The sequence below is a fragment of the Gordonia alkanivorans genome (genome assembly GCF_004011905.1).
GTDB lineage: Bacteria > Actinomycetota > Actinomycetes > Mycobacteriales > Mycobacteriaceae > Gordonia > Gordonia alkanivorans.
Window position 1 is genome coordinate 4,136,813 of the sequence record NZ_CP027114.1, and the last position, 57,671, is coordinate 4,194,483.

49 protein-coding genes, 1 pseudogene and 1 riboswitch (1 of these 51 cut by a window edge) are annotated in these 57,671 nt (G+C 68.3%); of the genes and pseudogenes, 29 read left to right on the forward strand and 21 right to left on the reverse strand.

From position 1 onward, the window contains the following. Nucleotides 1-232 precede the first annotated feature (232 nt). On the forward strand, nt 233-595 hold the full coding sequence (locus C5O27_RS18770; RefSeq protein ID WP_127963369.1) for a GNAT family N-acetyltransferase: 363 nt from the start codon (nt 233-235) through the stop codon (nt 593-595). A 109-nt stretch (nt 596-704) separates the two neighbouring features. On the opposite strand, the gene C5O27_RS18775 is transcribed toward C5O27_RS18770, so the two are convergent. Beyond that, nucleotides 705-1,832, reverse strand: a complete 1,128-nt coding sequence (locus C5O27_RS18775) for a nitronate monooxygenase (RefSeq protein WP_127963370.1) — start codon at nt 1,830-1,832, stop codon at nt 705-707. Nucleotides 1,833-2,181: 349 nt separating this feature from the next. On the opposite strand from C5O27_RS18775, the gene C5O27_RS18780 reads away from it, so the two are divergent. The 3 genes from C5O27_RS18780 (at nt 2,182) to C5O27_RS18790 (ending at nt 4,011) form a co-directional block, all read left to right on the forward strand. Continuing rightward, entirely contained in the window at nt 2,182-3,099 is a 918-nt protein-coding gene (locus C5O27_RS18780; RefSeq protein ID WP_127963371.1) for a TY-Chap domain-containing protein, read from the forward strand. A gap of 83 nt (nt 3,100-3,182) precedes the next feature. Then, the gene (locus tag C5O27_RS18785; RefSeq protein WP_127963881.1) at nt 3,183-3,620 is read left to right on the forward strand and encodes a 5' nucleotidase, NT5C type; all 438 of its coding nucleotides are present in this window, start codon (nt 3,183-3,185) and stop codon (nt 3,618-3,620) included. Nucleotides 3,621-3,660: 40 nt separating this feature from the next. Continuing rightward, the gene (locus tag C5O27_RS18790; RefSeq protein WP_208651394.1) at nt 3,661-4,011 is read left to right on the forward strand and encodes a VOC family protein; all 351 of its coding nucleotides are present in this window, start codon (nt 3,661-3,663) and stop codon (nt 4,009-4,011) included. 1 nt (nt 4,012) lies between these two features. Here the strand turns inward: C5O27_RS18790 and C5O27_RS18795 are convergent, their stop codons facing one another. Continuing rightward, the gene (locus C5O27_RS18795) at nt 4,013-5,335 is read right to left on the reverse strand and encodes an NAD(P)/FAD-dependent oxidoreductase (RefSeq protein ID WP_127963372.1); all 1,323 of its coding nucleotides are present in this window, start codon (nt 5,333-5,335) and stop codon (nt 4,013-4,015) included. Between the two features lie 74 nt (nt 5,336-5,409). Between C5O27_RS18795 and C5O27_RS18800 the strand changes: the two genes are divergently transcribed. The 3 genes and pseudogenes from C5O27_RS18800 to C5O27_RS18810 all read left to right on the forward strand — a co-directional run bounded on the left by C5O27_RS18800 (nt 5,410) and on the right by C5O27_RS18810 (nt 9,037). Next, a complete protein-coding gene (locus tag C5O27_RS18800; protein ID WP_127963373.1) occupies nt 5,410-5,925 on the forward strand; it encodes a 2Fe-2S iron-sulfur cluster-binding protein in 516 nt (171 codons plus the stop codon). Next, a pseudogene (locus tag C5O27_RS18805) lies at nt 5,922-6,935 on the forward strand (FAD binding domain-containing protein). Before C5O27_RS18800 ends, C5O27_RS18805 begins: the two are co-directional and overlap by 4 nt. Beyond that, a complete protein-coding gene (locus C5O27_RS18810) occupies nt 6,932-9,037 on the forward strand; it encodes a xanthine dehydrogenase family protein molybdopterin-binding subunit (RefSeq protein ID WP_127963374.1) in 2,106 nt (701 codons plus the stop codon). The pseudogene C5O27_RS18805 and the gene C5O27_RS18810 overlap by 4 nt, the downstream one beginning before the upstream one ends. 1 nt (nt 9,038) lies before the next feature. Here the strand turns inward: C5O27_RS18810 and C5O27_RS18815 are convergent, their stop codons facing one another. Both C5O27_RS18815 and C5O27_RS18820 read right to left on the reverse strand, forming a co-directional pair. Next, on the reverse strand, nt 9,039-9,761 hold the full coding sequence (locus C5O27_RS18815) for a hypothetical protein (RefSeq protein WP_127963883.1): 723 nt from the start codon (nt 9,759-9,761) through the stop codon (nt 9,039-9,041). A 210-nt stretch (nt 9,762-9,971) separates the two neighbouring features. Next, on the reverse strand, nt 9,972-10,544 hold the full coding sequence (locus C5O27_RS18820; RefSeq protein ID WP_127963375.1) for a nucleotidyltransferase family protein: 573 nt from the start codon (nt 10,542-10,544) through the stop codon (nt 9,972-9,974). A 72-nt stretch (nt 10,545-10,616) separates the two neighbouring features. Here C5O27_RS18820 and uraD point away from each other — a divergent pair, with 72 nt between their 5' ends. The 4 genes from uraD (at nt 10,617) to C5O27_RS18840 (ending at nt 13,554) form a co-directional block, all read left to right on the forward strand. Further along, entirely contained in the window at nt 10,617-11,162 is a 546-nt protein-coding gene (uraD, locus tag C5O27_RS18825) for a 2-oxo-4-hydroxy-4-carboxy-5-ureidoimidazoline decarboxylase (protein WP_127963376.1), read from the forward strand. Next, on the forward strand, nt 11,159-11,485 hold the full coding sequence (gene uraH, locus C5O27_RS18830; RefSeq protein WP_127963377.1) for a hydroxyisourate hydrolase: 327 nt from the start codon (nt 11,159-11,161) through the stop codon (nt 11,483-11,485). The genes uraD and uraH overlap by 4 nt, the downstream gene beginning before the upstream one ends. A 6-nt stretch (nt 11,486-11,491) precedes the next feature. Further along, a complete protein-coding gene (locus tag C5O27_RS18835; RefSeq protein ID WP_127963378.1) occupies nt 11,492-12,100 on the forward strand; it encodes a nucleoside/nucleotide kinase family protein in 609 nt (202 codons plus the stop codon). Nucleotides 12,101-12,315: 215 nt separating this feature from the next. Further along, on the forward strand, nt 12,316-13,554 hold the full coding sequence (locus tag C5O27_RS18840; protein ID WP_127963379.1) for an HNH endonuclease: 1,239 nt from the start codon (nt 12,316-12,318) through the stop codon (nt 13,552-13,554). 141 nt (nt 13,555-13,695) lie between these two features. Here C5O27_RS18840 and C5O27_RS18845 read toward each other — a convergent pair whose 3' ends face one another. Beyond that, nucleotides 13,696-17,085, reverse strand: coding sequence for a pyruvate carboxylase (locus tag C5O27_RS18845; protein WP_127963380.1), 3,390 nt, complete (start codon nt 17,083-17,085; stop codon nt 13,696-13,698). Nucleotides 17,086-17,508: 423 nt separating this feature from the next. Here C5O27_RS18845 and C5O27_RS18850 point away from each other — a divergent pair, with 423 nt between their 5' ends. From C5O27_RS18850 to C5O27_RS18885, 8 genes are all read left to right on the forward strand, one after another. Further along, entirely contained in the window at nt 17,509-18,309 is an 801-nt protein-coding gene (locus tag C5O27_RS18850; RefSeq protein ID WP_006359234.1) for an SGNH/GDSL hydrolase family protein, read from the forward strand. A gap of 119 nt (nt 18,310-18,428) precedes the next feature. After that, the gene (locus tag C5O27_RS18855; RefSeq protein ID WP_006359233.1) at nt 18,429-19,931 is read left to right on the forward strand and encodes an MFS transporter; all 1,503 of its coding nucleotides are present in this window, start codon (nt 18,429-18,431) and stop codon (nt 19,929-19,931) included. Between the two features lie 87 nt (nt 19,932-20,018). After that, nucleotides 20,019-21,374, forward strand: a complete 1,356-nt coding sequence (locus tag C5O27_RS18860) for an 8-oxoguanine deaminase (protein ID WP_006359232.1) — start codon at nt 20,019-20,021, stop codon at nt 21,372-21,374. Next, nucleotides 21,374-22,186, forward strand: coding sequence for an FAD binding domain-containing protein (locus C5O27_RS18865; protein WP_006359231.1), 813 nt, complete (start codon nt 21,374-21,376; stop codon nt 22,184-22,186). The genes C5O27_RS18860 and C5O27_RS18865 overlap by 1 nt, the downstream gene beginning before the upstream one ends. Before the next feature lie 4 nt (nt 22,187-22,190). Next, nucleotides 22,191-24,965 carry a molybdopterin-dependent oxidoreductase gene (locus C5O27_RS18870; RefSeq protein ID WP_127963381.1) on the forward strand — a complete coding sequence of 925 codons (2,775 nt, stop codon included), beginning with the start codon at nt 22,191-22,193 and terminating at the stop codon, nt 24,963-24,965. A gap of 194 nt (nt 24,966-25,159) precedes the next feature. Further along, nucleotides 25,160-25,585, forward strand: coding sequence for a DUF7144 family membrane protein (locus tag C5O27_RS18875; RefSeq protein WP_006359229.1), 426 nt, complete (start codon nt 25,160-25,162; stop codon nt 25,583-25,585). 19 nt (nt 25,586-25,604) lie between these two features. Beyond that, a complete protein-coding gene (locus C5O27_RS18880; RefSeq protein ID WP_208651395.1) occupies nt 25,605-27,002 on the forward strand; it encodes a hypothetical protein in 1,398 nt (465 codons plus the stop codon). Then, nucleotides 26,999-28,336 carry a diacylglycerol/lipid kinase family protein gene (locus C5O27_RS18885; RefSeq protein ID WP_127963382.1) on the forward strand — a complete coding sequence of 446 codons (1,338 nt, stop codon included), beginning with the start codon at nt 26,999-27,001 and terminating at the stop codon, nt 28,334-28,336. The genes C5O27_RS18880 and C5O27_RS18885 overlap by 4 nt, the downstream gene beginning before the upstream one ends. On the opposite strand, the gene C5O27_RS18890 is transcribed toward C5O27_RS18885, so the two are convergent. From C5O27_RS18890 to C5O27_RS18915, 6 genes are all read right to left on the reverse strand, one after another. Further along, nucleotides 28,307-30,043 carry a SulP family inorganic anion transporter gene (locus C5O27_RS18890; protein WP_127963383.1) on the reverse strand — a complete coding sequence of 579 codons (1,737 nt, stop codon included), beginning with the start codon at nt 30,041-30,043 and terminating at the stop codon, nt 28,307-28,309. The two genes, C5O27_RS18885 and C5O27_RS18890, sit on opposite strands and share 30 nt — an antisense overlap. Nucleotides 30,044-30,100: 57 nt before the next feature. Next, nucleotides 30,101-30,958 carry a polyphosphate kinase 2 gene (gene ppk2, locus C5O27_RS18895; RefSeq protein ID WP_006359225.1) on the reverse strand — a complete coding sequence of 286 codons (858 nt, stop codon included), beginning with the start codon at nt 30,956-30,958 and terminating at the stop codon, nt 30,101-30,103. Nucleotides 30,959-31,290: 332 nt separating this feature from the next. Beyond that, nucleotides 31,291-32,517, reverse strand: a complete 1,227-nt coding sequence (locus C5O27_RS18900) for an acyl-CoA dehydrogenase family protein (protein WP_040004195.1) — start codon at nt 32,515-32,517, stop codon at nt 31,291-31,293. Between the two features lie 85 nt (nt 32,518-32,602). Beyond that, entirely contained in the window at nt 32,603-33,127 is a 525-nt protein-coding gene (locus tag C5O27_RS18905) for a histidine phosphatase family protein (RefSeq protein ID WP_127963384.1), read from the reverse strand. Nucleotides 33,128-33,145: 18 nt separating this feature from the next. Beyond that, complete coding sequence (locus C5O27_RS18910) at nt 33,146-33,973, reverse strand: CbtA family protein (RefSeq protein WP_006359222.1); 828 nt, start codon at nt 33,971-33,973, stop codon at nt 33,146-33,148. A 52-nt stretch (nt 33,974-34,025) separates the two neighbouring features. After that, nucleotides 34,026-34,259, reverse strand: coding sequence for a CbtB domain-containing protein (locus C5O27_RS18915; protein ID WP_127963385.1), 234 nt, complete (start codon nt 34,257-34,259; stop codon nt 34,026-34,028). A gap of 38 nt (nt 34,260-34,297) precedes the next feature. After that, a riboswitch (cobalamin riboswitch) is annotated at nt 34,298-34,475 on the reverse strand. A gap of 9 nt (nt 34,476-34,484) precedes the next feature. Between C5O27_RS18915 and C5O27_RS18920 the strand changes: the two genes are divergently transcribed. Together C5O27_RS18920 and C5O27_RS18925 are read left to right on the forward strand one after the other, a co-directional pair. Then, nucleotides 34,485-39,119, forward strand: a complete 4,635-nt coding sequence (locus C5O27_RS18920) for an ATP-dependent helicase (protein ID WP_127963386.1) — start codon at nt 34,485-34,487, stop codon at nt 39,117-39,119. Continuing rightward, the gene (locus C5O27_RS18925) at nt 39,112-39,903 is read left to right on the forward strand and encodes a DNA-formamidopyrimidine glycosylase family protein (RefSeq protein ID WP_006359219.1); all 792 of its coding nucleotides are present in this window, start codon (nt 39,112-39,114) and stop codon (nt 39,901-39,903) included. Before C5O27_RS18920 ends, C5O27_RS18925 begins: the two co-directional genes overlap by 8 nt. A gap of 98 nt (nt 39,904-40,001) precedes the next feature. Here C5O27_RS18925 and C5O27_RS18930 read toward each other — a convergent pair whose 3' ends face one another. Together C5O27_RS18930 and glpD are read right to left on the reverse strand one after the other, a co-directional pair. Then, nucleotides 40,002-40,424: a pyridoxamine 5'-phosphate oxidase family protein gene (locus C5O27_RS18930; RefSeq protein ID WP_006359218.1), complete on the reverse strand. Its 423-nt coding sequence runs from the start codon at nt 40,422-40,424 to the stop codon at nt 40,002-40,004. Between the two features lie 116 nt (nt 40,425-40,540). Further along, entirely contained in the window at nt 40,541-42,283 is a 1,743-nt protein-coding gene (gene glpD, locus C5O27_RS18935) for a glycerol-3-phosphate dehydrogenase (RefSeq protein ID WP_006359217.1), read from the reverse strand. Nucleotides 42,284-42,358: 75 nt separating this feature from the next. Between glpD and glpK the strand changes: the two genes are divergently transcribed. Then, a complete protein-coding gene (glpK, locus tag C5O27_RS18940; protein WP_127963885.1) occupies nt 42,359-43,846 on the forward strand; it encodes a glycerol kinase GlpK in 1,488 nt (495 codons plus the stop codon). Between the two features lie 19 nt (nt 43,847-43,865). On the opposite strand, the gene C5O27_RS18945 is transcribed toward glpK, so the two are convergent. The 3 genes from C5O27_RS18945 to C5O27_RS18955 all read right to left on the reverse strand — a co-directional run bounded on the left by C5O27_RS18945 (nt 43,866) and on the right by C5O27_RS18955 (nt 47,129). Next, entirely contained in the window at nt 43,866-44,306 is a 441-nt protein-coding gene (locus C5O27_RS18945) for a hypothetical protein (RefSeq protein ID WP_006359215.1), read from the reverse strand. Beyond that, nucleotides 44,300-45,622: a hypothetical protein gene (locus C5O27_RS18950; protein ID WP_127963387.1), complete on the reverse strand. Its 1,323-nt coding sequence runs from the start codon at nt 45,620-45,622 to the stop codon at nt 44,300-44,302. Before C5O27_RS18950 ends, C5O27_RS18945 begins: the two co-directional genes overlap by 7 nt. Before the next feature lie 103 nt (nt 45,623-45,725). Beyond that, nucleotides 45,726-47,129 (reverse strand): NAD(P)H-quinone dehydrogenase, encoded by a 1,404-nt coding sequence (locus tag C5O27_RS18955; protein ID WP_127963388.1) that lies wholly within the window; start codon nt 47,127-47,129, stop codon nt 45,726-45,728. Nucleotides 47,130-47,460: 331 nt separating this feature from the next. Here C5O27_RS18955 and C5O27_RS18960 point away from each other — a divergent pair, with 331 nt between their 5' ends. Together C5O27_RS18960 and C5O27_RS18965 are read left to right on the forward strand one after the other, a co-directional pair. Beyond that, nucleotides 47,461-47,943: a gamma-glutamylcyclotransferase family protein gene (locus C5O27_RS18960; protein ID WP_006359212.1), complete on the forward strand. Its 483-nt coding sequence runs from the start codon at nt 47,461-47,463 to the stop codon at nt 47,941-47,943. Between the two features lie 167 nt (nt 47,944-48,110). After that, complete coding sequence (locus tag C5O27_RS18965; RefSeq protein ID WP_127963389.1) at nt 48,111-49,130, forward strand: IS481 family transposase; 1,020 nt, start codon at nt 48,111-48,113, stop codon at nt 49,128-49,130. Here C5O27_RS18965 and C5O27_RS18970 read toward each other — a convergent pair. Then, complete coding sequence (locus C5O27_RS18970) at nt 49,127-50,362, reverse strand: amidohydrolase (protein ID WP_042376757.1); 1,236 nt, start codon at nt 50,360-50,362, stop codon at nt 49,127-49,129. The two genes, C5O27_RS18965 and C5O27_RS18970, sit on opposite strands and share 4 nt — an antisense overlap. Beyond that, nucleotides 50,359-51,060, reverse strand: coding sequence for an enoyl-CoA hydratase/isomerase family protein (locus tag C5O27_RS18975; RefSeq protein WP_042376755.1), 702 nt, complete (start codon nt 51,058-51,060; stop codon nt 50,359-50,361). Before C5O27_RS18975 ends, C5O27_RS18970 begins: the two co-directional genes overlap by 4 nt. Nucleotides 51,061-51,159: 99 nt before the next feature. On the opposite strand from C5O27_RS18975, the gene C5O27_RS18980 reads away from it, so the two are divergent. Then, on the forward strand, nt 51,160-51,963 hold the full coding sequence (locus C5O27_RS18980) for a purine-nucleoside phosphorylase (RefSeq protein WP_006359209.1): 804 nt from the start codon (nt 51,160-51,162) through the stop codon (nt 51,961-51,963). Nucleotides 51,964-52,021: 58 nt separating this feature from the next. Next, complete coding sequence (locus C5O27_RS18985; RefSeq protein WP_127963390.1) at nt 52,022-52,690, forward strand: hypothetical protein; 669 nt, start codon at nt 52,022-52,024, stop codon at nt 52,688-52,690. A 30-nt stretch (nt 52,691-52,720) separates the two neighbouring features. On the opposite strand, the gene upp is transcribed toward C5O27_RS18985, so the two are convergent. Then, nucleotides 52,721-53,344 carry a uracil phosphoribosyltransferase gene (gene upp, locus C5O27_RS18990; RefSeq protein ID WP_006359207.1) on the reverse strand — a complete coding sequence of 208 codons (624 nt, stop codon included), beginning with the start codon at nt 53,342-53,344 and terminating at the stop codon, nt 52,721-52,723. A 188-nt stretch (nt 53,345-53,532) separates the two neighbouring features. Between upp and C5O27_RS18995 the strand changes: the two genes are divergently transcribed. The 3 genes from C5O27_RS18995 (at nt 53,533) to C5O27_RS19005 (ending at nt 56,138) form a co-directional block, all read left to right on the forward strand. Continuing rightward, on the forward strand, nt 53,533-53,823 hold the full coding sequence (locus C5O27_RS18995) for a type VII secretion target (RefSeq protein ID WP_006359206.1): 291 nt from the start codon (nt 53,533-53,535) through the stop codon (nt 53,821-53,823). After that, on the forward strand, nt 53,823-54,785 hold the full coding sequence (locus tag C5O27_RS19000; protein WP_006359205.1) for a C40 family peptidase: 963 nt from the start codon (nt 53,823-53,825) through the stop codon (nt 54,783-54,785). Before C5O27_RS18995 ends, C5O27_RS19000 begins: the two co-directional genes overlap by 1 nt. A 78-nt stretch (nt 54,786-54,863) precedes the next feature. After that, nucleotides 54,864-56,138: a primosomal protein gene (locus C5O27_RS19005; protein ID WP_127963391.1), complete on the forward strand. Its 1,275-nt coding sequence runs from the start codon at nt 54,864-54,866 to the stop codon at nt 56,136-56,138. On the opposite strand, the gene C5O27_RS19010 is transcribed toward C5O27_RS19005, so the two are convergent. Together C5O27_RS19010 and C5O27_RS19015 are read right to left on the reverse strand one after the other, a co-directional pair. Continuing rightward, the gene (locus tag C5O27_RS19010; RefSeq protein WP_006359203.1) at nt 56,135-57,250 is read right to left on the reverse strand and encodes an adenosine deaminase; all 1,116 of its coding nucleotides are present in this window, start codon (nt 57,248-57,250) and stop codon (nt 56,135-56,137) included. The genes C5O27_RS19005 and C5O27_RS19010 overlap by 4 nt on opposite strands. Further along, nucleotides 57,247-57,671, reverse strand: partial view of a thymidine phosphorylase gene (locus C5O27_RS19015; RefSeq protein ID WP_006359202.1) — the 3' end only. It continues 919 nt past the right edge of the window; 425 of the gene's 1,344 nt are visible here — the last part of the coding sequence; its start codon lies beyond the right edge, outside the window; the stop codon is at nt 57,247-57,249. Before C5O27_RS19015 ends, C5O27_RS19010 begins: the two co-directional genes overlap by 4 nt.

Genomic DNA, 57,671 nt, shown 5'->3' on the forward strand with positions numbered 1-57,671 from the left:
GGAGCGAGGAACCACCCCCGCCGCCTTCAGGAGCGAGGAACCACCCCCGCCGCCTTCAGGAGCGAGGAACCACCCCCGCTGTCTTCAGGAGCGAGGAACCACCCCCGCTGCCTTCAGGTGCGAGGAACCACCCCCGCTGCCTGAGGTGCGAGGAGCGATAGCGACGAGCCACGAAGGCCCGGTGAGATGACCTCCCCGCCTTCGTGGCTCGCTCCTTGATCGAAGGAACGTCGTGCAACCAGTCGAGATCAACGCCGGGACTTGGTATCTGCGTTCGCTTCGTGCGGACGACCGGATCACCGACGTCCCGACGTTGTCTCTTCTCGGGGTCGACGACCCCGGCGAGTACGTGGCGAAAGCCAACGACGACTGGGAATCCGAGACCCGATTCGTGTGGGCCATATGCATCCCCACCACCGGTGAGCTCATCGCTCTGATCGGGGTGACGCCCGACAGCAGCAGCGGGCAGCTATGGGGTCAGGCCCGCGAGGGCTACGACGAGGCGCTCGACGCAGCCATCGGTCCAGTGTCACGCTTTACCGAGGGGGCGTTGGGTCTCACTGTGGCCGAACCCTTTTCACGCACGATCGGCTGAGGGTCTCCTCGGCCACGAGCACGCGACCCGGTTCACACACCACACGAAACGAGCGCGGGGAACCGCGATTGCTCGCCGTTCCCCGCGCTCGTGAGTTGTGCTGTGTCGGTTACGTCGTCGCGTTGGCGAACGCGTCGAGATTGCCGGTCGCCTCGATGTACTCGGTCACCCAGCGTTCGATGACCGCCGAGGTCTTCTCGACCTTCTTGAACTGCCCGACGACCTGGCCGACGGGGTTGAACGCGACGTCGATGCTCTCGTCGGGATGCTTGTGCGTTGCGGCGACCGCCATACCGGAGACCATGTACTGCAACGGCATTCCCAGCGGATCGGGGTTCTCGGGGTTTTCCCACGCCTCGGTCCAGTCGTTTTTCAGCATGCGGCACGGCTTGCCGGTGAACGAGCGGCTGCGCACCGTGTCACGGCTCGACGCGTCGATGTAGGTCTGCTGCTGAACGGGGGTGTTCTCCGCCTCCTCGACCATCAGCCACTGCGAGCCACTCCACGCACCCTGCGCGCCGAGCGCCAGTGCAGCCGCGATCTGCTCACCGCTACCGATGCCGCCGGCGGCCAGAACCGGCACGGGGGCAACCTCTTTGACGACCTGGGGCCACAGCACGATCGAGCCGACCTCACCGCAGTGGCCGCCACCCTCGCCGCCCTGGGCAATGATGATGTCGACACCGGCGTCGGCATGCTTGCGCGCCTGCTTCGGCGATCCGCACAGCGCCGCGACCTTGCGTCCCGCGGCCTGGATCTTCTCGATCATGTCCTTCGGCGGCGTGCCGAGCGCGTTGGCGATCAGCGTGACCTTCGGATGCTGCAGCGCGATCTCGACCTGCGGCGTCGCGGTCGCCTCGGTCCAGCCGAGCAGCTGCAGCGAGTTGTCGTCGCCGTCGGCGAGCGGCACGCCGTGGTCGAGGAGCAGCTTGCGGCCGAACTCCAGGGTCTCGTTCGGCACCATCGACTGCAGCAGCTTGGTCAGCTCCTCGCCCGACATGTTCGAGTCCATGCCCTCGTACTTGTTCGGGATGACGATGTCGACGCCGTACGGGTGATCGCCGATGTGTTCGTCGATCCAGTTCAGCTCGATCTCGAGCTGCTCCGGCGTGAAGCCCACCGCGCCGAGCACTCCGTAGCCGCCCGCCTTGCTGACCGCGACCACGACGTCACGACAGTGGGTGAACGCGAAGATCGGGAACTCGATACCGAGTTCATCGCAGATCGGGGTGTGCATACAGACTCCTCGCCAGTGTCAGAATTAGAACGTGTTCTACTCTGGATACCAGGCTGCGCGTCGTCGGACAAGCGTTCCGCGGAACACTCGCCCCGGGACGCAGGGCCAGCAACCGGCGAACCTCAACCCGACTCCCAGACGTCGATCGAGGTCTGGGAGTCGAGATTGAGGTCGACCGGATGACACGACTCCGACGAGAACTGTCGGACCCCTGCCCTATTCTGCAGTTGTCAGGTGATCCTCCCGGTTCTGGTGAGGCACCTCCCGCCCCGACTCGGGGCACACTCACCGAGCACGACACCCCCGCGGACAACCGCGGCGGCCGACGCTGCTCGAGAAAGGGGTTATCATGTCCGACACCGACTTCGACACAGCCGTCGAGAACTCCTGGCAGGTCTTCCAGACCCGCCTCGCCACCCGCCTCTCGATGATGGAACGCGACGACACTTCGTTCATCACGCCGATGCGCGCGCTCTACGACGACGGCTGGTTCGCCCTTCGAATCAGCCATGCGCGCGGGCTGCGGTGCACCGTCGCGTCGTCGTGTGCCGGCGACGCGGAGTTCCTCACCCACCTCGGCTGGCGGCGGCTCCGCGACGGCCGTTTCATCTGCCACGAGACGCCCGGTCGCAGCGGAGCCATCGCCGACCTGGTCGTGCGCACGGTCCGCGAGCTGTGGTCGGTGCCCGACCCGTCGTTCCTCGCCGAACTCGGGTGCCCTCGCCCGGACTGGGCTCCGGTCCTCTCGACAGGCGAACTCGGTCCGACGGGGCTTCTGAACCTGGTCCGGGAGGAGTTGGAGACCTACGCGGGCGGAAGCCTGCCGATCCGGTCCGACGCCACGATCCTTCTGCCGACCACCCAGGTCGAGTCGTCGATCGGCATCAGTCACGACGAGCCGCGAATCGACATCGTCGGGCAGGTAGCCGACAACGCCCACCGCCGGTTCGACGGCGCGGCGCTCACCGACCTCGCCGAGAAGCGCCCAGACATCGAGCTGATCCGCCACGGCAACGATCTCTACGCCGTCCGTTCGATCGATGCCCGCACCTTTTTCCGGGGCGACCTGTTCCAAGCCGTCTACGAGTGGTTCGATTTCATCGACCACGATCTGCCCGCCGCACTCCCGCCGGTTCGCAAACCCGGCCCGGTGGCGCCGCGGTCTCGCGGACCGAAGCTCGTCAACCGCGTGCCGTCGCTGCAACTACGCTCCGAGATCGCCGACTGGCCGGTAACGTCCCACCCACCCACGGAAGGCAAGAGATGACCAAAAGCACTGCAGCAAAAGGCAAGAAGCACAAGAAGGTCGACAAGAAGAAGGCCGGCAAGAAGAAGATTCTCTACGTCGACATGGACAACACGCTTGTCGATTTCAAGTCCGGAATTCGTAAGCTGAGCGATGCCGAGCGCAGCAACTTCGAGGGGAGCCTCGACAACGTTCCGGGCATTTTCTCACTGATGGACCCGATGCCCGGCGCGATCGAGGCCTATCGCACGCTTGCAAAGCATTTCGACACGTACATCTTGTCGACTGCCCCGTGGGACAACCCCATGGCCTGGACCGAGAAGCTGTTGTGGGTGAAAATGCATTTCGGCCGAGACGAGGAATCGCCGGCATTCAAACGGGTCATCCTCTCGCACCACAAAAACCTGAATCGCGGAGATTTCATCATTGACGACCGAACAAAACGGGGCGTCAAGAAGTTCAAAGGCACCCACATCCACTTCGGCCAGCCCGGGTTCGAGACATGGGACGAAGTCGTCGCCTACATGCTCAAGCGCGCGTAACCGACTGTCTCGCGCGTATCGACCCGAGCCGAGAATTTTCATGGATCTGTTCGCCGGAATCCCCGTCACCGATCTGCCCCGGTCCGCGGCGTGGTTCGACAAACTGCTCGGCGAGGTCGAGACCTTCGACCCCAACGACACCGAACGGGTCTGGACGCTGGCCGACCACGCCCACGTCTACGTGGTCGTAGAACCGAACGATGCGGGCCACGGCCACGTGACACTGTTCGTCGAGAACCTGGACGAGTTCCTCCGAGCCGCAGCCGAACGGGGCGTCGAACCGGAATCTGCCGAGACCTACGACAACTGCGTCCGCAAGACGGTGATTCACGATCCGGACGGCAACGAGGTCGGCGTCGGTGGCGGTCCCGCTGCTGCCAAGCCTTCTTGACCTACTTCTGATCCCGGCGCGCGTACGGAGTCCTCGCGGTCTCGGTGTCGCCGTAGATGATCGCCCGTTCGCGGCGTGAGTCGGTCAACAGCGTTGCACCCCAGGTCATCACGGTGCCCAGCCGGTTGCGGATCCCGGCCAGGAAGGCGATGTGGATGACGCCCCAGGCGACCCAGCCCGGGAACCCCGACATCTGAAACCGACCGGACTGCACGATGGCCCGACGCCGCGCGATGTAGGCGGCGGTGCCGAGGTCGCGGTACTTGAACGGCGACCGTTCCTGCTGTCCTTCTACACTTTCGGCGATCACGCGGCCGACGTGGTGTCCACCCTGCATGGCGACCTCGGCGACTCCGGCGAGGTCCTTGTACGCCATCATGTCGCCGGCGACGAACACCTCGGGATGTCCGGGGACCGAGAGGTCCGCCTCCACCGGGATCCGGCCCACCCGGTCCTGTTCGACGCCGAGTGCCGCCGCCAGGGTGTTGGCGAACGGGACGGCCTCGACGCCGGTGGTCCACAACGTCGTTCGCGCCGGATACCGATCTTTGTGTTTGTCGGCCTTGCGGGTGGTCTCCACGTAGTCGTCGCCGACATCGGTCACGTGCACGCCGAGGTGCGTCTCCACGCCGAGGGCGTCGAGGGTTCGCTGGGCACTGGCCGACAGTCGGACGTTGAACGACGGCAACACCCGATCCCCACCGTGCAACAGCAGGACCCGCGCCTGGGCGGGGTCGATGGCGTCGTATTCGCGTTCCAGCGCTCGGGTGGCGAGTTCGCGGATCTGACCGGCGAGTTCCACTCCCGTCGGCCCGCCGCCGGCGACCGCGAACGTCAGCCAGGAGCGCTGTTCCTCGGGGTCGGTGATCGTCTCCGCCATCTCGAAGGCGGCCATGATCTTGCGGCGGATCGTCAGCGCGTCGTCGAGGGTCTTCATTCCCGGTGCATATTTCGCGAACTGGTCGTTGCCCCGGTACGCGGTCCGCATCCCGGTCCCCACCACGAGATAGTCGTAGGGCAGTCGGAATGACGACCGATCGAGACGGTCGACGACGACCTCGCGCGTCTCGACGTCGATGTCGGCGGCCTCCCCGAGGACGACGTCGAGATTGCGCTGGCGCCGGGTCAGGTGCCTGATCGGACTCGAGATCGCACCTTCGGACAGCAACCCGGTGGCGCATTGGTAGAGCAGCGGCTGGAAGACGTGGCTGGTGCTGCGATCGACCAGCGTCACGTCGACCGCGGCGTTCCGCAACCGCCGAACGCAATGCATGCCCGCGAATCCTGCTCCGATGACGACGACTCTGGGTCTCGAGGGGGCCATTCCGCCGATTGTTCCAGACGAATACGGAGCCATGGGATTGGTTTGGGCTTCACGTCGCCGGGTATCCGCGCCGTGTGGAAGCCAGGGTCTCTCTCTCGGTCAACGGTGTGGCACACGACGTCGTGGTCGACACCCGCACCACCCTCCTCGACGGTCTGCGCGATCGCCTTGGCATCTTCTCGCCCGAGAAGGGTTGCGACCACGGCCAGTGCGGCTCGTGCACGGTCCTCGTCGACGGCCGGCGCGTCATCAGTTGCCTCTCGTTCGCCGTCAGCTACGAGGGCTCCGAGATCGTCACTGCGGAAGGACTCGCCGAACCCGGCGACCTCCATCCCCTCCAGCAGGCGTTCATCGACCAGGACGCCTTCCAATGCGGATACTGCACACCGGGCCAGGTGTGCTCGGCGGTCGGCATGCTCGACGAGGCGAAGAACGGGCACCCCAGTCACGCCACCGATGACCTCGACCCCGACGCGGCGGACGAGGCTCTCGGCGACGACGAGATCCGGGAACGGATGAGCGGCAATCTGTGTCGCTGCGCGGCCTACCCCAACATCGTCGCGGCGATCCGGCAGGCGGCGGAACGATGATCCCCTTCGCCTACGAACGCGCCGACGACGTGGCCGGAGCCGTCGACTTCCTCCGCGACCATCCCGGCGCGAAACTGCTCGCCGGCGGCACCAACCTCGTCGACCACATGAAGCTCGGCATCGCCAACCCGCCTGCCCTCGTGGACATCTCGCGCCTACCCCTGGACCAGATCAGCGAGAACCCCGACGGCTCCCTGCGTCTCGGCGCGACCGCGCGCAACTCCGACACCGCCGCCCATCCCCTGGTTCGACGCCGCTATCCGGTCCTCGCGCGCGCCCTGCTCTCGGGCGCGTCACCACAGCTGCGCAACCTGGCGACCAACGCCGGGAATCTGCTGCAGCGGACACGCTGCGTGTACTTCTAGGACGTCACGACGCCGTGCAACAAACGCTCACCCGGTAGCGGATGCTCGGCGATCGGCGGCTACACGCGGTATCACGCCATCCTCGGAGCTCCGGACGCCGACGACCCCGACACGTGCGTGGCCACCCACCCGTCGGACATGGCCGTCGCGCTCACCGCGCTGGACGCACGGATTGTCGTGCAGGGCCCGGACGGCGAACGCGATCTCGACGTGCGCGCGCTGCACCGCCACCCGGGCGAACATCCCGACCGCGACACGGTTCTCGACCCACACGAGGTGATCGTCGCGATCGACCTCCCCGTACCGCCGCCCGGATCGGTGTCGACGTACCGCAAGGTCCGCGACCGGGCGTCGTATGCCTTCGCCCTGGTCTCGGTCGGCGCCGAGATCACCATGGGCGGGGACACGACCGACGGGGGCACGATCGGCGAGGCGCGGATTGCCCTGGGCGGCGTCGCGCACAAGCCGTGGCGCGCCGATCGCGCCGAAGCCGTGCTCCGCGGTCGGCCACCATCGCGCGAACTGTTCACCGAGGCCGCCGACGCCGAACTCGCCGATGCCCGCCCCCTGGACGGAAACGAGTTCAAGCTCCCCCTCGTCCGACGCACCCTGACCGCCGTTCTCGAGGAGCTGACCGCCCGATGACCGCCGTCGGATCGTCGCCCGCCCCCATCGGACACGCCCGGATCGACGGCGTCGAAAAGGTCCGCGGCACAGCCCCGTACGCCTACGAACACCTCACCGACGCGACGTACCTGTGGCCGATCACCGCGACCGTTGCCCGTGGCCGGGTGACCTCGATGGACACCGCCGTGGCCGAGTCGACCGAGGGTGTCGTCACGGTCCTCACCATCGACAACGCGCCCCGTCTGGCCGACACCTCCGACGGCGATCTCACCATCCTGCAGTCACCGGAGGTCGCCTACCGCGGTCAACTCATCGGCGCTGTGGTCGCCGAATCTCCCGAAATCGCCCGGGAGGCAGCAGCTTCGGTGACCGTGTCCTACGACGAGGCACCCCATGACACCGAGTTCCGCGCCGACCATCCCAATCGGTACCGGCCGGAGAAGGTGAACGGCGGCTTCGAACCCACCTCCGAGAGCGGCGAACCCGACCGGATCCTCGACGACCCTCCGTCCGGTTCGGTGGTGGTCGACGAGTGGTACTCCACGCCGGAAGAGCACAACAACCCGATGGAACCACACACGGTGGTCGCGACGTGGGCGCCCGACGAGAAGCTCCTCACCCTGTACGACTCGACGCAGTCGACGCAGGGCGTGGTCTCCGCGTTGGCGCCCGTCCTTGGACTCGAACCCGCACAGATGCGGGTGATCGCGCCGTATGTCGGGGGCGGGTTCGGGTCCAAGGGTTCCCCTCATTCGCACGACGTGCTGGCCGCCATGGCCGCGATGCGGGTGCCCGGCCGGGCCGTGAAGTTCGCGGTGACGCGCCAGCACATGTTCGCCTACGTCGGCCATCGTGCGCCGACGCGTGCCCGGCTGCGCATCGCCGCGGACGGCGACGGCAACATCACCGCATTGATCCACGAGGCACACGCGCACTCCGCTCATGCGAAGGAGTTCGCCGAGCAGGCGGCCGTCTCGTCGCGGATGATGTACACCGCCCCCAACCGGCGCACCGACCACCACGTCGTCCCCCTCGACGTCCCCCCGCCGTTCTGGTTCCGCGCCCCCGGCGAAGCGCCCGGGATGTTCGCGGGTGAGGTCGCGATCGACGAACTCGCCCACGCCGTCGGACTCGACCCGATCGAACAGCGCGTCCGCAACGAACCCGCCGACGACCCGGAGAGCGGGAAACCGTGGTCGTCGCGGCAGCTCGTCCGATGTCTCCGCGAGGGCGCCGAACGGTTCGGCTGGGACCGTCGCCGCGCCGAGCCCGGCACGACCCGCGACGGACGACAGCTCATCGGCTACGGCGTCGCGGCGTCGACGTATCCGCACATGGTGAACCCGGGCAACGAGGCCTCCATCTCCTATCGGGACGGCCGGTACGCGGTGCGGATCGCGGCCACCGACATCGGCACGGGAGCGTGGACGGCACTGACGCTCATCGCCGCCGACGCGCTCGGGATCGAGCCGGAACAAGTCGACCTGCAGATCGGTGACAGCGCCCTGCCGAGCGGCTCTGTCGCGGGCGGGTCGTCGGGCACATCGTCGTGGGGATCGGCGATCGTCACCGCGGCACAACGATTTCGCACCCGGTTCGGCGACGCTCCGGCCGACGGCGCCGAGGTCAGCGCCAAGACCGACGAGAACCCCGATCTGAAGAAATTCCGGATCGCCTCGTTCGGTGCCCACTTCGTCGAGGTCCGCGTCGACGTCGACACCGGCGAGATCCGCATCCCCCGCATGCTCGGGGTGTTCTCGATCGGGCGCGCCATCAATCCGCGCACGGTGCGGTCCCAGCTCATCGGGGGGATGACGTTCGGCATCTCGATGGCACTGCTCGAGGAGAGCGTCCGCGATCCGCGCTTCGGGCACGTCGTCACCCAGGATCTCGCCGAATACCACGTGCCCGTGCACGCCGACATCGCCGACGTCGACGCCGTCTGGCTCGACGATCCCGACGAACACGCGACGCCGATGGGATCGCGCGGCGCCGGCGAGATCGGCATCGTCGGCAGTGCGGCGGCCGTCGTCAACGCGGTGTACAACGCAACCGGCGTGCGCGTCCGGGACCTGCCCGTGCACCTCGACGACCTGCTCGAGGGTTTACCGGACCAGTGAGTCAGCCGACTCCGGGATAGGTCGACCAGCCCGGTACCGCGGGCGACACCGGCCACGGCTCGTCGGCCTGGGCGGGAAGCCAGTGCGGCATCCCCACCTGTCGCGTTGCCGCGCAAGCCTTCTGGTCGGCGGTCGGGGTGGGATACAGGGCGGAGAAGTCGTACCGCGAGGTGTACCAGGCGCCGAACACGTCTGTCTCCGGCGTGCGCTGACCACCCTGTGGAGCCGCCGGCGGCCGGTCGCCGATGCGCCGGATGTCGATCTCGACGGGGCGGGACGTGTCGTACCCGACCGCCCACGTCCCATCGCTCTCCACCGAACGATATCCCTGACGGCACAGCACGATTCGCGTCCAGTCGACGTCGTCTACGCGTCGTAGCCCGGTGTAGAACGCGGTGCCGACCTGGCGCCGGGCCGCGGAGACCTCGGACGGGTAGGCGGTCACCATCTGATCGATGTTCGACGGCGAGGCCTCGGCGAACCCCGGGTATCCCCACTCGACCGACGCCCCGGCGTTGGCGATCTCGAACGACTCGACGTAAGCGCGGACAAAGGTCCCCTCATCGGACTGCGGGTCCAGCACCGGTGTGGACGACCAGCGGAAAGTGGTGTCGAAGCCGGGCGGAAGGTGGGCATCCTGGGCGGCGGGCCGCTCGGACGCGGCCTGGTCCGGCGATCCCGCGCACGCGGCCAGTCCGAGGCCCGCGGCCAGCGCGGCGACCAGCGCGACGATTCGACGGCGGTGTCCTCGCGCCACGTGATCACCTTCTTCGCCGGTGATGGTCTTCGACGGGCCCGGTTTTGCGTCGGCTCTGGCTGTACCGACGCGGGCTCTTCTCTGCACCCTATGCACGGACGATCAGCAGAAGCCGGATCCCCGTGCACCGGAACGGCGACGAGAAGGTCTCGAAATGGGCACGCCGGAGGCGGCGGCTCATTCCCTGGTGTCGATGTCCCGGCCCGTGGCCAGGTCGCCACATTCGACGCAGGTCACCTCATGATCTCGCAGATACCGCTGCGCACCGACATCCCCGTGGATGACCTCGACTGCCGGACCGAGATGATCGGCGCCGATGTACACCGGATGCCCCCGCCGGCCGTCGAAGACCGCACGGACCAGATCCCCGCGCCGCCCTCCGGACGCGTCGACGATGCGACGCACCACCTCGGGTCCGACATCGGGCGTGTCGACCACGGTGAGCACCACGCCACCCACCCCGGGCCGGCGAGAAGCCCAGCCGAGCGCCGCCGATACCGACGCGCCGAGGCCGTCAGCCCAGTCGTCGACAACGAGCGCGGTGACGCCGACGGGTGGCGCGACGATTGCGGCCCCCATCGCGACCGCGACGTCCGCGCAACCACCGGCGCGCAACGCGTTCGTCGACGCCTTCAGCCAGACGCCGTCGTGGGCAAGGATCTTGGGCATCCCGTACCGGCTACCCGCACCGGCGGCGAGCACCACACCGAGAACCTCACCGATCTCGCTGTCCTCACCTGACGCAGTCACTGTTCCATCTTCCACAATTCCCGGGGCCGCTGGTGACCGCCGGTCCGGACGCCGACCTCCTAGGCTGTACGCGTGCGCCCAGACGAAGACCTCGACCCCGGCGACCGAGGACAGCTCGACCGCTTCAACGTGCTGCCCGCCGACGCATGTGTCGAGCGGCTCCTCGCCTGCTGCAGCTCGCCCACCTGGGCACGACGCGTCGCAGAGGAGCGGCCGTTCGCCGATCCACAAGAACTGCTGGATCGCGCCGACGAACTCCTGGTCGAGCTGACCGAGACCGATATCGACCAGGCCCTCGCCGGGCATCCCCGGATCGGGGACCGCCCGGACAATGCCTCGTCCGCCCGCGAACAGTCCGGGGTGTCCGGCGCAGACGCGGCAGTCATCGAGGAACTGAAGAAGTACAACGCGTCGTACGAGGACAAGTTCGGCCACGTCTACCTGGTCTTCGCCAACGGACGGCCGGCCGATGTGCTGCTCGGAATCCTCAAGGAACGCATGGACAACGATCCCGCGGCCGAACGCCGCGTGCTGCGGGGAGAGCTGGCGAAGATCAACCGGAGCCGTCTGATCCGTATGCTGATGACACCAGACACCGACGAGGGAGCCTCCGCATGACCGGTCTGTCCACCCATGTCCTCGACGCGACGTCGGGCTCCCCCGCCGTCGGCGTGGAGGTGTTGCTGCAGGACGCATCGGGCACCGAATTGGTTTCGGGTACCACAGATTCGGACGGACGCATCGGCAAGGTCAACACCGAGGCCCTTGTCCCCGGCATCTACCACCTGGTCTTCGACACCGGGAACTGGTTCGCCGACAACGGCATCAAGGCGTTCTACCCGGAGATCGACATCTGCTTCGAGGTCGATGACGCCGACCGCCACTATCACGTCCCGGTACTGCTGAGCCCGTTCGCGTATTCGACATACCGCGGTAGCTGAACACGGATGACCGTCCCCGACGTCGCCGCGCTCCTCGAGACCGCCGACCGCGTGATGGTCGGCATCACCGGCCCGCCGGGAGCAGGAAAGACAACGCTGGCCCGGACCCTCGTCCATGAGTTCTCCACCACGCTGTGCGCCGACGCGGTCGGGTACGTCCCGATGGACGGCTTCCACCTGTCGAACGCGGTACTCGAGCGACTCGGCCGCCGCGACCGCAAGGGCGCGCACGACACCTTCGACGCCGCGGGATTCGTTGCCACACTCGCACGCATCGCCCACGGCGGCGAAACCGTGTACGTCCCCGACTTCGACCACACCACCGGCGAACCGATCGCAGCGTCGCTCATCGTGCCCGCCACCGCGCGGCTCGTGGTCGTCGAGGGCAACTACCTCGGCCTCGACCAACCCGGGTGGCGCCACGTACGCCCCCTCCTCGACCGCCTGGTCTACGTCGACGCCGACGCGGAGGTCCGCCGCGAGCGGCTCCGGAAACGGCACATCGCCGCCGGTAAAACCGACGCCGAGGCGCGCGCCTGGATCGAGGCCGTCGACGAACCCAATGCGGAACTCATCGCCACGACCCGCGCGCGGGCGGACACGATCGTCGACTGACGCTCACGAATTCCGTTCCTGCGTAACCGTTTCCTTACCGCTCGCTTCTGCCTCTCGCGCTGGTGGGACATCACGAGCGAGAAGGAAATGGTGCCGCGTCAGCAAATCCGCCGACTGTTCGCCATACGAAATATCTTGCAAATCATGACGATTCGCACCGTTGGTGCACACGAAAAGTGACAGAGATCGAACGTATGTTCCCGTAAAGTGGAGTCATGGCACCGCTGGACCAGATTCTCCACCAACTCATCGAGGTCACCCCACCCGCCGACGACCCGACCGGGGCAAAGACTTTCGCCCAACTCGAGATGATTCGACTGATCCGCAACGCGGCGGACCATCTACTCACTTCGCACACAGCCAATCTCGACGATCTCACAGTGGCGGAGCGACATGGTTCCACCACCGGGAGACTGTTGATCGAGATGGGTTTCCCGCCCGCCGTCGCCACACGCGCTGCCCGTATCGCCGAGAACATCGGCAACCTGGACAAGGTCGAGGCCTGCGCCGCAGACGGGTGCCTCTCAGGTGAAGTCGTCGACGCCATCGTGCGCGGACTCAGCACAATCCAGAAACGCTCACCCACAGCACTTTCCGACCACGATCGAACGATCTACGAAACCGAACTCCTCACCCAGGCTCTGTCCGGTGCCACACCCGCCGAGATGCAGAAGCACGCTCGGACGATCGGCAATGCCATCGCCGACGACGATGACGGCATCCCCGCGTCCGACGACAAGTCTCTGGACACGTTGTCGCACCACACCACCGACGACAGCCGCGTCGAGATTCATGCCAACGTGACACAGGCCGTGGGCGAGAAGTTCATCGCCATGATCGACGAACGTGCTACACCACGCCCCGAACCCGACGGCGCCGACGACCGCCGCTCCGTCGATCAACGACGCGTCGACGCCCTCGAAATACTCCTCGACCAAGCCGCCCACGGCGCATCCCTGGACAGCATCGGCGCTCCACGTACCCAAACCCTCTTGACCATCCCCGCCGACGGTGGTGACCCCGCCTACCTACCTTGGACCGGGTCGGTCACCCAGGCCACCGCGCAGAAACTCTCCTGCGACGGCACCATCACCGCGATCATCATCGACGGCGAAACCGTGCCCCTGGAGATGGGTCGTGAACGACGCCTGTTCCCGGCACACATCCGCAAAGCCATCATCATCCGGGACAGATGTTGCATCAGTTGCGGTGCGCCGCACTCACATACCCAGGTTCATCACATCGTGCACTGGAGCGATGACGGTGAGACCGAGCTCGACAACGGCTGCCTGCTGTGCCAGCGCTGCCACACCCAGGTCCACCACAACGGGTGGGACATAATGATCGGCTTCGACCGCCACCCCTGGCTCATCCCGCCCGCCGACATCGACCCGCAACGGCGGCCACTACCTGCCTACAACCGACGCACCATGCGACTCGACGACGCCGCCTGACACACCACCAGCCGCGAAACCGCCTCGTTCTTTGACAACTCCACAGTGTGAAAGCGCTGCCGCTCACGAGTTCCGTTCCCGCTCACCCGAATCGGGTGAGCGGGAACGGAGCCGTTGAGCGAAACCCGGATGGGGTGCAGGTCAGCTGATCTCGATGAGCAGATCACCCGGCGACACCTGGGTGACCGGGCCGATCGCGACGCGCGTGACCTTGCCGCCGACGGGTGCGGTGATGGCGGCCTCCATCTTCATCGCCTCGATGGTGCCGATGGTCGCGCCGACGGCGACCTCGTCACCCACGTCGACCGACAGGGACACGACACCGGCGAACGGCGCCCCGACGTGCTTCGGGTTGGCACGGTCGGCCTTCTCTGCGCTGGCGACCGCGGAGTCGATGCTGTGGTCGCGGACCGCGATCGGACGGAGCTGACCGTTGAGCACGCACATCACGGTGCGCATGCCCTTCTCGTCGGGCTCGCTGATGGCCTCGAGACCGATCATCAGCTCAACCCCGGGCTCGAGGTTGACCCGATGCTCCTCGCCATAGCGCAGACCGTAGAAGAACTGGTTCGCCGACAACCGCGAGGTGTCGCCGTAGGTCTCGTAGTGCTCCTCGAACTCCTTGGCGGGGCCGGGGAACAGCAGGTGATTGAGACGCACCTGGCGATCGCGGCCCGGCTTGTCCAGGAGCGCCTCGTCATCGGCGGTCAGCTGCTTGACCTCCGGTGCCGGCGCCCGACCCTCGAGCGCGAGGCTGCGCAGCGGCTCCGGCCAGCCACCGGGCGGGTCGCCGAGTTCGCCACGCAGGAACCCGATCACCGAATCGGGAATATCGTAGGAGCCCGGGTCGGCGGCGAAGTCCGACGCGGTGATCCCGCGACCCACCAGCGCCAGCGCCAGGTCACCGACGACCTTCGACGACGGTGTCACCTTGACCAGACGACCCAGCATCGAGTCGGCGGCGGCGTAGGCCTGCTCGACGGCCTCGAAGCGGTTGCCCAATCCCAGCGAGATGGCCTGCTGACGCAGGTTCGACAGCTGACCGCCGGGGATCTCGTGCGAGTACACCCGACCGGTCGGGGCCGGGAGCCCGGACTCGAACGGCGCGTACACCTTTCGCAGCGCCTCCCAGTACGGCTCGAGGTCGCAGACGCGGGCCAGGTCGATGCCGCTGTCGCGGTCGGTGTTCGCGGTCGCCGCGACGATCGCCGACAGCGGCGGCTGACTGGTCGTACCGGCCAGCGCGGCACTCGCACCGTCCACCGCGTCCGCACCGGCCTGCCAGGCAGCCATGTAGGTGGCCAGCTGACCACCCGGGGTGTCATGGGTGTGAACATGGATCGGCAGGTCGAAATTCTTGCGCAGCGCCGAGACCAGCTTGGTCGCCGCCGGCGCACGCAACAGACCGGCCATGTCCTTGATGGCCAGCACGTGAGCGCCCGCGGAGACGATCTGCTCGGCCAGACGCAGATAGTAGTCGAGGGTGTACAGATCCTCCGACGGCGACGACAGGTCACCGGTGTAGCTCATCGCCACCTCGGCCACCGCGGACCCCGTCTCACGGACCGCGTCGATCGCCGGACGCATCGCGTCGATGTTGTTGAGCGCGTCGAAGATCCGGAAGATGTCGATACCGACGTCGGTGGCCTCCTCGACGAAGGCCGTGGTGACCTTGGTCGGGTACGGCGTGTACCCGACGGTGTTGGCGCCGCGCAGCAGCATCTGCAGACAGATGTTCGGCATCGCCTCGCGCAACTGCGCCAGGCGATCCCACGGATCCTCCTTCAGGAAGCGCAGCGCCACATCGTAGGTCGCGCCGCCCCAGCACTCCACCGACAGCAGTTCCGGCGTCAGCGCCGCGACGTAGGGCGCGACGTTGACCAGACCGGTGGTGCGCACGCGGGTCGCGAGCAGCGACTGGTGTGCGTCACGGAAGGTGGTGTCGGTGATGCCCAGACGCGGGTTCTCCCGCAGATCGCGGGCGAATCCTTCCGGTCCGAGCTGCAGAAGACGCTGCCGCGAACCGTCTTTCGGCGACGCGAGCACGGCGCGCTCGACGGTGGGCAGCTTGTCCCGCGGGTACACCGTGGTCGGCCGCTCACCGTGCGGCTTGTTGACCGTCACGTCGGCCAGGTACGACAGGATCTTGGTACCGCGGTCGGCCGACACGCGCTGGGTCAGCAGACCCGGGCGCTCGTCGATGAACGAGGTGGTGACCCGACCGGCACGGAAGTCCGGATCGTCGAGCACGGCCTGCAGGAACGGGATGTTGGTCGCCACACCGCGGATGCGGAACTCGGCGACCGCGCGCCGGGCACGACGCACCGCGGTCGGGAAATCCCGTCCGCGACAGGTCAGTTTGACCAGCATCGAGTCGAAGTGACCGCTCACCTCGGCACCGAGGTTGGCGCCGCCGTCGAGGCGGACACCCGCGCCGCCCGGGCTGCGGTAGGCGGTGATCCGACCCACGTCGGGGCGGAAGCCGTTCGACGGGTCCTCGGTGGTGATGCGGCACTGCAGCGCGGCACCGCGGATACGGATGGACTCCTGCGACAGACCGAGATCGTCGAGGGACTCCCCCGCCGCGATGCGCAGCTGCGAGCTCACCAGGTCGACGTCGGTGATCTCCTCGGTGACGGTGTGCTCGACCTGGATGCGCGGGTTCATCTCGATGAACACGTGGCGTCCCTGCTCGTCGAGGAGGAACTCGACGGTGCCCGCGCAGGTGTAACCGATGTGGCGGGCGAAGGCCACCGCGTCGGCACAGATCTTCTCCCGCAGCTCGTCCGAGAGGTTGGGGGCCGGCGCGAGCTCGATGACCTTCTGGTGACGACGCTGCAGGCTGCAGTCGCGCTCGTACAGGTGGATGACGTTGCCGTGGGTGTCGGCGAGGATCTGTACCTCGATGTGGCGCGGGTTGACCACGGCCTGCTCGAGGAACACCGTCGCGTCGCCGAACGCCGACTCCGCCTCACGCGATGCGGCGGCGATCGACTCGGCGAGGTCGGCACGGTCGTCGACGCGACGCATACCGCGTCCGCCACCGCCGGCGACGGCCTTCACGAACACCGGGAAGTGCATGTCCTCGGCGGCGGCGAGCAGTTCGTCGAGATCCGACGACGGCTCCGAACTCGCCAGCACGGGAATTCCCGCGGCCTTGGCCGCGGCCACCGCGGTGGCCTTGTTGCCGGTCATCTCCAGGATGTCCGCGCTTGGCCCGACGAAGGTGATCCCGGCCTCGGCACAGGCGGCGGCGAGGCCCTGGTTCTCCGACAGGAAACCGTAGCCGGGGTAGATCGCGTCGGCGCCGCAACGCACCGCTGCGGACACCACTTCCTCGACCGACAGGTATGCGCGCACGGGGTGGCCCGGCAGACCGATCTGATACGACTCGTCGGCCTTCAGGCGATGCACCGAGTTGCGATCCTCGTACGGGTACACCGCGACCGTGCGCGCCCCCAACTCGTAGGCGGCGCGGAACGCACGGATCGCGATCTCACCTCGGTTGGCAACCAGAACCTTGTCGAACATCGGGTGTTCCCTTTTCTCCCGCAGCGGCATTTTCGTCGAATTGTCGCCGGCCCGTTCACTTGGCGGACCAATGAAGTACATCACGTGATCCTACTCACGCCGCAACCCACCCCGAGCACCCCCCACGACCTCCCCGAATCGAACCGAAACAGGCTGCCGGACAAGGTAACCGGAACAGATTGCGCGGGCGTTGTGAAACACTCTCACCGCAGGTGGGCAAGGTGAGAGATCACCAGCGCGAAATACGGTCGAATACCGACCGATCGCTCTGTCGAAATTCGCTCGCACCGGAATCCGGATTGCGAATTAATCGGTCCGATTTCCGCAATCCGAGCCGAGCTGCCCGTCCGGCGCGGCAGTGACCCACGCCGCAGGCTTTGGCCCGGCGGGCCCGCCACAACTAGCGTCGACCCCGGATTCGTCATGACAGACCGGGAGGTCAACACCGTGGGCTTCACACGCTTCGTCGCGCTCGGGGATTCGTTCACCGAGGGCGTCGGTGACACGGACCCGACCCGGCCCAACGGTCTGCGCGGCTGGGCCGATCGGGTCGCCGAACAGCTCGCCGCACAGAACGCGGACTTCGCCTACGCGAATCTCGCGATCCGCGGCCGCCTGCTCGACGCCGTGATCGCCGAGCAGCTCGACAAGGCGGTCGCGATGAACCCCGACCTCGTCACCCTCTACGCCGGCGGCAACGACATCATGCGCCCGTCGATCGACCTCGACGCGCTGCTCGACCGCTACGACGCCGCACTCGGCAAACTGGTCGCCACCGGCGCCACGGTCGTGGTCTTCACCGCCTACGACACCGGCTGGGCACCGGTGTTCCGCAAGCTGCGCGGCCGCATCGCCATCTACAACGAATTGCTCCGTGAGGTCGCCGAACGGCACGGCGTCGTCGTCTTCGATTACTGGCGACTCAAGGGTTACGACGATTTCCGCATGTGGGACACCGACCGCCTGCACATGTCTCCTCTGGGCCACACCCGCATGGCCGCCGAGGTCCTCGATCTGCTCGGTGTGGAGCACGACATCACCCCCGTCGAACTCGAGGCCGCCGCCGAGCTGACCCGTCGCGAACAGCGTCGACAGAACGCCGAGTGGGCGCGCACCTTCCTCGGGCCGTGGATCATGCGGAGGGTGCGCGGCATCTCCTCCGGTGACGGCGTGACGCCCCGCTGGCCCGAATTGGTGTCCGGCGCGGATCTGCTCGCCCGCTGAAACCGCTACGCCCCGAAGGTCCCGGGAAGGGACGCAAACGTTCTCTCCCGAGGACGCCGGGATACTCTGGCCGTTCGGAGGTGTGAACCACACATGAGTACGACGGGCCGGATGAACGAGTGACGAGCAGGACCGAGACGAACGGATCGCAGGGCGAGGAGAAGCCGCACCCCGACACCTCCGCGGTGGCGGCCGACGAGCACACCCATCCCCGTGCGGCGGTCGCGGTGCTCTGCCTGGCCGGCATCGTCGTCGCCCTGATGCAGACGATCATCGTCCCGCTCATCCCCCAGCTGCCGACCCTGCTGAAGGCCGACGCGTCCAACACCACCTGGGCCATCACCATCACCCTGCTGGTGGGGGCCGTCGCCACCCCGATCGGCGGCCGGATCGGCGACATGTACGGCAAACGGCTCGCCATCCTGGGCAGCCTCGGGTTCGTCGCGCTCGGCTCCATCGCCTGTGCGCTCGCCACCTCGCTCCCGGTCTTCATCCTCGGCCGCGGACTCCAGGGCCTCGGGTTCGGCATCGTGGCCCTGGGGATCAGCGTCATGCGCGACATCGTCCCGGCGCGCTACCTCGGCTCGGCCGTCGGCACGATGAGCGCCTCCCTCGGCATCGGCGGCGCCCTCGGTCTGCCGTTCGCCGCGGCGATCGCCCAGCACGTCAGCTGGCACGCCCTGTTCTGGTCCTGTGCGGCGGCGTCGACCCTCGCGGCGGTGGGCGTCGCTCTCACCGTCCCGTCGACGACGCCCTCGTCGGGCGGGCGCTTCGACTTCCTCGGCGCGATCGGGCTGACCGGCGTATTGATCTGCCTCCTGCTGCCGCTGTCGAAGGGCGCGGTGTGGGGCTGGGGCGATCCGCTGACCCTCGGTTGCTTCGCCGGTTTCGTCGTACTGCTCGGCGTCTGGGGATTCGTCGAACTCCGGCGAGCCAACCCGCTGATCGATCTCCGAATCCTCGGCGAGCGCCCTCTACTCCTCACCAACCTGGCCTCGATCGCCACCGGCTTCGCCTTCTACGCGATGCAGCTCATCCCGATCCAGTTGCTCATGGCGCCGACCAACAGCCCCAACGGTTTCGGCTACGACATGGTCCACGCGAGCCTGATCCTCGCGCCGAGCGGTCTGGTGATGTTCGTGTTCTCGCACATCAGCGGGCGGATCAACGCCATCTTCGGCGCGCGGATCTCCCTCGCGCTCGGCGGCGTCATCATCGGCGTCGGCTACATCGTCTTCATCGTGGGCCTGACCGGCCCCTGGTCGCTCACCTGGATCCACATGCTGGTCATCGCCTGCTGCATCGGCGCCGGCCTGGGCATCGCCTACTCCGCGATGCCCGCACTCATCATGCAGTCGGTGAGCGTCGAGCAGACCGGCGAGTCGAACGGTGTCAACGCCCTGATGCGGATCATCGGCACCTCCACCGCATCCGCGGTCGTCGGCATGCTCCTGACGTGGTCGATGATCGCCGTCGCCGGCCCCGGTGGTTCGACGATCGCGGTTCCGGCGAGCGACGGCTACCTGTGGGCCGCCGGTATCGCGCTGGCCACCTGCGTGGTCGCCACGGTGGTCGCACTGGCCATCCCGGCGCGGCGCGGACTCACCGAAACCCAGGTGTGACACCGGACCTCGCCGATCGCGGCCACCCGTCTGCAACGACCGGCACATCGAGATGCGCGGGCCGTCCGATCCACGTAGCGTGACGCCGTGCCCTCAGCGACGCTCATCGAGAACGCCTCCGTCCTCACCGTCGACGCGCAGCGTCGGGAGCTGCCCCGCGCGTCGGTGCTCATCGAGGGTTCGACGATCGTCGCGGTGTCCACCGAGCCGATCGACGCCGGCGATGCCATCCGTGTCGACGGCCGCGGATGCGTCCTCACGCCGGGGCTGGTGAACACGCATCATCACCTCTACCAGTGGATCACGCGGGGGCTGGCGGCCGATCACACGCTGTTCCAGTGGCTCACCACGCTCTACCCGATCTGGGCCGGGATCGACGAAGAGGCCCTGCATGCCGCCGCCCTGGGCGGGCTGACCCAACTCGCGCTGTCGGGATGTACGACCACCACCGACCACCACTATGTGTTCCCGCCCGAGGGTGGCGATCTACTCGGGGCCGAGATCGCCGCCGCCGGCGAGATCGGGCTGCGTTTCCATCCCACCCGCGGATCGATGGACCTGTCGGAGAAGGACGGCGGACTGCCACCGGACACCGTGGTCCAGACGATCGACGAGATCCTGTCCGCCAGTGCCGATGCCGTTGCGCGGTGGCACGATCCGTCCCGCGACTCGATGCTGCGGATCGCGCTCGCGCCGTGTTCGCCTTTCTCCGTCACCACCGACCTACTTCGCGAATCAGCGATCCTCGCCCGCGAACTCGGCGTCCGCATGCACACGCACCTCGCCGAGTCCGTCGACGAGAACACCTACTGCGCAGAACATTTCGGTTCGACGCCGCTGGAGTACATGGAGTCGGTCGGGTGGGTCGGCCCGGACGTCTGGTTCGCGCACGGGGTGGAGTTCGACGACGCGGCGATCGCTCGCCTGGCCGCCACCTCGACCGGCGTCGCCCACTGCCCCACCTCGAATGCCCGTCTGGGCAACGGGATCTGTCGCACCCGGGATCTCGTCGACGCCGGGGTGCCGGTCGGACTCGGGGTCGACGGGGCGGCGTCGAACGAGTCCGCACGACTGCTCGAGGAGGCGCATCAGGCCGTCCTCATGGCCCGCGCGCGCGGCGGCCCGACTGCGCTGACCACCCGCACCGCTCTCGAACTCGCGACCCGCGGGGGTGCGCGGGTGCTGGGCCGGGAGGACGAGATCGGATCGATCGAACCCGGGAAGCTCGCCGACCTCGTACTGTGGGATCTGTCCACCGTCGCTCACTGCGACATCGACGATCCGGTGGCCGCCCTGGTCCTGGGAGCGATCCCACCGATCAAGGCGTCGTGGGTACAGGGCCGACAGGTGGTCGCCGACGGTGACGTGCTCACCATCGACACCGAACAGATGACCACCGCCGTAGCGACGCAGCACCGCCGCCTGCTCGACAAGGCACGCTGATGGATCTCACCGCCGTCACCCAGTACCGATTCGCGCGTTCTCGCGACGAGGTGTTCCCGGCACCCGGCGAACAACTGGTCGCCGGCGGCACATGGGTCTTCTCCGAACCCCAGCCGGCCACCACCGGTCTCGTCGACCTCAGCGAAATGGGTTGGCAATCGGTCGAAGACCTGCCCGACGGCGGCCTCCGCATCGGCGCCACCTGCACCATCGCCGAACTGGTCGCACTGCCACCGCGCCCGGGTTTCCGCGCCCATCCACTGTTCGCCCAGTGCGCGAACGCCCTTCTCGCGTCGTTCAAGATCTGGAACATGGCCACGGTCGGCGGCAACATCTGTCGGTCCTTCGCGGCGGCGTCGATGGTCTCCCTCGGCGTCGCGCTCGACGCGACGGCAGACATCTGGCATCCCGAGGGCGCCGATCGCGACATCCCGGTCGCCGATCTCGTGATCGGCAACGGCATCAACGTCCTCGGCCCGGGTGAGGTCCTGCGCGCGGTCGACTTCCCCGCGCACGCGCTCGCCGCCGTCACCGGGTTCCGCAAGATCGCTCTCGTCGATCTCGGCCGCTCCGGCTCGGTCGTGACCGGCCGCATCGATCCTGACGGCACCACGGTGTACGGGATCACGGCCGCCACCGAGTGGCCCACGGTACTGCGGTACCCCCATCCGCCGGCTGCGGACCGGTTGCGTCACGACATCGTCACCGCCCCCGGCTACTACACCGATCCGCTCGGGTCGGCAGACTGGCGTCGCGGGGTGTCGGCGGTTCTCGCCGAGGAGATCCGCGTCGAGCTCGACGAGACGGGATAGAACGATGGAGTTCGAGGTCAACGGCGAGAAGATCGACGCCGAACCGGCTGCGGGACAATGCCTTCGGATGCTCCTGCGCCGGCACGCCCACTTCGAGGTGAAGAAGGGTTGCGACGCAGGCGATTGCGGTGCGTGTTCGGTCCTCGTCGACGGGCAACCCGTGCACTCCTGCATCTTCCCCGCACAGCGCATCGCCGGGAAGTCGGTGACCACGGTCGCCGGCCTGGGCACCCCAGACGATCTGCACCCGGTACAGCAGTCCTTCGTCGACAACTTCGGCTTCCAGTGCGGGTTCTGCACCGCAGGCATGATCGTCACCGCCTCGACCCTCACCCCGGACGACCTCCCCGATCTGCCGCGGCGGATGAAGGGGAACATCTGCCGCTGCACCGGGTACCGCTCGATCAGGGACGCGATCGGCAACGCCGTGGCACCCGCTCCGCCCCACCCGGACGGAGTCGGGGCCGAGGACAGCGGCACGGGCGTCGGCACTTCGGTGTGCCCGCCCGCGGCCCGACGCGTCGTGACCGGCACCGAGGCGTACACCTTCGACGTCCCCGTCGACGGCGCACTGCACATCCACGTACTCGGTTCGCCGCACGCGCATGCACGAATCCTGTCGATCGACACGAGCGACGCGTCCGCCCTCCCCGGCGTGGAGGCGATCCTCACCCACGAGAATGTCTCGACGCCAAGGTTTTCCACGGGGCGCCACCAGAACCGGCTCGAAGACCCGGACGACACCCTCGTCTTCGATCGCATCGTGCGTTTCGTCGGGCAGCGCGTCGCGGCCGTCGTCGCGGCGACACCGGGAATCGCGGAACAGGCCGCCGCGCTGATCCGCGTCGACTACGAGGAACTGCCCGCGGTCTTCGACCCCGAGGAGGCACGCGCTCCCGGGGCTCCGGTCATCCACCCCGACCGCACCGCCGAAGACCGGGTGATGGATACCGAACGCAACCTCGTCGCCGCCTTCCACGAGGGCTTCGGCGGCGACGTCGACGAGGCGCTCGCCGCGGCGCCGACGACCGTGCACGGAACGTGGCGCACCGGACGGGTCACCCACGCACAGTTGGAAACCCACGGTTCGATCGCCTGGACCGATGCCACCGGACGTCTGGTCGTCCGCACGAGCACGCAGGTCCCCTTCCTGGTGCGCGACGAACTCGCCCGGCTTCTCGAGCTGCCGCCTGAGAAGGTCCGGGTGTTCAGCGGCCGCGTCGGCGGCGGTTTCGGCGGCAAACAGGAGATGCTGACCGAGGATCTCGCCGCCGTCGCCACCCTGCGTACCGGTCGCCCCTGCGTCTACGAGATGACCCGCACCGACGAGATGACGCGGACAACCTACCGCCACCCGATGCGGGTGACCGTGGATCTCGGCGCCGACGACGACGGTCTGCTCACCGCCCTCCGGGTCGACGTTCTCTCGGACACCGGCGCGTACGGCAACCACGCGATCGGCGTGATGTTCCATGCCTGCGCCGAGTCTGTCTCGGTGTACAACTGCCCGGTGAAGAGGATCGACGCCGAGGTCGTCTACACCAACAACCCGCCGTCGGGTGCCTTCCGAGGTTATGGCCTCGGACAGGTGATCTTCGCGGTCGAGTCGGCGATGGACGAGCTCGCGGTCCGTCTCGGTATCGACCCCTTCGAACTCCGGCGACGCAATGCCGTCGCCGACGGCGATCCGCTCCTCATCGCCCGCCCCGACCCCGAGATCGATCTGGTGTACGGCAGTTATGGTCTCGACCAGTGCCTCGACCTCGCCGAGTCCGCGATGCGCCGGGGCAACGGCGCCGTCCTCCCGCCCGCCCCGCGATGGCGGGTCGGTGAGGGAATGGCTATCTCCGCGATCGCCACGATGGCCCCGCGCGGCCATTTCGCCGACGTCACGGTGGCCGTCGACTCCGCCGGCACCTATCACGTCGGCGTGGGCACCTGCGAGTTCGGCAACGGCACCACGACGGTCCACACGCAGATCGTCGCGAGCGCGCTGTCTACCGCGCCGGAGCGTGTCACGTTGTGGCACGGGGACACCGACGCCGTGCCACATGACACCGGCGCATTCGCCTCCGCGGGCACCACCGTCGCCGGAAAGGCCGTGTACAGCGCGGGTCTCGCGCTCCGCAGCATTCTCGTCGAGGCCGCGAGCCGCCTTACCGGCGCTGATCCCGACCAGGTCGAATTGGGCCCGGACGGAGCCGTCGCCGGCGATCGGCTGGTCGGTTTTCGCCACCTGATCGACGCGGTCGACGACAGTCACCGCGTGCTGTTCCCGGACGGCCCGCGGGCCGTGGCGACCGGCGAGGAACGGGGCGAGATGCGTTCCATCGCTTTCGATGTGCAGGCCTTCCGGGTGGCGGTGGACACCGAGACCGGCGCCGTCGCGATCCTGCAGTCGGTCCACGCGTCCGACGCCGGGACCGTGATGAATCCCGAGCAGTGCCGGGGACAGGTGGAAGGCGGTGTGGCACAGGGTATCGGCGCGGCCCTCTTCGAGGAGATCATGCTCGACAACGGATCCCCCGTGACCAAGGTGTTCCGCACCTATCGTGTCCCCCAGATGGCGGACATCCCGTTCACCGAGGTCTACTTCGCCGAAACCGCCGATCAACTCGGCCCTTTCGGCGCGAAGTCGATGTCGGAGTCACCCTTCAATCCTGTAGCTCCCGCGCTGGCCAATGCCGTCCGGCGCGCCCTCGGCGTCCGCCCCTATGAGACGCCGATGTCACGAGACCGGATCTGGCGGCTCACGCACCCTGAGCCGTCGAGAAGGTAGCGACGTAAAGGCGTGCCAAACATCCGACAAATAGTCGGTAAACAATTGTTTCCATCCCTAACAACTTGGCGCCCAAGTTGTTTCGTTTCAGAGTCCAATTCGGGACCAGATATCGAACAGTTCGCCGGAAATCCTGCGAATTCACCTGTCAGAGTCGCACACTCCTCACTATCCACTGTCCAGAGGAGGGCGTCATGACACATACTGCACCCGGAGAAGAGCGCGGAACCCTGTCTGCCAAGCAGGGAATCGCCGCCGGGACGTCCATCGGCGCGGCGATCATCCTGATCGTCGTCGGAGTCGTCCAACTCGCCCAGGGAATCGCCGCGGTAGCCGAAGACGAGGTCTTCGTCCGCGGGGTCGAATACGTCTACAAGTTCGACTTCACGACGTGGGGCTGGATTCACATCGTGCTCGGAGCCATCGCGATCATCGTCGGTGCCGGACTCGTCAGCGGGGCGGGTTGGGCCCGGTTCACCGCCATCGTCATCGCCGGCCTGTCCATCATCGCCAACTTCCTGTGGCTGCCGTACTACCCGTGGTGGTCGATCCTGATCATCGCGCTCGACGTGGTCGTCATCTGGGCCGTATCGACCTGGAACCCCCGGGCCGAGTACTGACGCCGACCGGCGCCGGCCCATGAACACGGAGAACCCTGGGCCCGATCAAGATCCCCCCGGGAGTACCGGCTCGATCAGCGCGTCGGAACGTGCCGAACTCGAGCAGTTGCGCGCCGAGGTCGCGACACTGCGCGCGAGTGCCGACACCGGTGGGACCGCACCGCCGGAGACCACCAAACGGCGCACGACCTGGCGCTGGGTCGCGGTGGGAATCTTGTGTGTCCTGGTCGCCCTGCTGGCCATCCTCTCGGTGACGTCCCGATTCGTCCGCGGCGAGATCCTCGACACCGACCGATACGTGACGACAGTCGCACCGCTGGCCTCGGATCCGGCGCTGCAGCAGGAGATCACCAACACCGTCACCGACGAAATCTTCACCCGCATCGACGTCGAGGCGCTGACCGCGTCCGCGCTCAACGCACTGACCGATGCGGTACCGGCCACGGAGACCGCCCCCCGCGTGGACCGTGCCATCGACGGATTGGCGCCCGTTCTCGCCGCTCAGGCCCGCACCTTCGTGCAGCAGACGGTGGCGTCCCTGGTCGAGAGCGACCAGTTCGAGACCCTGTGGGTGGAGGCGAACCGCCGGGGCCACACCGCCCTGGTCGCCGTGGTGACCGGTGAGGTCGGGCCGTCCTCGGTCACCGTCGACGAGTCGGGAACGGTGAGCATCTCGCTGGGCGCCGTCATCGACAACGTCAAGGCCCGCCTCCTGGACCGCGGGTTCACCTTCGCCGAGAAGATCCCCGCGGTCGACAAGGAGTTCGTTCTCTTCCGGTCACCGGAACTCGTCCGCGCACAACGTGCCGTGTCCGCCCTCGACACCGCCGCCGACGTCCTGCCGTGGCTCGCGATCGCGTGCGCCCTCGGTGCCGTCGCGGCGGCACCGAGGGGTCGACGCCTACGTGCGCTGTCCGTGGTCGGCCTGACCCTGGTCCTGGCCATGCTGACCCTGGCGATCGCGCTGATCGTCGCGCGCGCACTGTATCTCGACGACATCCCGCCCGACGTCCTGTCCCCCGACGCCGCGACCGCCATCGCCGACGCCGTCACCGAACCACTCCGGCTCGCACTGCGTGCCGTGGCCGTCCTCGGGCTCGTGGTGGCGATCGGCGCCTTCCTGATCGGCGGATCGGCGTCGGCCGTCGCGGTCCGCCACGGATTCTCCCGCGGACTCGACTCGCTGCAGAATCTACGGAGATCACGGCCAGCGAACGCCTTCGAGTCGGCGGCCTACCGCGCACGCATCGCTCTCCGCGCTGTCGTCATCGGCGTCGCCGCGGTGCTGCTGATGTTCTGGGACTACCCCACCGGACTGGTCGTGCTGCTGATCGTCATGTGCGGCCTCATCGCCCTGCTCGTCGTCGAGATCGTGATTCGTCCGGCCCGGACGACTCCGGACGAAGCGGTGCGATGACCGAGCGAACCCGTACGGTCGTCGCCGAGGAACCGGTGTCTCGACGATGGTGGGCCCGTGCGGCACTCGCCGCGGTGATCGTCGCGATCCTCCTGCCGGTAGCGGTGGCGGGACTGCGCGAACTGCTCACGCTGTTGCTGGTCTGCGTGGCCTGCACTGTCGTCATCGTCGTGGCCGTCTACTGGTTCCTGGTCGGCGGCGGCGCCGTCCGCGTACTGGCCGCTGTCGTCGCCGTCGTTCCCGTGCCGTTGGTCGCCGTCTTCCTCGTCCGCGAGGGTCAACTCTGGGTCGTGCTCGTGTCGGTGGCGCTGTTCGCCGTCGCGACAGCGTGCGCACGACGGGCATTGCGACCCCCACCGGCACAGTCGCTCATGCCGGAGCAACCGGCCCCGCCGGTGCTCCATCCCTTCCTGGTGATGAATCCGCGCTCGGGTGGCGGCAAGGTCGTCCGTTTCGACCTCCAGCGCCGGGCCGAGGCGCTCGGCGCCGAGGTCGTCCTGCTGAGCGGGCCCGAACACCTCGACGTCACCGAGCTGGCTATCGACGCGGTGCGTCGAGGCGCCGATCTGCTCGGAGTCGCCGGCGGCGACGGGACGCAGGCACTGGTGGCCGCGGTCGCCGCCGAGTATCACGTGCCGTTCCTCGTGATCAGTGCCGGAACACGAAACCACTTTGCACTCGACCTCGGCCTGGACCGGAAGGACCCCGCACGCTGTCTCGATGCCCTGCACGACGGCGTCGAGGTGCATGTCGACCTCGGCTGGATCAACGGGCGTCCATTCGTCAACAACGCGTCGTTCGGCGTCTACGCAGAGGTCGTGCAGAGTCCGCAGTACCGGGACGACAAGACCCGGACGGTCCTGCGGATGCTGCCGGACCTCCTCGGCGGCGTCACCGGCACCGGCCTGCGCGCCCGCATCGGCGACGACACCGTGACCGGGCCGCAGGCGATCCTGGTGAGCAACGGCCCCTACGCCACGAATGACGTGGCCGGCCTGGGGCGGCGCACGCGGATCGATTCCGGCCTGCTCGGTGTGGTGACGGTGTCGGTCGCCGACACCCGGCAGGCGGTGGGGCTGCTCCGACGCGGCCACGGACAGGGACTCGTACAGCGGACGGCGACCGAGGTCGTCGTCGAGGCCGACGCCGCGGAGATCCCGGTCGGCATCGACGGCGAGTCGGTGCGACTCCGGACACCGGTGCGCTGCACCATCTCCCCCGCGGCACTGCGGGTCCGTGTTCCACGCGAGCGCCCGGAGATCCGCGTCGCACCACCGCAACTGGACTGGGTCCGACTGTGGAATCTACTCCGGCCCGGAGCGGTCAGGGGTTGAGTCGGGGGCCGACCCGGGCGGCGATTGGACGCTCCGATATGCCTCGACAGCCGACTCGACCGTCGGGAAGAACCGGTCCTCGTCGAACCGGCCGTCGACGACGAAGCGGATGAGTTTGTCCTTCACCGGTCCCTTCAGCTCCGCGAACACCAGACGGATCGAGGACGATTCGAGTGCACGGTCGAGATCGATGAGCTCGTCGACGGCGGTGGTGTCGAGACCGGTGATCGGTTCGGCTGCGACGACGACCCACTTGACCGGTGGCTCGCTGTGCGCCACCACATCCCGGACGTGCGCGGCGAAGATCTTGCCGTTGGCGAAGAACAGCGGTGCGTCGAAGCGGACCAGCACGAGCCCGGGAATCCGGCGTCCCTCCGGATGCCGGGTGACATCGAGAAAGCCCGTTCCCTCCAGCTCCACCAGCTCCGTACGATAGGGCTGCCAGGCCCTCGCCACCACGGCCACGAAGGACAACCCGATCGCGACCAGGATGCCCTCGAGCACACCCACGAGCGCGACGCCGACGAAAGCGGCTGCCGCCAAACCGAATTCGAGCTTGCTCAACCGCCAGATCCGGACCATTCCGGATATGTCGATGAGCGCGGTCGCCGCGACGATCACGACCGCCGCCAGCGTGGCGTCGGGTAGATAGGCGGTGACGCCGGGAGCCACGAGGACGAAGACCAGCACCGCGGCCGCCCCGACCACTCCCGCGAGTTGCGTGCGTGCGCCGGCCTGTTCGGCGACCGGCGTACGTGAACCGCTGGCGGAGATGGGGAATCCGCCGAACAGGCCGGAGGCGATGTTGGCCGTTCCGATCGCCTTCATCTCCGTACTCCCGTCGACATCCTCACCGCGCCGGGCGGCGAATGTCCGTGAGAGCACGCCGGAGTCGGCGAAGGCGATGAGCGCGATTCCCGCGGCCGGCCCGAGAAGCGAGAGCACGTCGTTCCAGTCGGTCCCGCCGTACTGAGGAAGGGGCAGACCTGCCGGCAGGGCGCCGACCATCCCGATGTCGTCGTCGAGCCCGAGCACGGCCGTCACCACGATCGAACCGACCACGGCGACGAGGACACCCGGTACCCGTGCGAGCCACCGCCGGAACGCGACAATCACGACGAGACCGGCGAATCCCATCGCGGCGGCAGCCGTGTCGGTCTTCCCGTCCAGCACCGAGGTGACGATCGCGCCGACCTCCTCGAACAGACCCGAGGCGTCGACCGAGAAGCCCAACAGCTTCGGCAGCTGTCCGATGACGACGATGAGCGCGATCGCGTTGAGGTACCCGAGTCTCAGCGGCTTGGAGAGGAGTTCGGTGACGAAGCCGAGCCGGAGGAATCCGCCCAGGACGAGAATCGCCCCGACCAGTACGGCGAGGATTCCGGCGAGCGCCAGAGCGTCCTCCGGGTCACCGACGGCGGCCAGCGGCAGCACCGCTGCGGCGATCAGCGGCGCGAGCGACGAATCCGGGCCGAGCACAAGGATCTTCGACGGTCCGACCACGGCGTAAGCCGTCAACGGCACGATCGTCGCCCACAGCCCGGCATACGCGGGCAGCCCGGCGGCTTCGGCGTAACCCATCCCGGCAGGGATCAGGAGCGCGGTCAGCACCAGCCCGGCGGTGACGTCTGTACGAAGCCACTCGCGTTTGTAGCTCCGGGCCGTCGCGAGCCCTGGAAGGCGCCACAGCGTGGCGACGCCGCTCATGCGCGTGCCCGCCGCGGTGCGACGGCGACGCACTGATCACCGGTCATGTCACCGCGCCTAGTAGGGAGTGGGAATCCAGTGCAGCGCCTGGTCCGGCTGTCGGTAGCCGTGCGCCTTCTGCCGCTTCGGCAATGTGACCTCGGGACGTTCCAACGGGTCGTAGGGCACCTGACCGAGGAGATGGCTGATCACGTTGAGCCGACCGCGTTTTTTGTCGTCATTGGAGGTGACATACCAAGGTGCCCAACCGGTGTCGGTGTAGCGGAACATCTCGTCGCGAGCCCGGGAGAAGTCGTACCAACGGCTGTAGGATTCGAGATCGGTCTTCGACAGCTTCCAGGTCTTGCGCGGATCGTCGATGCGACTCTGCAGGCGCTGGGTCTGCTGCTCCTGGCTGACCTCGAGCCAGTACTTCAGGAGGATGATCCCCGACTCGACCATCGCCCGCTCGACACTCGGGGTGTATTCCAGGAACTGGTGGACCTGTTCCTCCGTGCAGAATCCGAGCACACGCTCGATCCCGGCACGGTTGTACCAACTCCGGTCGAAGATGACGACCTCACCCGCTGCCGGAAGGTGCGGTACATACCGCTGGAGATACAGCTGCGACTTCTCACGTTCGGACGGGACGGGCAGCGCGACGGTGCGGAACACTCGCGGGCTCACCCGCGCCGTGATCGCCTTGATGACACCCCCCTTGCCTGCCGTGTCCCGACCCTTGAAGACCACGCACACCTTGGCCCCCGACGACCTGACCCATTCCTGCATCGCCACCAGTTCGGCATGCAGGGGTTTGAGCGCCTTCCGGTATGCCTTGTCCGACATCGGACCGGCGGACCCGTCCGGTCGACCACCGACCAGCTCTCCGGTCGCTGACAGTTCGGGAGACATCTCCCGGTGCTTCTTCCCACCCATCGTTCACCTCACCATCGCGGAACGGCATGGGCAGCACAGCGAGGTCCCGAACTCCAGACACGAAGAGAAATACCGGAAACCTACGATTTGCCCGATTTGACGAATGCGACCGGAAACGAGCTTCGTCGCCACCGGATACGCGCGGTACCCACCTGCTGACATCGCCACCTCTTTCCTCGACGGACTGGGCGAGTCACGTCGAATTGTCGACCGCCGGGCGCACGTTCACATCCGAATGCGCCGAACCGGGCCCAGAATTGCGCCGGTCCGCAATCAGGCCGTGAAAAAACGGCCCCGGCAGAGCTGCCGGGGCCGTCACCTCTCCCGGTGCATCAACCGCGCAGCAGCCCCTTGGCGACGTGGGTCACCTGGATCTCGTTGCTGCCGGCGTAGATCATGAGCGACTTGGCATCTCGCGCGAGCTGCTCGACGCGGTACTCGGCCATGTAGCCGTTGCCGCCGAAGAGCTGGACGGCCTCCATCGCGACATCGGTGGCGGCCTTCGACGAGTAGAGCTTCATCGCCGACGCCTCCGACAGGCTCAGCGGCTTACCCGCCTTGCCGCGCTCGATCGCGCTGAAGAGCATGTTCTGCACGTTGATCCGGGCGATCTCCATCTCGGCGAGCTTGAGCTGGATGAGCTGGAACTGGGCGATCTCCTGACCCCACAGCTTGCGCGTCTTGGCGTAGTCGATCGACAGTCGTTGTGCCTCGTTGATGATGCCCAGCGAGAGCGCGGCGATGCCGACTCGTTCGGCGGTGAACCCGGCCTTCGCGCCTTCGGAGCCGCGCGAATCCTCACCGGTGTCCTCGGTCTCGCCGAGCAGACGGTCCTTGCCGACCCGGACGTTGTCGAAGAACAGCTCGCCGGTCGGCGAGCTCATCATGCCCATCTTCTTGAACGGCTTGCCCTGCGTCAGGCCCGGCATCCCCTTGTCGAGGACGAAGGACAGCACCTTGCGGTCACGCATGGGGGTACCGCTGCCGTCGTCGAGCTTCGCGAACACGACGATGGTGTCGGCGTACGGGCCGTTGGTGATGAACGTCTTCTGGCCGTTCAGGATGTAGTCGTCACCGTCGCGGCGGACCGTGGTCTTCATGCCGCCGAGAGCGTCGGAGCCCGAATCAGGTTCGGTGATCGCCCAGGCGCCGACCTTCTCCATGGTGACCAGCTCGGGCAGCCAGCGCTTCTTCTGGGCGAGCGTGCCCTTGCCCCGGATCGTCGAGGCGGTCAGGCCCATGCTCACACCGAGCGAGGCGACGAGGCCCAGGCACACACCGGCAAGCTCGATGTTGACCATCATGAACATCGAACCGCCCATGCCACCACCCTCGCCGGACGATTTCTTCTTCTCCCCGTTGGCCTCTGTCTCGAGTTCCTTTTCCAGCGCGTCCTTGGCCATCGCGTCGACCCCGAAGGTCGACAGCAGCTTGCGGGTGATGTCGTACGGAGGCAGCACGCCGGACTCGAGCTCGTCGAGATGTGGCCGGATCTCCTTGTCGATGAACGCGCGCAGCGCATCCCGCACCATCAGATCTTCATCGGACCACTCGAACATCGTCACTCTCCCCAGACAGTGCCCGCCGGGGGCGAACACGTTTCAGTTTTGCCGACTCAACTGTGTCAGGAGTCACTCACGATGTCTAGGTACGTCCGCCCGATTCTGTTTCTTCAGGGCGAATTCTCAGGGGCGGCCAGTGGTAGCAGGCCGCCGGCCGGACCTCGCACCGGAAGTATCCCGTGGCGTCGTCGCACAGAAGTGCCTGCGCGACGGGCATGGCCACGACGATCGACGCCCCGACGGTGATCGTGCGGTCGCGCCAGTCGTGCACCCGTCGCACGAACGCCTCGACACTCTCGCCGCCATGGGGCCGGGCCGCCGGATCGGTGAAGAAGGCCGCGAGCTCGCGTGGATCGATGTCCTCGGGCGCCGATCCCGCCCAGTTCCCGACATCGAGCGTGCGAAGCGCGTCGTCGACCTCGACCCGACCACCCAGGAGCCGGGCGCTCTCGAGTGTCGCGGGCTCGGGCCCGCAGAAGGACACCGGCCCGACGAGGGACGCGGCGAGCGCTTCGACGTCACGGCGGCCGCGGTCGTCCAGCGACGCGTCACCGCCGAGGCGCACCGATCGATTGGGACCGGTGCGCCCGGCGGTGATGATCTGCACAGGAATGGCAGTGCGCGGTCAGCTCTGCACGGCGTCGACCGTCGGCGACGTGCTGGAGCTCTTCGACCGCGCCATCGCGCCGAGGATCAGCGCGAAGGTCACCGTCAGCACCGTCCAGAGGATCACCTGGTTGGTGATCGTGTACACGCGGAAGTCGGCGACGACGTCCGCCGGGAAGCCGGGGAACACGATCTGGCCGGCGTCGGTGCGCACCGGCTCGGGCACCTCGTCGAACGACGGCAGCAGCGCGATGGTGACGCCGACCGCGATCACGTACGCGGCACCGCCCACGACGGCCGACACCAGTCCGCCGATCCTCGGCCGCAACCACAGCGCGAGTGCGACGGCCACGATCATCAGCACGACCGACGCGATCGTGACGGTCAGGAATGCACCCGTCCGTTCCCCGATCGTGTCGTCGTCCCCGACCGCAGGCGGGTTGGCCGGGTAGGCGAAGAACGGAACACCGAAGACGGCGACGAAACCGATAGCGCCGAGCGCCCCGGCGACCGCGCGGGCATCGGTGGCCGGATACCGGTTGCCGAGGTAGCTCCACAGCACGGTGAAGGCGACCCCGAAGAACGCACCCATGCACAGGGCGAACACCAGGTTTCCGACGCCGGCGCCCAGATTCTCCTGCATGGCGCGGGTGAAGACCTCGCCGCCGTCGCCGTGCGAATGGCCGCCGACCGTATGTGCCAGCGCCTCTTCGGCTTCCGAGCGTTCACCCTCGTAGTCGACGGCCTTCGACACCACGGGTTCGAGGTAGAACCGTGCGAAGACGAACGAGATGATGCCGGCGATCAGGCCCGAGAGCAGACCTGCGCCGATGAGTTTCTTCTCCATGTGAACTTGTCCCTACGTTGTGAGAGTCAGGCCGACGAAGTGCGGTGAACGCTCAGTGGCAGGGAAAGCCGAGGAAGTGGCGGGAGTCGTGCACGAACTCGTGCACATAGGTGTTCTCCCCGAAGACCGACACGACGCCCTGGTCGTAGCCGAGGAAGTAGTAGGCGAGCCCGGCCAGGAGGACCGTGAGGCTCAGCCAGATCGCTGCGCTCGCGACCGACAGGTTCGGTACCGAAATCGCACGGGTGGGTGACTTGACTGCTTCGGCCGTACGGGGAGACGTCATGGGATTGTCCTTTCGCCGATCTCGCGTCGGTGAGTGTGTCGGATCTTTTGGCGCCGGCACGGCATCCTGACTCACGTCTTCCCCAGGCGCCGTCGAAATCCTCGACCGCGTCCGGCGTTGTCGTTCACAGTGGCGCGACCGCTCCGGATTCTCACCGGATTCCCCGTACAGGCGTGAGATGACTGTATACCCAGACCTGTCGCACATGTGAGACATAGTGGAGAGATGCCCCGCCCCTCGGTTCTCGATCGCTTCACCGCCCCCACCCGGCGATGGTTCACCGGAGCGTTCACCAAGCCGACCGCGGCCCAGAAAGGCGCCTGGACCTCGATCGCCGACGGCGCGAACACCCTGGTCATCGCCCCGACCGGGTCCGGCAAGACGCTCGCGGCATTCCTCTGGGCTCTCGACCGGCTGGCCGCCGACGCCGCCACCCGCCGTCCGGGCACGAAGGTCGTCTACATCTCGCCGCTGAAGGCGCTCGCCGTCGACGTGGAGCGCAATCTGCGCGCGCCCCTCACCGGGATCACCCGTGCGGCGCAGGAATTGGACCTGCCCGAACCGAACATTACGGTCGGTGTCCGGTCCGGCGACACCTCGGCCGCCGACCGCCGCGCTCTGGTGAAGACCCCGCCCGACATCCTGATCACCACGCCCGAGTCGCTCTACCTCATGCTGACCTCCGCGGCCCGGGAGAGCCTCACGAATGTCGAGGCGATCATCGTCGACGAGGTCCACGCGGTCGCCGCCACCAAACGCGGCACACATCTGGCCCTGACCCTCGAGCGCCTCGACGAGCTGCTCGAGAAGCCCGCCCAACGGATAGGCCTGTCGGCGACCGTGCGGCCTCCCGAGGTCGTTGCCGGGTACCTGTCCGGCTCGGCGCCCTGCCAGGTCGTCAAGCCCAAGGCCGACAAGACCTTCGATCTCCGCGTCGACGTGCCGGTCGAGGACATGGCGAACATCCCGCCGGCACCCGGCCCGGACGGCGCCGACCCGGCCGAGCTCGACGACGCATTCTCCCCCACGGCCGGTTCGCTGTGGCCGTACGTGGAGGCGTCGATCGTCGACCAGATCGAGGCCAACCGGGCGACGATCGTGTTCGCGAACTCCCGTCGGCTCGCCGAGAAGCTGACCGCGCGGCTCAACGAGATCCACGCCGAGCGGCAGGGTGTCACGCCCGAGCCCACCGCCAACCCGACGGTCGCGGGCGGGGCTCCCGCGTTCGTGATGGGCAGCGGGGCGAGTTCCGGCGCCGAGGCGGTCCTCGCGCGGGCACACCACGGTTCGGTGAGCAAGGAGCAGCGCGCGCAGATCGAGGACGACCTCAAGGCCGGTCGCCTGTCCTGCGTCGTGGCGACCAGCTCGCTCGAACTCGGTATCGACATGGGTGCGGTGGATCTCGTGATCCAGGTGGAGGCCCCGCCGTCGGTGGCCAGCGGCCTGCAGCGCATCGGCCGCGCCGGCCATCAGGTGGGCGAGATCAGCCAGGGCATCCTCTATCCCAAACACCGCACCGATCTGCTGCACTGCACGGTCACCGTCGGGCGCATGCTCGACGGTGCGATCGAGGAGATCAAGGTTCCCCAGAATCCCCTCGACATCCTCGCGCAGCAGACCATCGCGGCCGCCGCCGTCGACGATCTCGAGGTCGACCACTGGTACGAGGTCGTTCGCCGGGCGGCTCCCTACCGCGACCTCGGACGCGGGGTCTTCGACGCCACCCTCGATCTCATCGCCGGGCGGTTCCCCTCCGACGAGTTCGCCGAACTCCGGCCGCGGGTCAACTGGGACCGCGACGCGGGCGTGATCACCGGACGCCGTGGCGCCCAACGGCTCGCCGTCACCTCCGGCGGGTCCATCCCCGATCGCGGACTGTTCGGCGTCTTCATGGTCGGCGAGAAGTCCACGCGCGTGGGCGAACTCGACGAGGAGATGGTGTACGAGTCGCGGGTCGGCGATGTCTTCGCGCTGGGCGCGACGAGCTGGCGCATCGAGGACATCACCCACGACCGCGTCCTGGTGTCGCCGGCCTTCGGGCAACCCGGCAGGCTGCCGTTCTGGATCGGCGACGCGATCGGACGTCCCGCCGAACTCGGTGCGGCGATCGGCGCGTTCACCGGGGCCATCGCCGATCCCGGGAAACTCGACGCCCATGCCGAGAGGCTCGGACTCACCGAGAACGCCCGCACCAACCTGGCCACGCTCATCGCCGAACAGCGCGAGGCGACCGGTCACCTCCCCACCGACCGGACGCTCGTCGTCGAACGGTTCCGCGACGAACTCGGCGACTGGCGCGTCATCCTGCACTCCCCCTATGGCTTGCGTGTCCACGCGCCGTGGGCGAGCGCCATCTCCCAACGACTCCTCGCGACACTGGGTATCGAGGGCGCCACCACCGCCTCCGACGACGGCATCATCCTGCGTCTGCCCGACACCGACGACGCACCCCCGGGTGCCGACGTCTTCCTCCTCGATCCCGACGAGGTCGAACAGCTCGTGACCGACGGTCTCGCCGACTCGTCGATGTTCGCCTCGCGGTTCCGCGAATGTGCCGCGCGCGCACTGCTCCTGCCGCGGCGCGATCCCGGCCGGCGCGCGCCGCTGTGGCAGCAGCGGCAGCGCAGCGCCCAATTGCTCTCCGTCGCATCCAAGTTCCCGGACTTCCCGATCGTCCTCGAAGCGGTTCGCGAGTGCCTGCAGGACGTGTACGACCTCCCGGCACTGCTCGACCTGCTCGGCCGCATCCGGTCGCGCCGGATCCGCGTCGTGGAGACCGAGACCCCGAGTCCGTCGCCGTTCGCGGCGTCGCTGCTGTTCGGCTACGTCGGCGCCTTCATGTACGCCGACGACGCGCCGCTCGCCGAACGTCGAGCCGCCGCCCTGTCCCTCGACACCAGCCTCCTCGCGCAGCTGCTCGGCCGCGTCGACCTGCGTGAGCTCCTCGATCCCGGCGTCATCGCCGAGGTCATCGCCCGCCTGCAACGCCTGTCACCCGACCGCCAGGCACGCGACGCCGAGGACGTCGTCGACCTCCTCCGCTGGCTCGGACCGCTGACCACCGAGGAGGTCGAGCCGAGATATCGGGGAGAAGCGGCGGTGGCCGAGGTGCTGGCCGAGCTGCACCGCAGCGGGCAGATCATCTCGGTCAACCACAACCGGCGCGCGCTGTGGGCGTCGATCGACGACACCGCACGACTCCGCGACGCACTCGGAGTCCCTGCACCGATGGGCATCCCGGCGGCCTACCTCGAACCGGTACCCGACCCGGTCGGCGACCTCATCGGGCGCTACGCCCGCACCCACGGGCCCTTCACCGTCACCGACGCGGCGGCGTCCCTGGGCATCGCGACCGCCGTCGTCCGCGACACCCTGGCCCGCCTCGCCGCGGAACGACGCGTCGTCGAAGGTGATTTCCTGCCCGAGACCGGCACCGCCGATCCGGCCCAGGGAGCGGCACCGACCACCCAGTGGTGCCACACCGACGTCCTCGGTCAGATCCGGCGCGGGTCGCTCGCCGCGAGCCGGGCCGAGGTCGCACCGGTCGGCACCGAGGTTCTCACCCGCTTCCTCGTGGAATGGCAGCACGGTTCGCCCGGAACGCAGCTCAGCGGGGTCGACGGCCTCGCCACCGTCATCGACCAGCTGGCCGGTTACCCGCTGCCGGCGTCGGCCTGGGAGTCGCTGATATTGCCCGCGCGCGTCTCGGACTATGCCCCGTCCATGCTCGACGAGCTGCTGAGCAGCGGCGAGGTCGTGTGGTCGGGGCACGGCCGCATCGGCAACGCCGACGGCTGGGTGGCCCTGCACCCCGCCGACGTGGCCGCGTTCTCCATCTCCGAGGCCGACACCATCGACACCACGGCCCTGCACGATGCGATCACCACCGCACTCCACCCCGGTGGTGCACTGCGGTTCCCGCAGATCGCCGCGGACATCAGCACCGGCACCACGACGCCGGCCGCGGACATCGAATCCGCACTCTGGGACCTGGTCTGGGCGGGACAGGTCAGCAATGACACGTTCGCACCCGTCCGCGCACTGCTGCATCCCCGGCGCAGCCCGACGACGCCACGGTCGGCGCCCGCCCACCGCGCCCGCGGCAGGGCCCCACGACTCCGCGCCGGTCGCCTCTCCGCGCGCTACCTGACCGAGCACGCCTCCGGGCCGCCGGTGTCGCCGACCGCGAGCGGCCGGTGGTTCGCCCTGGACCGACCCGAGATCGACCCGACCATCGCCACGCAGGCACTGTGCGACCAACTGCTCACGCGCTACGGCGTGATCACGCGGGGCAGCGTCACCGCCGAGGAGGTGACCGGCGGATTCGCCCGGGTGTACAAGGCGCTCACCATTTTCGAGGACAACGGCCAGGTCCGCCGCGGCTACTACGTCGACGGCCTCGGCGGCGCGCAGTTCGCCTCCCCGGCCACGGTCGACGAGTTGCGGCGTCACGCTCTCCCCGACCGCAAGCCGCCGCGCGAGGCGACCATCCTCGCCGCCACCGACCCCGGCAACCCATACGGCGCGGCGCTGGAGTGGCCACGATCCCGCGACGCCGACGCGGGACACCGCCCGGGCCGCAAGCCCGGCGCCCTGGTGGTGCTCGTCGACGGCGAACTCGTGTGCTTCGTCGAGCGTGGCGGCAAGACGCTGCTGACGTTCACCGATTCGATCCCGGCGCTGGAATCCGCCGCCGGCGCGCTGGTGGCCCTGGTCCGCGCCGGCCGGATCTCCCGGCTGACCATCGACGCGATCGACTCCGAACCGGCGCGCGGCACCGATTTCGGGAAGGTGCTTGTCGAGGCCGGTTTCTCCACGACCCCGCGCGGCATCCGACTCCGGTACGGAACCCATGCCTGAGGGCGACACCGTCTTCGCCGCGGCCGCGCGGCTGCGTCAGGGGCTGGAGGGACGAACCCTCACGTCGACGCAGTTCCGCATCCCGTCGCTCGCGACGTCGGACCTGTCGGGACGGACCGTCGTCTCCGTCCGATCGAGGGGCAAGCATCTGCTCATCGACGTCGGCGAGAGCGAGCCCGGCGCGGGCGACGCGCTCAGCATCCACTCGCATCTGAAGATGGAGGGCGTTTGGCACGTGCATCGCCGGGGCCAGAAGTGGCGTCGCCCCGCCTATCAGGCGCGCGTCGTGCTGCGCACCGACGACCACGAGGCCGTCGGCTTCGACCTCGGCACGCTCGAACTGCTCGCCGACCCGGACGCCGCCCTCGCGTATCTGGGACCGGACCTGCTGGCCGACGACTTCGACCGCGAGGAGGCGATCCGACGCCTCGCCGCCGACCCCGACCAGACGATCGGCGCGGCACTCCTCGACCAGCGCCTCATGGCCGGCGTCGGCAACGTCTTCCGCAGCGAGATCTGTTATCTGCGTGGCGTTCTCCCGACCCGACCGGTCGGCGAGGTGGATCTCGGTCCGATGGTCGATCTCAGCCGACGTCTGTTGTGGGCCAACCGGATGCGCTCGGCTCGCACCACCACCGGCCAGACCTCACCGAACGGGCGGATGTGGGTCTACGGCCGCAAGGGACAGCTGTGCCGCCGCTGCGCGACGATCATCAAGCGCGGCGAGATCCCGTCGACCGGCGGCGATCGATCCATCTACTGGTGCCCGCGCTGCCAGACCTGATGCGTAAACCCAGCCCTGTTCCGTAGAGCCACCCCCGGCAAGTGGGCTGGGTTCACGGATAAGGGCTGGGTTTGCGATGGCGGCTGGGTTTGCGGAGCTCAGACGGGATAGCGCTCGGGTTCGGGCCCGAACTCGAAGCGGCGCGCGGTGATCTCCTCGACGGCGATCTCCACGTAGTTGTATTTCACCGTCGCGATCCACGGGCGCAGGGGCAGCTTGTCGGCCGCCTCGATGTCGCCGAACGACGTCAAAACGCGTGCCGTTCCCTTGGCGACGACGCTCCAGCCGCCGGTGTCGGTGTGGGCGTCGGTCTCGAACGCCACGCGGTTGTTCACGACGACTTCGGAGAGTTTCGTCCCCTCACCGGTGCGCAGCGTGATCTTGCCGTCCGCGGCGTGGTAGTTGACGGGGAAGATGTCGGGTGAACCGTTGACGCTCAACGCGATACGACCCAGCTCGGCGGAGCCGAGTAGTTCCCATGCCTCTTGCGGGCCGAGGACCTGAACCGGAGTCTCTGTCATGACCAGTCCCTTCTCTCCCCCACCCTCAATCCTGCCTCGGGGACGTCGGACCGAACAGAGGCCAACGGCCCACTCATCCGGAACACAATGTCACCGAACCGGCGAAACCGGCGATCTCACTCCGGGACGGGTACCGGCTCGAGAATCTCCGAACGCGCCTCGGGCGCGGCCGCCCGCAGTGCGTCGGCGGAATCGTCGTCGGGTTGCTGTTGCGACGCCACCTCGGCCTCGACGCGCGCGATGTAGTTGGCCACCTCGAAGTCGCGCTTCTCGGTGGTCCACCCGAGAAGGGGTGCGAGCAGATCGGCGACCTCGCCGGCGCAGTCGACGCCGCGGTGCGAGTACTCGATCGCGATCCGGGTGCGCCGGGCCAGCACGTCCTCGAGATGGAGCGCGGCCTCGGCGACCGCTGCGTACACCACTTCGACGCGCAGATACTGCGGCGCGGCGGCCAGCGGTGCGAGCAGCGACCTGTCCTCCTGCGCGTAGTAGAGCACGTCGTCGATCAGCGAGCCGTAGCGGTTGAGCAGTCGCCGAACCCGGTACGGGTGCAGGCCGTATCGCTCCCCGAGATGTTCGCACTGGTTGATCAGCGCGAAGTATCCGTCCGCACCGAGCAGCGGCACCCGCTCGGTGATCGACGGCGCCACCCGGGTGGGAATGAAGTCGTTGCACGCGTCGACGGCGTCGGCGGCCATGACCCGGTAGGTGGTGTACTTGCCACCCGCGATCGACACCAGACCCGGTGCCACGGTGGCGACGGCATGCTCACGCGAGAGCTTCGACGTCTCGTCGTCCTCGCCCGCCAGCAGCGGTCGCAAACCGGCGTAGACGCCCTCGATGTCGTCGTGGTTCAGCTTGGTGACCAGCACCTCGTTGACGCGTTCCAGGATGTAGTCGATGTCCGCCCGGGTGGCGGCCGGATGCGCGAGGTCGAGGTTCCAGTCGGTGTCGGTGGTGCCGATGATCCAGTGCGTCTCCCACGGGATGACGAACAGCACCGAGTTGGCGGTGCGCAGGATGATCGCGGTCTCGCTGACGATCCGGTCGCGCGGCACCACGATGTGCACACCCTTCGACGCGCGCACCTTGAAGTGCCCGCGCTGCTTGGACAACGCCTGCACCTCGTCGGTCCACACCCCGGCGGCGTTGATGACGCAGTGGGCGCGCACCTCGGTGACGTCGCCGTTCTCGGTGTCGCGCACGCGAACGCCGAGGACACGGTCGGATTCGCGGAGGAAACCGATCACCTGCGTCGAGGTGCGGATGACCGCGCCATAGTTGGCCGCGGTACGGGCCACCGTGAGACTGTGCCGCGCGTCGTCGACAACCGTGTCGTAGTACCGGATTCCACCGATGAGCGAGCTGCGCTTGAGCGCGGGCGCCACGCGGAGGGCACCCGAACGGGTCACATGCTTCTGCCCGGGCACCGATTTGGCGCCGCCCATGCGGTCGTAGAGAAAGATCCCCGCCGCGACATACGGCCGTTCCCAGACCCGCTGCGTCAGCGGATAGAGGAACGGCAGGGGTTTCACGAGGTGCGGGGCCAGCAGCCGTAGTGAGAGCTCGCGCTCCTTGAGTGCCTCACGCACCAGCCCGAATTCGAGTTGTTCCAGGTAGCGCAGGCCACCGTGGAACATCTTCGACGACCGGCTCGACGTGCCCGAGGCGATGTCGCGGGCCTCGACCAGCGCCACCCGCAGACCGCGCGTGGCGGCGTCGAGTGCGGCACCTACGCCGACCACCCCGCCGCCGATCACGACCACGTCGAACTGTTCTTCTCCGAGCCGCCGCCACGCTTCGGCTCGGTAGAGCGGGCCCATGTCCGCCGGCCGGTCCGGGTTGAACTCGGTGTTCATGTTCGCCGAGCCTAATTGATCTCGGGCCGCACCACAGCGTGCGACACTGACGGCGTGGGCAGTTCAGGCAAATACGTGGCGGCGATCGACCAGGGGACCACCTCCACCCGGGCGATGATCTTCGACCACCAGGGACGCGTCGTCGGCGTCGAACAACTCGAACACGAACAGATCTTCCCGCGGGCCGGCTGGGTCGAACACGACGCCGCCGAGATCTGGCGCAACACGCGCCGCGTGGGTGCCGCCGCGCTGGCCTCCGCCGAGCTGACCGCCAAGGACATCGTCGCCTGCGGCATCACCAATCAGCGCGAGACCACGGTGATCTGGGACCGCGAGTCCGGGAAGCCGGTCCACAACGCGATCGTCTGGCAGGACACCCGCACCGGTAACGTGTGCACGGAGCTCGCCGGCGACGTCGGCGTCGACCGTTACCGCGAACGCACCGGTCTGCCGCTGTCCACCTACTTCGCCGGGCCCAAGATCCGCTGGCTGCTCGACAACGTCGACGGTCTGCGCGAGCGCGCCGAGGCTGGTGAATTGTGCTTCGGCACAATGGATTCCTGGATCGCGTGGAACATGACCGGCGGTGTCGACGGCGGGCAGCACGTCACCGACGTCACCAACGCCTCACGCACCATGCTCATGGATCTGCGGACGTTGAGTTGGGATGAGGAGATCTGCGCGGAGATGGGCATCCCGATGTCCATGCTGCCCGAGATCCGCAGCTCGTCCGGCGAATTCGGCTCGCTGCGCGGCAACGGCCCACTGCCCGGCGTCCCCCTGACCGGTATCCTCGGCGACCAGCAGGCCGCCACCTTCGGTCAGGCCTGTCTGAACCCCGGCGAGGCCAAGAACACCTACGGGACCGGGAACTTCCTGTTGCTCAACACCGGCACCGAGCCGGTCTTCAGCGAGCACGGCCTGCTGACGACGGTCTGCTACCGCATCGGCGACCAGGAGGCGCGGTATGCGCTCGAAGGGTCGATCGCCGTGACCGGATCGCTCATCCAGTGGCTGCGAGACAATCTCGGTCTCTTCTCGGAGGCGGCGGATGTCGAGAGGCTGGCCGCGGAGGTCGACGACAACGGCGGCGCATACTTCGTCCCGGCGTTCTCCGGTCTGTTCGCGCCGCGCTGGCGTTCGGATGCCCGCGGCGTGATCGTCGGCCTGACCCGCTTCGTCAACAAGGGCCACCTGGCCCGAGCTGCGCTGGAGGCCAGCGCCTTCCAGACCCGCGAGGTCATCGAGGCGATGCAGGCCGACGCCGGGATGGAGCTGTCCACGCTCAAGGTCGACGGCGGGATGGTGGTCAACGAATTGCTCATGCAGTTCCAGGCCGACATCCTCGACGTCCCGGTCGTGCGACCCGTGGTCAACGAGACCACCGCGCTGGGCGCGGCCTACGCCGCCGGTCTGGCCGTGGGGTTCTGGGAGAGCGAGGACGACATCCGCGCCAACTGGGCCGAGGACAAGCGGTGGAAGCCGACCATGGCCGAGGAGGAACGGGACCGCCTGTACGCCGAGTGGAACCGGGCCGTCGAGCACAGCTTCGGTCTGGCGTGATTCACCGGTCCGGCGTGATTCAGACGACGAAATCGGCAAGGACGCCGACGACGCCCGCACTGCCGCCGAGGGCCGCGGCAGCCTCGTAGGCCGCCTCCCGCAGGGCCGTTCGCGGAGCCTCGGCCGTCGTCGACACCGACATGGCGGCGAGGACACAGTCGAGAGCCCGGGCCCGCCGGAAGCTGTCCAGCTGGGCGTCGACGTCGCCGCGCCGCTGGTGCGCGAACGAGTCGAAATCCTGTTGCGCGGCGACCACTCTCAACGCGCCCACACCCGCCGGGTCGGCACTTCCCTGCTGCCGCCATTGCCGGATCACGTCGCGGATCTCGGGCGTCGACGCGCCCGTGACGTCCATCACCGTGGCGACGAGGAGGTGCAGGCACCGGACGATGTCCTCGTCGGGTACGGCGGAGGCCAGCCGGGCGACACCCCCGGGCAGCCGGTCGACCCGGCTCAGCATGTCCGGCCCCGCGTGTTCGGCGACGATTCGTCGCCGTCGGTGCGCGTGTCGGAGGTGCCCGGCGAACGATCCGACGGGGTGAGCACCTCCCCCGGCGTCGGCCGGAAAGCCGGGGTCTCGGACAGGGGCGAGGCCGGGCGGGGAATCCAGTCGCCGATGACCGGCGGCCCGACGAGCGGCAGATCGCCGACGATCTCCGCGCCGTGCTCACGATTGTGCAGATAGGGTGCGGCTTTGTGCTGGTCGTCGTTCTCGGCCCCGGGTCGGCGGCCTGTCGGCGGCGCGCCGGCGGGACCCACCGGTGGTGTGATCCCGGCACGCGGTGCGGCAGCGCTCGCGGCGGGCGGCGTCGACGCTGCGGGCGTCGCAACCCCCGGCGACGACGGTGACAGCGGGAGTGGCCCGACGACCGGGATCGGCCCTCCACCGGATCCTGAACCGGAACTTGTTCCGCCGGAACGGGATTCGCCGCCGATCCCCGTCCGACCGGAGCCGGCGAGGCCGGGTGTGATGCCACCCGGGGTTCCCTGGCCGCCGCGGAGAAGTCCGTCGGGGTCGTCGGCGCCACGACCACCGGACGAGCCCGACGGGGACGCCGACGACGACACCGGGGTGACCGGGGCGGGCCCCCCGGCCGCCGGTCCCGGCGCCGCTCCGCGGGGCGCGACGGGGACCGCACCGCCACCGGGACGTCCGAAGTCCCCGGCGTCCACAGTGTTCGCGGCCTGGCCCCGGGGTGCCTCGAAACCCGAACCCGATGCACCTCCGGCCCCGGACACGCCGCCCATGCCGCGGACCAGATCGTCCGGTCCGGTGGGCTCGGGAAGCGAATGCTGGACCCGTTGCATCGGGGACGAGTACGTGCCCGACATGGTGCGGTCGGCCTCGAACCGCACCATCGGCGCGTCCTCGGGATTCTCGCGGAGATGCTGCTGCAGCTCACGCAGCCGACCTTCTTGATCCCGTGTCGCACCGACGATCCCGACTGCGCTGCGCAGGGCCTCACCGACGACGGTCGCCGTCTCCACACTCCGCTGCATGGCGTCGGACAACGATTTCCCCGCCTCGAGGGCGGTGTCGGAGGCGAGGCCGCGCAGGTCGTCGCCGAACATCGCCGCCATCCGCTCCGACGCACGGCGCACCGCGTCGATCGCCTTGAGGATCGTCTCGACGTCACCGGCCGCCTGGCCGGGCTTCATGGTGCGGAGGGTGTCGATGATCTCGTCGATGCCCATGCCGGCCCAGTCGGTGCGTCCGCCGCCGAAGGACGGCGCGTTCGACACGCCACGGTTGTTCTGGGCGAACGGCCCTGTCACGAGAACGACCCCGTCACGACATCTTCCCCCCAACGTCGCGGTGCGCCCGACCCCCGGGCGGATTCTCGACGACCCTACCGCGATCGAGAGGAGTCGCCGATTGTCAGTCCAGATCGTCGTGACGGACGAGCTGACGCGCCGCCTCGGTGATCGACCCGGACAGCGACGGGTACACCGAGAAGGTCTGTGCGAGATCGCCGACCGTCAGTTTGTTCTGCACCGCGAGGGCGAGCGGGAGGATGAGCTCGGAGGCGTTGGGGGCAACCGCGACACCACCGATGACCACGCCGGTGGCGGGGCGGCAGAAGATCTTCACGAAGCCGCGGCGCAGGCCGCTCATCTTGGCGCGCGCGTTGGTCGCCAACGGCAGCATCACGGTGCGGGCGGGGTACTCGCCGGCGTCGATGGCCTTCTGCGACACCCCGACGGTGGCGATCTCGGGACGCGTGAAGATCGCCGATGCAACGGTTTTCAACTTGATGGGGCTGACGCCCTCGCCCAGTGCGTGGTAGACCGCGATGCGGCCCTGCATGGCGGCCACCGAGGCGAGCGGTAGCAGGCCGGTGCAGTCGCCGGCGGCGTAGATGCCGGACACCGAGGTCCGCGACACCCGGTCCACCTGGATGTAGCCGCCCTTGTCGACCTCGACACCGGCCCGCCCGAGTTCGAGGTTCGCGGTGTTGGGGATCGAGCCGACGGTCATCAGCACGTGGCTACCTGTGACGGTGGACCCGTCGGCGAGATGGGCGGTGACGGTGTCGCCGTCGCGGACGACCTTGTCGGCGCGGGCATGCTTGACGAGTTCGACGCCCCGTTCGGCGAGGGCGTCCTCGAGCACCAGGGCGGCGTCCTCGTCCTCGTGCGGGAGCACGCGGTCGCGGCTCGACACCAGCGTCACCTTCACCCCGAGTTCGGTGTAGGCGTGGACGAACTCGGCGCCGGTGACACCCGAACCGATGACGACGAGATGCTCGGGCAGCTCCTCGAGGTCGTAGAGCTGACGCCAGGTGAGGATGCGTTCGCCGTCGGGCTGGGCGTCGGGCAGGATGCGCGGCGACGCACCGGTCGCGAGCAGGACGACGTCGCCGTCGAAGCGTTGGGTGCTGCCGTCGGCGAGGGTCGCGAGGACGCTGTGGGTCGAGACGCCGACCTGCGTCTCGTCGAGCACGGCGGTACCGGAGACCAGCTTGACGCCCTCGCTGACGAGTCGTGACTTGATGTCGGCGGACTGGGCGAAGGCGAGGTCGCGCACACGCTGATGGATCTGCGGAGGCGTGATCAGGGTGTCGTCGGCCTTGATGTTGATGCCGAGATCGACGGCGCGACGGACCTCGGTGCGGATGCCGGTGGAGGCGATGAAGGTCTTCGAGGGCACGCAGTCCCACAGCACACAGGCGCCACCGATGCCGTCGGAATCGATCACCGTGATGTCGGCTCCGTACGCGGCCGCGGCGAGCGCCGCCTCATATCCCGCTGGGCCACCGCCGATGATGACGATCCTGGTCACTGTGCACTCCTGTCCTTCACCGGTCTCGCCGCGGCTGCCCTCGTGGGGCACCGCGCGCCCGATGTGGTGTTGTCGAATGGGCGAACTGGCTGGCGCCGGACCGGCGGGCGTCCGACCGAATGGTGTCCGACGGCAGATCCGACTGGGTCGAGCCCCGCGGGGTGGTGCGTCGCTCTGGTGTGGCGGACCGTCGCATGGTGTCGCGCCATGTACCAACCTAGTCCGGATCGTTCCGCAACACTCAGGTGGTGGCCCCGCATGCGTCGTACGCCACTCCTTCACCCCTGCCTGTCGCCTTCCGGAGTCGCCCCCGACCCACTAGGCTCCATCCGTGCCGATTTACGCAGCCTACGGAAGCAACATGCATCCCGAGCAGATGGCGGAACGTGCGCCACACTCGCCGATGTCGGGTACCGGATGGCTTCGCGGGTGGCGTCTGACCTTCGGTGGCGGCGACATCGGCTGGGAGGGATCCCTGGCGACAGTCACCGAGGATCGTGACGACCCCGACGCCCGTGTCTTCGTCGTCCTGTACGACGTGACCACCGAGGACGAGGAGCTGCTCGACCGCTGGGAGGGCTCCGAACTCGGCATCCACCGCAAGATCCGCGCCCGCGTCGACACCGCCGACGGCCCCGTGCTGGCCTGGCTCTACGTGCTCGACGCCTACGAGGGCGGTCTCCCCTCGGCCCGCTACCTCGGTGTCATGGCCGAGGCGGCGGAGATCGCCGGTGCCCCCGCCGACTACGTGCAGGACCTGCGGTTGCGCGAGTCGCGCAACGTCGGCCCCGGGCCAGGGCCCGTCGAATCCTGAGGCCAGGGCCCGTCGAATCCTGAGGCCGGGGCCCGTCGAACCCTGAGGCCTAGGTGTACTGACCCGGGACGTTAGGTACAGAGTTCGGCGAGTCGACGTGACATAGGGAAGACCTCCGAGTGAGGTGTGGAGCTGTCTAAGAACCGCTCCTCAACCCGGAGGTCTTCATGTCCCACCGTAATTCACCGCTGTCCCCGACTGGCCGGTTGCGTCTGGCTCGGTGTGTTGTGGACGACCGGTGGCCACTGCGCCGCGCAGCTGACCGGTTCAACGTGTCAGTCACCACGGCCAAGCGATGGGCGGATCGCTACCGCGACCACGGGCCGGCCGGAATGGGTGATCGGTCCAGCCGGCCCCGATCGTGTCCGCATCGCACCAGCCGGCGCCGGGAACGCCGGGTCGTCGGGTTACGCGTCTCCCGCCGCTGGGGGCCAGCCCGGATCGGATACCACCTGGGGTTGAACGTCTCCACGGTGCACCGCATCCTCACCCGCTACGGCTGCCTACGACTGTCGTGGATCGACCCGGCAACCGGGGCGCCGGTACGTGCCCGCAGACGCGAGATTCGCCGGTACGAACACCAAGCGCCCGGAGACTTGATCCACGTCGACATCAAAAAGCTCGGCAGAATCCCCGACGGCGGTGGACATCGCGTACACGGCCGCGCCCAGGGCACCCGCAACTCCAGTGCCCACCGCGAGCCTGGACGAACCCGCAAAGTTGCTGGCCGCCCCAACCTGGGGTACGCGTATCTGCATCACGCCGTCGACGACCACTCCCGCTACGCCTACTCCGAGATCCTCGCTGATGAGAAGAAGGAAACCGCGACCGCGTTCATGACTCGGGCGTTGGCGCACTTCGCCTCGATCGGTGTCACCACCGCGCGAGTGATGACCGACAACGGCTCTTGTTACCGGTCCCGAATATTCCGGGACTTGTTGGACGAAAACGGGATTAAGCACAAGTGGACCAGACCGTACCGGCCGCAAACCAATGGCAAGGTCGAACGATTCAACCGGACCCTCCAGGAGGAATGGGCCTACGCCCGTCCCTACCTCAGTGAAACCGAACGCGTCGCAGCCTTCCCCGAGTTCCTTCGCATCTACAATCACGAACGCGGCCACACCGCACTCCGAGGCAACTCACCCGCCGACCGCGTACCCAACCTGGCGGGTCAGAACACCTAGGGCGCGAACGGCGGCGTGAGCTCCGGCGGTTCGCCGGCGGCGCTGCGCGCGTTGAGGACGACGCCCGCGAGGGTGCGGACACCGATCGCCAGGGCACGTTCGTCGAGGTCGAAGTTCGGTGCGTGCAGATCGACCTGCGGGCCGAAACCGTCCCACACGCCGAGCCGGGCCATCGCGCCCGGCACCTGCTCGAGGTACCAGGAGAAGTCCTCGCCGCCGGGTGACTGCGGAGTGGCGGCGACGGCGTCGGGGCCGATCGCGGCGACCGCGCGTTCCAGCATGCCCACGGCGATCTCGTCGTTGACCACGGGCGGCACACCCCGGAAGTAGGAGAGGTCGTAGCGCACGCCGAGCGGCGCCAGGAGTTCGCCGACGACGCTGCGGACCAGCGGTTCGAGCGCGGCCCAGGTGTCGTGGTCGCCGGTGCGTACCGTGCCGCGCATCCTGCCTTCCTGCGGGATGGCGTTGGCGGCGCTGCCGGCGTTGGCCGCACCCCACACCATCACGGTTCCCGAGCGCGGGTCGACGCGCCGCGACAGAACCCCGGGCAGCCCGGTGATCACGGTGCCCATCGCGTAGATCAGGTCGCCGGTCAGGTGCGGGCGGGACGTGTGGCCGCCCGCGGAGTGGAGTTGCAGGTCGATGTGGTCGGCCGCCGAGGTCAGCGGACCCGACCGCAGGCCGACGGTGCCGACGGGCAGACGCGGATCGCAGTGCAGCGCGAAGATGCGTCCGAGCCCGCTGGTCACTCCGGCCTCGATGGCGTCGAGCGCACCGCCGGGCATGACCTCCTCGGCCGCCTGGAAGATCAGCCTGACCCCCACCGGGAGCGGTCCGGCCGAGGCCAGGAGCTTGGCCACGCCGATCAGGATCGCCGTGTGGGCGTCGTGTCCGCAGGAGTGGGACGCACCCTCGACCGTCGAGGTGAACGGGAGGCCGGTGTGTTCGGTGACGGGCAGCGCGTCCATGTCGGCGCGCAGGCCGATCCGCGGTTCGCCGGCCGGCCCGAGGTCGCAGACGACGCCGGTGCCCAGCGGGAGCCGACGCGGGTCGAGCCCCGCGGCCGACAGCTCGGCCATCACCAGTTCGGTGGTGCGCACCTCTTGCCGGGACAGTTCGGGGTGGGCGTGGAGGTCGCGTCGCCAGGCGATCAACCGAGGACCGTGCGCGGCCAGCCATGCGTCGATGATCTTCGACGCGTCGGGCAGGCTGCCCGCCTGCGCACCGGTCACGACAGGACCCCGGCGGGAGTCGGGACGGCGAGGTCGGCGAGCAGCGGTCCGCGGAGTCCCCGCTTGATCAGCGCGAGGTTGGGACCCACCGTCGCGGCACGGGCGGTGGCGATCTCGGCGGCGCGGGCGGTCAGTCGATCCGCCTCCACCGCCTCGTCGACGATGCCGGCGGCGACCGCATCGGCGGCACCGTAGCGGCGGCTGGTGTACATCGCCTCGGTCGCGGTCCGGTCGGTGAGTCGCGTGCGCAGAAGCGTCGACATGCCGCGGGTGAACGGCATGTTCAGGGCCGCCTCGGGCAGCGACCAGAATCCGCGCTCGGTACGCATCACCAGGTGGTCGGCGCAGAGGGCGAGCATGGCGCCGGCGCCGAAGGCGTGCCCGTTGACGGCCGCCACCGTCGGCACCGGGAGGGTGAGGATCGTGGCGTACAGCGCGTGCACCCGGTCGAGGTATGCGGGCAGCTGATCCGGCGCGGCGAAGATGTGGTCGGTGTCGAGCCCGTTGGTGAAGAACTTGCCGGTCGCGGTCAGCACCAGCGGACGCTTCGGGTCGGCGCTCACCTCAGCGAGCAACCGTTCCACCTCGTCGAGCCATTCCAGACGGAAGCGGTTCTCGGGGTTCGACTCGTCGAGCTCGGCGCCCTTGGCCCCGAGATGGAGTTCGACGACCTCCCCGACCTCGTTGAGATATGGCATGAACTGACCTTATCGCTCCGCGGAGTCCACTCCGCGCACGGCGCTCGCACGACGCCGCAGTGCCGCACCGGCGTCGGGATCACCGTTTAGGGTTGGCGCATGGATCCCACTGCCGACGCCGACGCCGCGGCCATCGTCGCGGCCGCCACCATCGCCGCCGAGACCGACGCCGCCGCACACGATGTGGCCGTGATCCTCGGTTCCGGGTGGGCCCCGGCGGCCGACGCGTTCGGTGCACCGATCCGTTCGCTGCCGATGTCCTCGATCCCCGGCTTCACCCCGCCCAAGGCTGCCGGCCACGGTGGCGTGATCCATTCCGTGCGGGTCGGTGACCGCCGAGTCCTGTTGATGCTCGGCCGGATTCACGCCTACGAGGGTCACGACCTCGCGCGGGTCGTGCATCCGGTGCGTACCGCGGCGGCCGCCGGCGTCCACACGGTCGTGCTCACCAACGCCGCCGGTGGTCTGCGCGAGGACATGTCGGTGGGTCAGCCGGTGCTCCTCTCCGACCATCTCAACCTGACCGCGCGTTCCCCGCTGGTCGGCGCGCAGTTCGTCGACCTCGTGGACGCCTACTCCCCGCGGCTGCGCGGGATCGCCCGCCGCGTGGACCCGGCGCTCGCCGAGGGTGTTTACGCCGGCCTGCCCGGACCGCACTACGAGACCCCCGCCGAGATCCGCATGCTGCGCACGCTGGGCGCCGACCTGGTCGGCATGTCCACGGTGCACGAGACCATCGCCGCCCGGGCCGCGGGACTCGAGGTCCTCGGGGTCTCGCTGGTGACCAACCTGGCCGCCGGGATGACCGGTGAACACCTCAGTCACGCCGAGGTACTCGAGGTCGGGCGTACATCGGCGACGCGTATGGGCGAACTGCTCGCCCAGATCATCGGCGAGCTGTAGAACCGATCCCGGCGGCGATTCCTCCCCCGACGAGTCCCGACAGAACTCGAGGAGCACCATGACCTACCCACCCGACGGTTCCGGCGGTTACCCGCCCGGCGGGTACCCGGGCGCCTACGGGCCGGGTGGCCATCCGCAGGGTCCGCCGCCCCCACCGCCGCGTTCGCCGTGGACATCACCCGCGGTCCTCGTGGCCATCGGCGCCGGCATCCTGCTGGTGGTCGCGGGCGTGCTGGCCGCATTCCTGCTGATACCTGCCGACGAGGAATCGTCCGACGAGGTCGCCGCGAGTTCCACGACCTCGGAGCTCCCGACGGTCACGAGCACGGTCACCCAGTCCCCGCCGACGACCCAGACCACCATCACAACCACGCCGTCGCCGCCGACGAACCGTCCCGCCCCGCCCGTGGCGGGCGCCGATTGGCAGGGATTCGTGACCGGCCCGCGCTGCAACGCCGCCGACGACCCGGCGGTCGCGATCGGTCAGACTTCCCGGTCGCGCGTGGTCATCTGCCAGGTCGGCAACCAGACGGGTCGCTGGTACTACAAGGGGCAGGCACCCGAGGGTGGCATCGAGCTGCAGTTCCCGACCCGTGTCGGCAACACCTTCGAGGCACGCAACGGAGCCGTCCGCTACCTCGTGTCCCCGGCGAGTCTCACCATCGTGGAGGGCGGTTCGGTTCTGGCGAACGAACCGATGCTCGCCTACTGGTCGTCACCCGGCTGACCGATCACGACCGGCCGGCCCGGATCTCCGTCAGCGCGGGCCGAACTGACGGTCGCCGGCGTCGCCGAGTCCCGGCACGATGTAGTTGACGTCGTCGAGGCCCTCGTCGATCGCGGCCACGACGAGACGGCACGGATGGCCCGACTTCTCGAGCAACTCCACACCCTGGGGTGCCGCGACGACGCAGACCGCGGTGATGTCGGTGGCGTTGCGCGCGACGAGCAGTTCGATCGTGTGCAGCATCGACCCGCCGGTCGCGAGCATCGGGTCGAGGACGAAGACGGGCAGCCCGGAGAGGTCCTCGGGCAGGGACTCGAGATACGGCACCGGCTGGGCGGTCTCCTCGTCGCGGGCGATGCCCACGAAACCGACCCGGGACTCGGGCACCATCGCATGCGCCTGCTCGACCATCCCGAGGCCCGCACGCAGGACCGGGACCAGCAGCGGCGGCTTCGCCAGCCGTGATCCGGTGTGCGGGACCAGTGGCGTCTTGATCTCGAGGTCGGCACGGGGCGCGGCCGCCAGAGCCTCATAGATCAGCATCTGGGTGAGATCCGAGAGTGCCGCACGGAATCCGGCGTTGTCGGTGGTCTCGTCTCGCATCGTCGTCAGACGAGCGGCGGCGAGAGGATGGTCGACGATCAGGCGTTCCATGCCGACCAGACTATTTCCTGTGCCTCACCCACGTGCGCATTGAGGTATCGCGCAACGCCGCCGACGAGGTTCGATCGCACCCGATGGAACCGAACCGACGCCCGCCGCGTCAGAAACCCATGAGCCCGCGATCCACGGCCCCATCCGCCATCCTCCCCCCTCCCGGGAATGCCCGGGAAACCGTCCTGATGACGAAATCACCGGCGCTGCAGGAATTCTCGTCGACGCACCGCGCCGGGAGCGTGCTGGTCGGCGATCAGGCCCGCACCGACGAGGCGGCTCTGGTCGACCTCGCGATCACGTTCGGGATCATCGGCGCGGAGTTCCTCGCCGCGGTGGTCGAGTTCCTTCGGGTCCACCGGAGCAACCTCGAGACGACGGCGGCGCGGCAGGAACAGGTCGCGTCGGCCACCCGCCGCGCCGACGAGACCTACCTCGCCTGCGACTGCGCGGCCGCCGACCGGGGGTTCACCCTCTGATGCTCGACGCCGCGATGTTCGCCGAACCCCTACGACAGCTCGTCGCCGCGCTGGGCACCGGCGTCCTCGCGCCGGGCAATCCGGCGGAGACGATCCGTGCCGCAGCGGATGCTGTCGACGCCGCACGCCGTGGATCGACCGCCGCGACCGAAGCGGTGCGCACGCACTGGGAGGGCTCCGGCGCCGCGGCGGCCGTCGACGCCACGGGACGAGTTCAGCAGAGCATGGGCATGCTGACCGACGACGCCGACGACTTCGCCCGCCTCGTCGAGAGCGCCGGCGGAAAAGTGCAGTCGGCGTCGACCCGACTCCTCGGCCTGGTGGACTCCCTCGAACGTCGGGCTCGCGCCTTCGGGAGCGAGCTGTTCACCCCGGCCGGGCTGCTGACGATGCTGCCGGTGGCGGCCGGGCATCTCGGCCGTGGTCTCGAGATCGTCGCTCGCACACGTGCCGACCTCCGCTCCGACACCGATGCGATGGCGGCCCTCGGCCGGCGGATCGCACCCGCATCGGTCACGACCACCAGCGACCCGGCCACCGCTGAGCGACTGTCGGTGTCGCCGGTGTCCGGAGGCGTGCCGATCACGCTCCCCGACGGTTCGGTGGCGTACGCGCCGAACGAGCGGGCGGCGAAGGCAGTGCGCGCGGCACTGAGCCAGCGGGGTGTTCCTTATCTCTGGGGCGGGACGACGCCCGCCGGTTTCGACTGCAGCGGTTTCACCAGATGGGCATATCGGCAGGCCGGTCTCGATCTCCCCCGCCTGGCCCAGGATCAGGACACCGCCGGAATCCGCGTGTCACAGGCCCAACTACAGCCCGGCGATCTCGCCGTGTGGTCCGGGCACGTGGCCATGTACATCGGCAACGATCAGATGATCGAGGCCGGCGATCCGGTCGGCGTCTCACCGGTTCGGACCACGAATCTCGACCAGACCTTCGAAGGATTCTTCCGGCCCCGATGACGACTCGGCACGAAAACCGTTCGGCCTCTGTGGGGGCACTACTGGATCCACGGCGATCAATCGCTAGGCTGTGTCCCCATGGCCGGAGACATCGTCCCGATTGAGCTCGGACTCACCGACGGAAACAGCTTCACCCTGTGGGCACCCCGCTGGCGAGAGGGTGACGACGAGTGGGAGGCGTTCCTCGGTCTCGACGAGGATCTCTACGTCCTGCCCGGCGTCGCCGAGCTCGCGGCCTTCGTCCGCACCAATGACGACAACGACCTCGTCGAGCATCCGGCGTGGCCGACCATCGTCGGCGTGCAGGCCGAGGAGTTGATCCCGGACGAGCGCCACACCTACGACCTGGTGGGCGTGCCCGAGCTGGCCGCCGAGGATCCGACCCCCGAGGTCATCGCCGAACTCGAGGACGCGCTCGAGATCGTGCGCATCCTGGGTGAGGTCTGCGAACTGACCGCGATCACGAAGTTCTTCAACGGCAACCCGATCCTGGGTGCGGTCACCACCGGTACCCGCAACTTCGAGGGCCGCGAGGGCACCGACCTCTGGGTCCGCATCGGCCGTCTCATCGCCAAGCACTGGGACGACGTCCTCGACGCCATCGACGAGGTCATCACCACGCCGAAGGTCGACGCCAAGGCAGTCGAGACCGCCGAGGCCGAACTCGAGGCCGCCGCCTCCGCCGAAGACGAAGACGAACCGGACGACGACGACATCGAGATCGTCGAGACCGCGGACGACACCGTCGACGAAGACGAAGACGAGGACGACGACGAAGATGACGGTGACGATTACGACGACGACGATTTCTGGGCGTCGGTCGGCATCGACCCGATCAAGATTGTCACGAGCGGCAACGAGTACCTGACGCTGCGCTGCTACCTCGGCGACGACCCGGTGTTCCTGGGCGCCAAGGGCAAGATCTTCGTGTTCACCTCGGCGCGGTCGCTCTCACGTTTCCTCGCCGACGACAACGCCCACGATCTGGCCGAGCTGATGACGTTCGAGGACATCCGGACCGAGGCCACCAACGGCTCACTCGAATTCGACGTCATCGACGACAACGTCTACGTGCTGCCCGGCCTCGCCGAGGACATCGCCGACGGACCCCGCCGCATGGACCGCGATCAGCTCGACCTCGCCGTCGAACTGTTCACCGACGCAGCCGACTACGCCGGCGACGACACCGTCAACGAGGCACTGGGCACGTCGACTCCCCTCGGCTGGTTCGTCGACTACACCGTCAACCCCGACCCGAAGCGGATGGCCCCGAGCGGACCGTTCGACAACGAGGCCGAGGCCTGGCGCGCGCTCGAACACGACTTCGAGACCCGGCTCGTCAAGAAAGGCTAGCCCGAGCCGAGCAGTACCGCGTAACCCGGCTTGATCACGTCGTCGATCACATCGAGCCGTTCGTCGAAGTGGATGAACGCCGACTTCATGGCGTTGACCGTGAAGCGTTCGAAATCGGCCCAGCCGTAACCGAACTGGTCGGCGAGCAGGCCGAACTCCTTGCTCATCGTGGTGTCGCCCATGAGCCGGTTGTCGGTGTTGACGGTGACCCGGAACCGGAGTCGGGCCAGCACGTTGAACGGGTGCTCGGCGAGCGAGCTGACCGCCCCGGTCTGCACATTCGAACTCGGGCACAGCTCGAGCGGAATCCGCTTGTCGCGCACGATGTTCGCGATCAGACCGAGCTTCGCCCCGGTGAAGGAGTGCGCTGCGAGGTCGACGCCGTCGGGGAGTTCGACGTCGTCGAAGACGCGCACTCCGTGGCCGAGACGGTCCGTGCCGCAGAAGCCGATGGCCTCGTGGATCGACGGCAGGCCGAATGCCTCGCCCGCGTGGATGGTGAACGGCGCGGAGTTGGCGCGCATGTACTCGAAGGCGTCGAGATGACGGGTTGGCGGGTGACCGGCCTCGGCGCCGGCGATGTCGAAGCCGACGACGCCGCGATCGCGGTAGCGCACCGCGAGTTCGGCGATCTCCCGCGAGCGGGCCGCGTGCCGCATCGCGGTGACCAGACAGCGGACGATGATCGTCTTCCCGCGGTCGGCGGCGATCCGCTCACCGTCGGCGAATCCGCGCAGCACCGCCTCGACCACCTCGTCGAGGGTGAGCCCGGCCTCGAGATGCTGTTCGGGTGCGTAGCGGACCTCGGCGTAGACGACGTTGTCGTCGGCGAGGTCCTCCACGCACTCACGCGCCACCCGCTCGAGAGCGTCGACGGTCTGCATGACGGCGACGGTGTGGGTGAAGGTCTCCAGATATCGCTCGAGGGACCCGCTGTCGGCGGCCTCGCGGAACCAGCGGCCCAGCCCGACCGCGTCGTCGACCGGCAGTCCGTCGTAGCCGACGTCGTGCGCGAGTTCCAGGACGGTCGCCGGCCGCAGCCCGCCGTCGAGGTGGTCGTGCAGGAGCACCTTGGGCGCGAGGGTGAGATGCGCCGGATCCAGCGTCGTCATCTTGTGAACCTAACCGAATCGATGATCAGTGGCCGGTCGCCGACGCCGCTCGTGTCGCCATCGGTGTCCTCGATCCGCACCGCACCACCGAGACTCGAGCGCGCGCCCGCGATCCGGTCCTCATCCTGCGTGTGCAAGGTGAACAGCGGTTGGCCGGCGCGGACACGGTCGCCCGGTTTGGCGTGGATCATGACACCCGCCTCCGCCGAGACCGATTCACCGGGCTTGGACCGTCCACCGCCCAGTCGCCAGGCCGCGTCCCCCACCGCACGCGCGTCCATGCCGGTCACGACGCCGTCGCGGGCGGCGGTGAACACATCCTGATGCCGGGCAACCGGGAGCGGGGCATCCGGGTCGCCACCCTGCGCGGAGATCATCGACCGCCAGGCGTCCATCGCCCGGCCGTTGGCCAGATGCTCGG

What these genes read in the sequence shown, in the direction of transcription:
- uraH (WP_127963377.1), top strand. Translation starts at nt 11,159, where the DNA reads ATGACCGGTCTGTCCACCCATGTCCTCGACGCGACGTCGGGCTCCCCC.
- C5O27_RS18920 (WP_127963386.1), top strand. Translation starts at nt 34,485, where the DNA reads ATGCCCCGCCCCTCGGTTCTCGATCGCTTCACCGCCCCCACCCGGCGA.
- C5O27_RS18900 (WP_040004195.1), bottom strand. Translation starts at nt 32,517, where the DNA reads ATGTTCGAGTGGTCCGATGAAGATCTGATGGTGCGGGATGCGCTGCGC.
- glpD (WP_006359217.1), bottom strand. Translation starts at nt 42,283, where the DNA reads ATGAACACCGAGTTCAACCCGGACCGGCCGGCGGACATGGGCCCGCTC.
- C5O27_RS18965 (WP_127963389.1), top strand. Translation starts at nt 48,111, where the DNA reads ATGTCCCACCGTAATTCACCGCTGTCCCCGACTGGCCGGTTGCGTCTG.
- C5O27_RS18775 (WP_127963370.1), bottom strand. Translation starts at nt 1,832, where the DNA reads ATGCACACCCCGATCTGCGATGAACTCGGTATCGAGTTCCCGATCTTC.
- C5O27_RS18835 (WP_127963378.1), top strand. Translation starts at nt 11,492, where the DNA reads ATGACCGTCCCCGACGTCGCCGCGCTCCTCGAGACCGCCGACCGCGTG.
- C5O27_RS18890 (WP_127963383.1), bottom strand. Translation starts at nt 30,043, where the DNA reads ATGAGCGGCGTCGCCACGCTGTGGCGCCTTCCAGGGCTCGCGACGGCC.
- C5O27_RS18865 (WP_006359231.1), top strand. Translation starts at nt 21,374, where the DNA reads ATGGATCTCACCGCCGTCACCCAGTACCGATTCGCGCGTTCTCGCGAC.
- C5O27_RS18930 (WP_006359218.1), bottom strand. Translation starts at nt 40,424, where the DNA reads ATGACAGAGACTCCGGTTCAGGTCCTCGGCCCGCAAGAGGCATGGGAA.
- C5O27_RS18850 (WP_006359234.1), top strand. Translation starts at nt 17,509, where the DNA reads ATGACAGACCGGGAGGTCAACACCGTGGGCTTCACACGCTTCGTCGCG.
- C5O27_RS18810 (WP_127963374.1), top strand. Translation starts at nt 6,932, where the DNA reads ATGACCGCCGTCGGATCGTCGCCCGCCCCCATCGGACACGCCCGGATC.
- C5O27_RS18985 (WP_127963390.1), top strand. Translation starts at nt 52,022, where the DNA reads ATGACCTACCCACCCGACGGTTCCGGCGGTTACCCGCCCGGCGGGTAC.
- C5O27_RS18980 (WP_006359209.1), top strand. Translation starts at nt 51,160, where the DNA reads ATGGATCCCACTGCCGACGCCGACGCCGCGGCCATCGTCGCGGCCGCC.
- C5O27_RS18925 (WP_006359219.1), top strand. Translation starts at nt 39,112, where the DNA reads ATGCCTGAGGGCGACACCGTCTTCGCCGCGGCCGCGCGGCTGCGTCAG.
- C5O27_RS18790 (WP_208651394.1), top strand. Translation starts at nt 3,661, where the DNA reads ATGGATCTGTTCGCCGGAATCCCCGTCACCGATCTGCCCCGGTCCGCG.
- ppk2 (WP_006359225.1), bottom strand. Translation starts at nt 30,958, where the DNA reads ATGGGTGGGAAGAAGCACCGGGAGATGTCTCCCGAACTGTCAGCGACC.
- C5O27_RS18945 (WP_006359215.1), bottom strand. Translation starts at nt 44,306, where the DNA reads ATGCTGAGCCGGGTCGACCGGCTGCCCGGGGGTGTCGCCCGGCTGGCC.
- C5O27_RS19005 (WP_127963391.1), top strand. Translation starts at nt 54,864, where the DNA reads ATGGCCGGAGACATCGTCCCGATTGAGCTCGGACTCACCGACGGAAAC.
- C5O27_RS18870 (WP_127963381.1), top strand. Translation starts at nt 22,191, where the DNA reads ATGGAGTTCGAGGTCAACGGCGAGAAGATCGACGCCGAACCGGCTGCG.
- C5O27_RS18780 (WP_127963371.1), top strand. Translation starts at nt 2,182, where the DNA reads ATGTCCGACACCGACTTCGACACAGCCGTCGAGAACTCCTGGCAGGTC.
- upp (WP_006359207.1), bottom strand. Translation starts at nt 53,344, where the DNA reads ATGGAACGCCTGATCGTCGACCATCCTCTCGCCGCCGCTCGTCTGACG.
- C5O27_RS18845 (WP_127963380.1), bottom strand. Translation starts at nt 17,085, where the DNA reads ATGTTCGACAAGGTTCTGGTTGCCAACCGAGGTGAGATCGCGATCCGT.
- C5O27_RS18885 (WP_127963382.1), top strand. Translation starts at nt 26,999, where the DNA reads ATGACCGAGCGAACCCGTACGGTCGTCGCCGAGGAACCGGTGTCTCGA.
- C5O27_RS18840 (WP_127963379.1), top strand. Translation starts at nt 12,316, where the DNA reads ATGGCACCGCTGGACCAGATTCTCCACCAACTCATCGAGGTCACCCCA.
- C5O27_RS18915 (WP_127963385.1), bottom strand. Translation starts at nt 34,259, where the DNA reads ATGACGTCTCCCCGTACGGCCGAAGCAGTCAAGTCACCCACCCGTGCG.
- C5O27_RS19010 (WP_006359203.1), bottom strand. Translation starts at nt 57,250, where the DNA reads ATGACGACGCTGGATCCGGCGCATCTCACCCTCGCGCCCAAGGTGCTC.
- C5O27_RS18975 (WP_042376755.1), bottom strand. Translation starts at nt 51,060, where the DNA reads ATGCCATATCTCAACGAGGTCGGGGAGGTCGTCGAACTCCATCTCGGG.
- C5O27_RS18875 (WP_006359229.1), top strand. Translation starts at nt 25,160, where the DNA reads ATGACACATACTGCACCCGGAGAAGAGCGCGGAACCCTGTCTGCCAAG.
- C5O27_RS19000 (WP_006359205.1), top strand. Translation starts at nt 53,823, where the DNA reads ATGCTCGACGCCGCGATGTTCGCCGAACCCCTACGACAGCTCGTCGCC.
- C5O27_RS18785 (WP_127963881.1), top strand. Translation starts at nt 3,183, where the DNA reads ATGGACAACACGCTTGTCGATTTCAAGTCCGGAATTCGTAAGCTGAGC.
- C5O27_RS18795 (WP_127963372.1), bottom strand. Translation starts at nt 5,335, where the DNA reads ATGGCCCCCTCGAGACCCAGAGTCGTCGTCATCGGAGCAGGATTCGCG.
- C5O27_RS18880 (WP_208651395.1), top strand. Translation starts at nt 25,605, where the DNA reads ATGAACACGGAGAACCCTGGGCCCGATCAAGATCCCCCCGGGAGTACC.
- C5O27_RS18910 (WP_006359222.1), bottom strand. Translation starts at nt 33,973, where the DNA reads ATGGAGAAGAAACTCATCGGCGCAGGTCTGCTCTCGGGCCTGATCGCC.
- C5O27_RS18995 (WP_006359206.1), top strand. Translation starts at nt 53,533, where the DNA reads ATGACGAAATCACCGGCGCTGCAGGAATTCTCGTCGACGCACCGCGCC.